The organism is Luteimonas sp. TWI382 (assembly GCF_039674545.1).
GTDB lineage: Bacteria > Pseudomonadota > Gammaproteobacteria > Xanthomonadales > Xanthomonadaceae > Luteimonas.
Genome location: NZ_JBDJNS010000002.1, coordinates 56,584 through 112,998, shown reverse-complemented (window position 1 = coordinate 112,998; position 56,415 = coordinate 56,584). Strand labels below are relative to the sequence as shown.

Genomic DNA, 56,415 nt, shown 5'->3' with positions numbered 1-56,415 from the left:
GATCAACGAGTACCTCGATGCGTACAAGGGCGAGGGCATCCAGCACATCGCCTGCTTCACCGACGACATCTACAGCTCGATCGAGAAGATGCGCGAGCACGGCATCACCTTCCTCGACACGCCCGACACCTATTTCGACGTGATCGACCAGCGCATTCCCGACCACGGTGAGGATGTGCCGCGGCTGCGCCGCAACAAGATCCTGATCGACGCCGATCCCGAGACCAAGCAGCGCAAGCTGCTGCAGATCTTTACCGAGAACGCGTTCGGTCCGATCTTCTTCGAGATCATCCAGCGCAAGGGCAACGAGGGCTTCGGCGAGGGCAACTTCCAGGCGCTGTTCGAGAGCATCGAGCGCGACCAGATGAAGCGCGGCGTGCTGTGACGCCGGGCGCTGGCGCACGGCGGGCGTCGGCGCACGGCATCGCATGACGGCCGAACGCCGACGACGGGTGTGCGCGACTTGACGCCATGCCCGTGCTGCGCGGTGATGGCAACGATCCTCCAGGTGAAGCGATGAACGCAACGATCGACGACACGATCATCCCGATGCCGCAGGCAGCGGCGCAGCCGCGCCCTGTGTCCGACTACATGTCCGGATTCGGCAATGAGTTCGCGACCCAGGCCGAACCCGGCACGCTGCCGGTCGGCCAGAACTCGCCGCAGCGGGTCGCGCACGGGCTTTATGCCGAGCAGCTGTCGGGCACTGCGTTCACCGCGCCGCGCGGCGAGAACCGACGCAGTTGGCTGTACCGCATCCGCCCGGCAGTGCTGCACGGGCGCTTCGTGCCGTTCGCGCAGCCGCGCTTCCACGACGGTTTCGATCGCGGTCCGGTGACGCCGGAACAACTGCGTTGGAGCCCGATCCCATTGCCCGAGACGCCGGTCGATTTCGTCGATGGTCTGTTCTCGATGGGCGGCAGCGGCGGCGCCGGCGCCTACGACGGCGTGGGCATCCACGTCTACGCGGCCAACGCATCGATGACCGACCGCTTCTTCTACAGCGCCGACGGCGAGTTGTTGCTGGTACCGCAGTTGGGCCGGCTGGTGGTGGCGACCGAGCTCGGCACGCTCGAGGTCGAGCCGCAGGAGATCGCGGTGATCCCGCGCGGCATCCGCTTCCGCGTCGAACTGCCTGACGGGGCGAGTCGTGGTTACGTGTGCGAGAACCAGGGGCGTGCGCTGCGCCTGCCCGACCTCGGCCCGATCGGGGCCAATGGCCTGGCCAACCCGCGCGATTTTCTGACCCCGGTCGCGCGCTACGAGGAGCTTGAGGGCGACTTCTCGCTGATCGCCAAGTTCCAGGGCCATCTGTGGCAGGCGCCGATCGGGCACTCGCCGCTCGACGTCGTCGGCTGGCACGGCAACTACGCGCCGTACAAGTACGATCTGCGCCGGTTCAACACGATCGGCTCGATCAGTTTCGACCACCCGGACCCGAGCATCTTCACCGTGCTCACCTCGCCCAGCGACACCCCCGGCACGGCCAATCTCGATTTCGCGATCTTCCCGCCGCGCTGGCTGGTGGCCCAGCATACGTTCCGGCCGCCGTGGTTCCACCGCAACGTCGCCAGCGAATTCATGGGTCTGGTGCACGGGCAGTACGACGCCAAGGCCGACGGCTTCTCACCCGGTGCCTGTTCGCTGCACAACTGCATGAGCGGCCACGGGCCGGACGCGGCCACGTTCGACAAGGCCAGCGCTGCCGATCTCTCCAGGCCCGACGTGATCGCCGACACGATGGCCTTCATGTTCGAGACCCGTGGTGTGCTGCGGCCGACCATGCAGGCGCTCGAAGCCGCGCATCGGCAGGCGGACTACCAGACGGTCTGGGCGGGCCTGGAGCGTCGGTTCGTCCCACCGCGTTAGCGCAGGACATCACGCCCGCCACGGCGGTGGATGGGCGGGCAGCAAGCGGCGGCAACAATGGGGTCAAGCCGGTGTCCTTCGGCCGCGGCAGCCGCACAGTTCGCAGCCCATTCACGCGGGCTCGCGGACGCTGGCGCGGTCTTTTTCCGTGGAGTGACCCATGAAGCAGACCCTGCCTGCCGTCGCCTTGCTGGCACTCGCGCTGTCCGCCTGCGGCGACCGCTCGCCAACGCCAGCCTCGGGCCCCCAGGCCGATGCCCAGACGCCGCAGGCTGCCGATCCTGCGCCTGCAGGCTCGCCGCCGATGCCGTCCGCAGGCACCGACGCGCCGTCGGCCCCCACGCAGGCGACGGGCACCAACATCCCGCAGGTGGTCGATGGGGTGATCACGTTCGACGGCTTCGGACCGGCGGCGTTCGGCAGCACTGAAGAGGAGGTGCGCATGTCCTGGGGCAATGACCTCGGCGACGCGGCGCCTTCGGAGCCGGGCGGCTGCTACATCCTCAAGCCGCAGCCGATCGGCACGACCGATTACCGGCTCGGCTTCATGATGGAGGGCGATCGCTTCGTCCGGATCGATGTCCGCAACGCGGGCTACACCGCCCCGGGCGGCGGCAAGGTCGGCATGGATCGGGCCGAGATCGTGCGCCTGTACAACGGACGCGTCGAAGCCTCGCCGCACAAGTACGTGGAGGGCGCGCAGACATTGCGTGTCGCCGAAGGCGACAAGGCCCTGGTGTTCGAGACCGATGCAGCCGGCAAGGTCACCGAATGGCGCATTGGTGTGCCGCCGCAGATCGACTACCTCGAAGGCTGCGGCTGAAGCCGCGTCCCTCGCCCAAAGGCGCGGCTGACGGAGGCTCAGTCGCGCTCGGGCGGCGCTGGATCGTCGTCGTCGACCACGCGCTGGTTCGCATCCGGCGTGCGCTCGGGGTGCGGTGGCCGGTTGTCCATCAGCGACAGCGCGGCGCGCGACATCAAGTGCGCGCTGATCGGTGCGGTCAGGAACAGGAACACGGTGATCAGCAGTTCGCGCGGGTGGACGCCGCTCTCGTTGACCGAATGGTAGAGGATCGAGGCGAACAGGATGCAGCCCACGCCCAGCGTGCTGGCCTTGGCCGGCCCGTGGACGCGCTGAAAGAAGTCGCGCAGCTTGAGCAGTGCGATCGCACCGAGCAAGGTGAAGAAGCAACCCACCAGCAGCAACAGCGCGATGACGAGGTCGAGGACGATGTTCATTCCACGACGTCCCGGCGGATCACGTACTTGCTGAGCACCACGGTCCCGACGAAGCCAAGCATCGCGATGATCAGCGCCGCTTCGAAATAGATCTCGGTGTCCATCAGCATGCCGAACAGGATGAGCTGGGCAATTGAGCTGACGTAAAGCGTGTCGAGCGCGAGGATGCGATCGGGCGCGGTGGGCCCGCGCAGCAGACGCCAGGCCGACAGCAGCATCGCGATGCCGACCAGATGCATGCCGGCGATGATGGCCAGCTCGATCAGGGGATTGCCGTTCATGGGAAGATCTCCCGCAGCGGGGCCTCGTAGCGGTCCTTGATCTCGGCGACCAGCGCCTCGGGATCGTTGGTGCTCAGGCAGTGGATCAACAGAAACCGGCGGTCTTCCGACAGTTCCGCGGACACGGTTCCGGGCGTCAGCGTGATCAGGCTGGTGAGCGCGGAGATGCCGTGGATGTTGGTCAGGTCCAGCGGCAGCCAGACGAACTGGGAGTTGAGCTTGTCGCGAGGGCCGAGCACCTGCCGGGCCACAGTCATGTTGGCGACCACGATGTCCCACAACACGCGCGCGGCCAGGGCCCAGACGCCGCGCAATCTGCCGAGTTGGGCGAACTCGCGTTCCATCCGCGAGGCCAGCAGCGGCATCAGCCAAGCCAGCAGCAGCGCCATGACGATGTTGGCCGGGCTGAAGTCCTCAGCCATCAACAGCCAGAACAGAAAGACGGTCAGACTTTGCGGGATCGACGGCAGCAAACGGCGCTTCATCGCGAGGGCTCCCGGATCAACGGCGTGGTTCCGCCGACGCGTTCGATGGTCGCGCTGGTGTCGAGCAACTGGTCGGCGGTCGCCTCGGTGTAGCGCAGCAATGGACCTGCGAAGACGGTCATCGCAACACCGTAGGCCAGCAGCAACGTGGTCGCGGCGATCTCGGTCCGGCGCAGGGGCATCGCAGCGGTCCCCTCGGGCGCCGGATCGACACGCCAGAACAACCGAGTGCCACTGCGCGACAGACCGATGATTGCCATCAGGCTGCTGCCCAGGATCGCGGCCCAGACCCAGCCGATGACCGATTCGGGGACCGAGTTGAGCAATTGCAGCTTGCCGATGAAGCCCGACAACGGCGGCAGGCCGGTGACCGAGATCGCCGCGACCAGGAACAGCAGCGCCGGCACGGTCTTGCCAGGCATCGAGGCGATCGGCATCAGATAGTCGCCGGTGCTGCCACGGTGGCGCTGGATGATGTCGGCCAGCAGGAACAGCGCCGCGGTCACGAACACGCTGTGCGGCAGGTAATACAAACCGGCGGAGATGGCGCCACGGTTGGCGAGCGCGAATGCGACGAACAGCATGCCCGCCGACAAGAGCACCAGATACGCCACGCCGATGCGCAGTCGTGGCGCGCCGACCACGCCGAGCGCGGCCAGGACCATCGTTGCCGCGCCGGCCGGCAACAGCCATGGCCAAGCGAGGTCGGCCAGCAGGCCGGCATCGGCGCCGAACACCAGCGTGAACACGCGCAGGATCGCGTACAGCCCCACCTTGGTCATGATGGTGAACAGCGCCGCCACCGCTGCCGGTGCCCGCGCGTAGGCCTCCGGCAACCACAGGTACAGCGGCAGCAGCGCGGCCTTGGCGCAGAACACCAGTAGCAGCAGGCCGGCGCCAGCGCGCACCAGTGGCGCGGTCTCAGGCGGCACCTGTGCCACGCGGACTGCCATCTCGGCCATGTTCAACGTCCCCAGCAGGCCGTAGAGCAGTCCGAGCGCGAGCAGAAACACGGTCGATGCCGCGATGTTGAACACCACGTAGTGCATGCCGGCCTTGATCCGCGCACCGCGCGCGCCGCTCAGCAGCAGGCCGTAGGAGGCGATCAGCATCACCTCGAAGAACACGAACAGGTTGAACAGGTCGCCGGTCAGGAACGAGCCGTTGAGGCCCGCGAGTTGGACCTGGAACAAGGCATGGAAGTGCAGCGCGCGCTTGTCCCACCCGGCGCAGGCGTAGAGCAGGCACGGGATGGCAAGCAACGTGGTGGTCATCACCATCATCGCCGAGAGGCGATCGACCATCAGCGCGATGCCCAGTCGCGCAGGCCAGTCGCCGAGCAGGTAGACCAGCATCTCTTCGCGCTGGACCTGCAGCAGCAGCGCGATGCTGACCGCCAGCAGCACTGCCATGCCCAGCCACGCCCACAGCCGCAGTGTCGAGGCGCGATGTCGGCGCTCGAGCAGCAACAGCAAGGCGCCGGTGATCAGCGGCACCAGGATCGGCGCGATCGCGATGTGGTTCATCGCCCACCTCCGCGCTGCTCGCTGTCGGGTTCTTCGCCGTCGACATGGTCGGTGCGCAGGTCCGAATGCTCGCGCATCGCGATGACCACGGTTACAGCGGTCATCGCGAACGCGATCACGATCGCGGTCAGCACCAGCGCCTGCGGCAGTGGATCGGTGTAGCTGGCCAGCGTTTCGGGAATACCGTCGCCGAGCACCGGCGGCTTGCCGACCACGATGCGGCCGGACGAGAAGATCAACAGGTTGGTGGCGTACGAGAGCAACGTCAGTCCGAGGATGACGTCGAACGTGCGTGCGCGCAGCAGCAGGTACACGCCCGAGGCGGCAAGCACGCCGATGGCGCTGGCGATCGCAAATTCCATCAGGGCGTCTCCTCGCCGGCCTGGCGTTGCTTGACCGTGCCCATCGTCGAGAGCATCAGCAGCGTGCCGGCGAACACCACGACGTAGACGCCGGTGTCGAACACCAGCGCGCTCGCCAGGGGCAGCATGCCCACGACCGGCAACGTCACATCGATATGGCCGCTGGTGAGGAACGGCAATCCGAACCACCATGAGCCCACGCCGCCGATCACCGCCAGCAGCAGGCCGATGCCGATGCCGCGCAGGTAGTCGAAGCCGAAGGTGGCCTCGACCGCACGCGCGCCCTGCAGGACGTACTTCACCAGCACCGGCACCGCGAACACCAGGCCGGCGATGAACCCGCCGCCTGGGGCGTTGTGCCCGCGCAGGAACAGATAGATCGAGACCGTGAGCGCCAGCGGGAACAGCAACTGGGTGAGGTCGGCCGCGATGGGCAGATGCACCGGCGGGCCGGGCATCACCTCGTCGGGCTGCAGCCGCGCCCAGCGCAGCAGGGCATGCACCACCAGTGCCGCGGTGCCGAATACGGTGATCTCGCCGAAGGTGTCGAAGCCGCGGAAGTCGACCAGGATCACGTTGACGACATTGCGTCCGTAGGCCTCGGGTAGCGAGCGCACCAGCAACTCGCCAGAGATCGTGTCCACCGGCGCCATCATCATCGCGTAGGCCAGCGTCGCCAGTCCGCCGCCGGCGACCAGCGAGATCGCGACGTCGCGTACCTTGCGCAGGGGCGTGCGCGCGACCTTCGACTGCTTGGGCAGGTAATTGAGCGCCATCATCATCAGCGCAATGGTGACCATCTCCACCAGCAACTGGGTCAGCGCCAGATCCGGCGCCGAGAGATAGACGAACATCAGGCTCACGGCCAGGCCCACCGCACCGATGACGATCAGCGCGGTCAGCCGCTTGCCATGCACCAGCACCGTGCCGATCGACGCGGCCACCAGCAGCGCCCACAGGATCCAGCCGATCGGAGGCATGGTCTGCGAGCCGGGCGCGGCGGACACGATCGCGCCGATTTCGCCGACGAGCGGCCAGCCGGCGAGCAGCAACGCGACCAGCAGCAGGCCCAGCAGGCTGCGCTGCAGCCGGCCATTGGCCACGCGGGCGGTGAACGCGCGCGCCAGCGAGAACAGCCGTTCGATGTTGACGTGGAACACGTGGCGGCCGATCGACCGGGTGACCACCGCATGGAAGTCGAGCAGCCGGCGCAGGCCGAAGTACAGCGCCACGCCCAGCACCAGGCTGGCCACGCTCATCAGCAGCGGCAGGTTCACCCCGTGCCAGACCGCAAGACTGAACGCAGGCGCGGCATCGCCGAGCGTGCCGGCGACCATCGTGCGCAGCAGCGGCTGCACCGTCAGTGCCGGCACGATGCCGACCACGACGCACAGCACGGCCAGCACGCCGACCGGGATACGCATCCAGCGCGGCGGCTCGTGCGGCACCACGTCCAGCGCGCGCGGCCCGTTGCCGAAGAACGTGTCGTGGACGAAGCGCAGGCTGTAGGCGATGCCGAACACGCCGGCGAGCAGCGCCGCGACGCTGATGACCAACCGCATCGTGCCGTGGCCGCCGATCTCCAGTGCCTCGGCGAAGAACATCTCCTTGGACAGGAAGCCGTTGAGCAACGGAATGCCGGCCATCGCCAATGACGCGACGATCGCCAGCGCGCTGGTCATCGGCATCAAGCGCCGCAGGTTGCCGAGCCGGCGCATGTCGCGGGTCCCGGCCTCGTGGTCGATGATGCCCGCCGCCATGAACAGCGAGGCCTTGAACATGGCGTGGTTGAGGATGTGGAACAGCCCGGCGACCACGGCCATGTCGGTCGACAGGCCGAACAGCAATGTGATCAGGCCCAGGTGCGAGATCGTCGAGTAGGCCAGCAGCCCCTTGAGGTCGTGCTGGAAGATCGCGAACCAGGCGCCGACCAGCAGCGTCGTCGCGCCGACGCCAGTGACGACGTAAAAGAACAGGTCGGTGCCCGCCAGCGCGGGGTGCAGCCGCGCGAGCAGGAACACACCCGCTTTGACCATCGTCGCCGAGTGCAGATAGGCCGACACCGGCGTGGGCGCAGCCATCGCCTGCGGCAGCCAAAAATGGAACGGGAACTGCGCGCTCTTGGTGAACACGCCCAGCAGCACCAGGGCCAGCGCCGCCGGGTAGAGGTGGCTGGCACGGATCGTGTCGCCGGCGGCGAGCACCGCATCGAGGTCGTAGCTGCCGACGATGCGCCCGATCAGCAGCACGCCGCCCAGCAGCGCCAGACCGCCCAGGCCGGTGATCGTCAGCGCCATGCGCGCGCCCTGGCGGGCGTCCTGGCGATGCGACCAGAACCCGATGAGCAGGAACGAGCTGATCGAGGTCAGTTCCCAGAACACCGCCAGCAGCAGCAGGTTGCCGGCCAGGACCATGCCCAGCATCGCGCCCATGAACAGCAGCAGGTAGGTGAAGAAGCGTCGCGGGCTGTCCTTGAGCGACAGATAGTAGGCGCCGTAGAGCACCACCAGACCGCCGATGCCCAGCACCATCAGCGCAAACGTCCAGGCCAGCCCGTCCATGCGCAGGCTGAAGTCGAGCCCGGCCTCGGGGATCCATGCGTATCCGGTGCGCAGGATCGTGCCGTCGAACACGTCGCCGGCCGCTGCCGCCAATATCGCCAGTCCCAGCAACGGCACAGAGCCGGCGAGCCAGGCGGTGGTGCGACGCGACGCGTGCGCCGAGAGGGCGACGACGAGCGCCAGCACGAAGGGCAGGGCCAACAACAGTTCGAGCATCGGACTCCTTGTGGAGGCGGTCGGCCAGAAAGCCGGCGGAGCGCGCAAGGGCCGAGCAGTCTAACCGATACGCGCGAACAGTTCGTGGATTTTGCCGGCTATGCTGTGAGGATGTCAGCATGCTCCGTGCCGTTCGCGTCCTCCCGGCGCCGATCGCCTCTTCAGGGCGGGCGGACATGAACAGGCGTGCGCTGGTGTTCGGCGGCAGTGGCGCGATCGGGCGCGCGCTGGTGGTGCGACTCATTGCCACTGGCTGGTCGGTCGACGCGGTCTCCCGCGAGGCCCGTCCACCACAACCGGACCTGCGCTGGCACTTGGGCGGCTTTCAGGCGATGCCGGCGTTGACCGGACGCTTCGATGCCATCTTCAGCTGCGGACCGCTGGACCACTTCTCGGCCTGGTACGCGGCTGTCGCACCCGACTGCCCGCGCGTGGTGGCGTTCGGATCGACCAGCGATGCGACCAAGCAGGCCGCGGCCGACCCCGACGAGCGCGCGCTGGCCGCACGCCTGCGCGAAGCCGGCGCGCGATTGTTCGCCGCTGCCGGAGATCGGGGGGCGGCCGCGACGCTGTTGCGCCCAACCTTGATCTATGGGCCTGGCAGCGCGCACAACCTGGGGCGGGTGGTCGCGCTCGCGCGCCGTCGCGGCCTCTTCGTGCTGCCGTCCGATGCGCATGGCCTGCGCCAGCCCGTGCATGCCGACGATTTGGCGGCCGCGGCGCTGGCTGCGGTCGATGCGTCGTCCGCCGCCGGCCAGGCCTACGCCTTGCCCGGCGGCGAGACGTTGCGCTACCGCGACATGGTCGCGCGCACGTTGGCCGTCCTCGTACCACGGCCGCGGTTGTTGTTACTGCCCGCGCCGTTGTTCGGGGTGGCGCTGCGGCTGGCGCATCGTGCCGGCCAGTTGCAGGGGTTGCCGGCAGGTGCGGTGGCGCGGATGCGCGAGGATCTGGTGTTCGATCCCGGCCCGGCGCAGGCCGCGTTCGGCTACGCGCCGCGGCCGTTCCTGCCCGACGCGTCGATGTTCCCGGACTGAGCGGCCGCTCTCAGTACCGCCAGCCGAGCCGCCGATACAGCTTGGCCAGCACCCACGCCGGCCCGATCAGCAGATAGCGCAGGTCGGTCAGGAAGCTCGGTTTGCGGGCCTCGAACCACCGGCTGTGGCCGATGAACTGGGCGATCCATGCCACGACGAACACCGCTGCGCCCAGCGCCAGCAGTCCCTGCGTGCCGAGTGTGCGATGCAGCCAGGCGGTGCCCGCGGCCATCGCCACGAAGAGTGCGAGCATGCCCAGACCCAGCGGGCGCGACACGCGTTGGTAGAACAGCCAGGCACCGAACATCGCCAGGGCGGCCCAGGCGCCGTGGCGGAAGAACGGGCCTGGCGGCAGACACCACAGCAGGGCCACCACGCTCCACAGAATCGCCGGGACGGCGACGACATGGATCCGCTGGTTGGCGGCGTTGCGGTGATCGGCCGAGTAATGCGCGAACCAGTGCTCGATCGGGCGCAGGCCCTCGTCACCGTGTGTCGTGTCCATCGTGGCTCCCGAATGCCGTGGTGCGGGATCATCTTCGCAGAATGCGGTGCGCCGATGCCGTCCTCCAGTGCGATGTACGGGTGTCCGCCTGGCACCTGCAGTCGCATTCTCCCGATCGGGCACTCCGCGCCGGAAATCGAAAACATTTTCCGATCAGGCTTGACTTGGCCGGTTCAGGGCGAGAGAGTCGGTGGGCTGTCTCGCGTCCGTCCCGTCGAGGTGCCTCCGATGCCCGGTTCGTTGCGTGTGCGATCGTTGCTGGCCTGCGTGCTGCTGTGCACCTCCGCGTTCGCCCAGACGGGGCCTGCGCCAGTCCCCCCGACGGCGGTCCCCGAGTCGAGGGCGGCTGTCGACACGCCCCCAGCCGCCGACGGGGCCCAGGCCCTGACCGGGACCGACGTGACGGCCTGGCTCGACGGGTTCATGCCCTACGCGCTGGCGCGTGGGAACATCGCCGGCGGTGTGGTCACTGTGGTCAAGGATGGCGAGATCATCGCCAAGCGCGGTTACGGCTACGCCGATGTCGCCAAGCGCCAGCCCGTGGATCCGGATGCCACGCTGTTCCGACCCGGCTCGGTCTCCAAGCTGTTGACCTGGACGGCGGTGATGCAGCAGGTCGAGGCCGGGCGCCTGGATCTGGATGCCGACATCAACGATTACCTCGACTTCCGGGTGCCGACGCGCGGAACGCCGATCACGCTGCGCCACCTGATGACCCACACTTCCGGGCTGGAGGAGCGGGTCAAGAACCTGATGACCACCGAGGCGCAGGCGCGCGCGGGCAAGACCGAGCTTGGTGCCTACCTCAAGGCCTGGGTGCCCGGCCAGATCTTCGAGCCTGGCTCGGTGCCGGCGTACTCCAATTACGCGACCAGCCTGGCGGGCTACATCGTCGCGCGGGTCAGTGGCGAGTCGTTCGACGACTACATCGAGCGGCATGTCCTGCAGCCGTTGCGGATGACCCGTTCGAGCTTCCGCCAGCCGCTGCCGGACGAACTGGCGGGGCTGATGTCGCGCGGCTACAAACTGGCTTCGGACGAACCCGGCGGTTACGAAGTCGTGCCGTCGGCGCCGGCTGGCGCCCTGGCGGCCACCGGCAGCGACATGGCGCGCTTCATGATCGCGCACCTGGAGACCGCGGCCGGCCGCGATTCTCCGTTGCTCAAGGCCGCGACCGCGGCGCAGATGTACACGCCGCAGACTCGCTTCGTGTCGCCGCTGCGGACCATGGCGCTGGGCTTCTACGAGATCGACCTCAACGGGCAGCGGGTGCTCGGACACGGCGGCGACACGATCTTCTTCCACTCGTATCTGTATCTGTTCCGCGACCAGGGCGTCGGTGTCTTCGTGTCGGTCAACAGCACCGGCGCCGATGGCGCGACCGGCGTGATCCGCAGCGAACTGCTCGAAGGCTTCGCCGACCGTTACTTCCCCGCACAGCCGCCGCAGCCGGTCCAGGTCGATCTCGAGACTGCGAAGGCGCAGGCACGGCTGCTCGCCGCGGGCCATTACTTGAATTCGCGCCGCAGCGAGTCGGGCTTCATGCGTCTGATGCAGCTCCAGCAGGTCCAGCTCGTGGACCACGGCGACGGTTCGGTCGGATTCCCGATGTTCTCCGGCACCGATGGCCAGCCGAGCCGCTTCTATCCGGTGGCGCCATTCGTCTGGCGCACGCTGGATGGCAAGCAGCGCTTGGCCGCCGTGGTCGAGGCGGGCGAGGTCACCGCGTTCTCGGTCGATGCGATCTCGCCGTTCATGCTGTTCCAGCGCGTCGAGGGCTATCGCTCGGGCGCGTGGCTGGTGCCGGTGCTGGGCGTGTCGTTCGCGGTGCTGGTGCTCAGTGCATTGGCCTGGCCGCTGAGCGCCTTGGTGCGGCGCCGCTATCGCCTAGCGCTGCCGTGGCCGCCGCGCACCGTGCGCGCGTACCGGGCCAGCCGCGCCGCGAGCTGGCTGGTGCTGGTGAGCTGGGTCGGCTGGATCGGCTTGATCGCCTGGTTCATGGCCGACTACTTCCGGATCAACGACGGCCTCAATGGTGGGGTCCTGGCGCTGAGCGCGCTGTCGGTCGTGGCGATCGCCGCCGGGGTCGCAACGTCGGTGTGGAACCTGCGCGAGACCTGGCGCGGCGGACGCGGCTGGCCGGCACGGCTGTGGGCGGGCTTGCTGCTGATCGCGATGCTCGCGACCAGCTATGCCGCCGTGATCAGCGGCCTGGTGGCCTTCGTCACCGACTTCTGACCTCAGGATGGGGGCAGCCTGCGCGTCGGTTCCCTAGATCGGTCGAGTCGTGCCGCCCCGATGGCATGGGCATGCGCGCTCCTGAAGGCCGCATACGGCCCCGGACCACTTTCCTCATCGGGGCGCAGCGCCCGGCGCGCTGCGCGCGCCGGTCCGCCTTTAGTCGACGACGATGCCCGCCAACCGCTGCAGGGCCTGGGCGTCGCAAAACACAGTAGATCTGGCATTCACGGCTTAACGTAAGTTCGAGCGCGTGGGGCCAGCGCGTTGACCGCGACCAAGAGCGTTGCGTTGATTATTGTGCGGCGCGTCATAATTCGCCAGATTGCGCAAAGGCACTGTCTTGCCAGTGCAATATTGATGGTAGTTTCGGCAATGGCGGCATTGGGCCGCCAATCGCGAGGGGCCTGTCAAGGACGCACCGGGGGGGGCTCCATCGTCCGACCACGTATCACTCGAATGGGGATAAACGAGATGTCGAATCGCGCCGTTTCCGCGCGTCGCCACCGTCTTTCGGTGGCGCTCGCAAGTGCAGTGTGCTGTGCAACCAGCATGTCAGCGACCGCTCAAGACACCACATCCGCTCCAGCCACCTCCCCCGCCACGCTGGACGCGGTGATCGTGACTGGTACGCGCATCCGTAGCCAGACGATGACCGCCGCCAGCCCGGTCGCCGAGATCCAAGCCGAGGAGTTCCGCTACACCGGCGCGACGAAAGTCGAGGACCTCGTCAATCAGTATCCGCAACTGGGGTTCACGAGCGGCTTCGACAACTTCCAGAACAACCCGTCTCAGGGCTACGCGACCGCGTCACTGCGTGATCTTGGCGCGCAGCGCACCTTGTCGCTGGTGAACGGTCGCCGCATTCCAAAGGGGCTGGGAGAGACGCCGGATCTGAGCATCATTCCCTCGGCCCTTGTGCGTCGCGTCGATGTCCTTTCGGGAGGCGCATCCGCCGTTTACGGCTCCGACGCGGTCGCAGGCGTGGTCAATTTCGTGCTCGACGACGATTTCGAGGGCGTCAACGTCAACGTGGGGTATTCGGCGTTCCAGCACAAGAACGATAACCACTACATGCGTGGCCTCATGGACAAGGTGGGATACGACTATCCGACCGGGGGCTCTGGGTTCGACGGTATCTCGCAGAACATCGACCTGTCGATTGGTGGGCGCTTCGGCGAAGGCGGTCATGCGATCGCCTGGGCGACCTGGCGGGAGAACAAGGCGCTGCTCCAGGGCGACCGGGATTACTCGTCCTGCGCTTTGAACGATGCGGGCACGGCCTGCGGTGGTTCGAGCGGTGCCGATCCAGCGAACTTTACCGTGCTCGCGCCATCGCTTCCTGGAGGCAATACCCAGGCCCACCTCGGGCCGGACAGTGTCTGGACACCCGGATTCGGGGCACTCTACAACTACGCGCCAGTGAATTACTACCAGCGCCCGGATACACGGTATACGGCCGGTACACGCATCAAGTACCAGATCAACGAGCACGTGCAGCCATACTTGGAAGCGATGTTCGTCAACCGTCGAAGCGCCACTCAGATAGCGCCGAGCGGCACATTCAACACGGATGTCGACGTTGCTTGCGATAACGGAATCATCGGCACGTTGTGCAGTGATCTGGGCATCACCGATGATGCGATCACCGTGCTGGTCAACAAGCGCAACGTGGAGGGTGGTCCACGAGCGACCAACCAGGAAACGACGAGCTATCGCATCACCGCGGGCCTGGGTGGCGCGATCAACGAAGACTGGACCTACGATGCATCGTTTACCTACAACCGAAGCTCGGTGAAGGACGAAAGCGTCAACGACTTTGTCACCGACCGCGTACGGTCCGCTTTACTCGGCTGTCCGCCCGGCTCATTCAGCGGCTGCACGTTCTACAACGTGTGGCAGGACGCGGTTACCAAGGAGGCGGCGGAAGCGCTTCAGGGCGTCGGCCTCGTCAACTACGTGACCTCAATGAAGGTCTTCAACGCCTACGCGTCCGGAAGCCTTGGGGTCGGCCTACCGTGGGCGAATCAGCCGATCAGCTTGGTGCTGGGCTACGAGCGCCGGCAGGAAACGTACGAACGCACGCCCGATTCCAATATGGCCACCAACAACTTCACCGGCCTCGGAGGGCCTACCACAGCGGTGGCCGGCGACCTGACTGTCGACGAATTCTTTCTGGAAAGCGCGTTGCCTTTGCTCTCGGACGCAGGTTCGCTCGACGGCCTCGATCTGGAGTTGGGCTATCGCTACTCCGACTACAGCACGTCCGGTGGCGTGAACACCTGGAAGGCCGGCCTGGGCGCAAAGTTCGCCGATGGTCGCTTCCTGTTGCGCACGGGCTGGAATCGGGCGATCCGGGCTGCCGGCATCACCGAGCTCTACGAAAACCAGAGTATCGGTCTTTGGGGTGGATCGGACCCCTGCGCAGGATCGGCGCCCACCTGGACCGCCGAACAATGCGCGCTGACCGGGGTGGCGCCGAGTCAGTACGGTTTCGTGCCGGACAATCCCGCAGGCCAGTACAACCTCCTTGGAGGCGGCAGTCTCAATCTTGATCCTGAGACCGCGGATACATGGACAATCGGGTTTGCTGCAGCGCCTATCGAGGGTCTGAACTTGAGCCTCGATTACTATCGGATCGAGCTCAAGGACGCAATCACGAGCATCGGACCTTCGGTCATTCTGGACCTGTGCGCGCGTGGGCAGTCCGAGATGTGCGGGCTCGTTCGTCGCAATCCGAGGACCGGTGATCTGTGGTTGGGCAGCGATCCCGAAAGCTCGGGATTGGTCGTCGATACCCTGGGCAATTTCGGCAGTTTTGACTTCAGCGGTATCGATCTCACGGCGTCCTACGCTTGGCCGGTCGGCCCCGGGCGGCTGACCACCTCGCTGGTGGGTACCTACCTGCTGGAGCAGACCAAGCAGCCGGTCGCCGAGGACGCGTCCACTGCCTACGACTGCGCCGGCCGGGTCAACGAGGCCTGCAATGCGCCCGAATGGCGCCATGTGGCCAGCGCCCGGTATGCGTTCGACCGCTATGGCGTGGGTCTGCGCTGGCGCTATGTCGGGGGGTTGGACTACGTCAATAACGACGGGACGCCGGGAACCACCGATAAGCTTCTGGTCAATCGTGGCAACCGGGTGGGCAGCTACAACTACATCGATCTGAGCGGGTCGGTGGAGCTGTGGGACGTCGCGACGTGGACCGTAGGCGTCAACAACGTGTTCGACAAGGAGCCGCCGCTGGTCGGAGGTACCTTGGTGTTGAATGGCAATTCGCTCGGAGGCTACGACCAGGCGGGACGCTTCTTCTTCACCAGCCTGAGCTTCCGTTTCTAGTCGACCGGGGCGGCGGCGGGCAAGACGCCTGCCGTCGCCCCCTCGGACGACGGACGCGGCGAGACATGGGGTGGACGCAGTACGGGCCGCGCTGGGCATGGCCGGCCCGTGCGCTGTGGCCATGAGGCCAGGGCCAGGCGCTTGAGCGCCTGGCATCAGTGCATGGCTGTTTCGGCACGCGGGTCGAGTCGAATCGGCGATCGAGAGGCATCCGCACGGCGCCCGGATCGACGCAGGCGCACGACTTCGTTGCCCGCCGTCGCGGGTGTTGGATCCAGCATGAGCGCCTGCTTCGAGGCTTTTCGGGCATCAAGCCTCTGTCGGTGCTGCCTGCGGCGCGCTCAGCGCGGCGCGATTCAGCCCATCGACGTCAATGCAATCGGCGGGCGCGAAGCGAGACGCCTGCCGGGGTGCGCAGCATGTAACCGCCCATCGCACCTCTTCTAATCGACACCGCTTCGCCCGGCGTCAACGGGCCGCGTGCGGTGACTTCGGTCAGTGTCCAGACTTGGCCGTTGTCGAGGGCGACCGTTCGTCGGTCCCCGAGGTCGTCCACCGCTACCACACGCGCCTCGATCCGGTCCGACATCGAGTCACGCTCGCGAGGCGGCAGTGGCAGACCGAAGGCCTCGCCATGCAGGGCCTCCGCCGGGGCGGCGCCGAAGACCGGTGGGAAGGCTCGGTCATAGCATGCCAGCCGTGCGACCGCGTCGGCGAGATGGCTGCAGCTCAAATCCGGTGGCGGCGACGAGGTGGCCGGGCCAGCAGCAGCGGCCGCTGTGCCACAGAGCGAGAGCAGCCAACCGGCCGCCAGGACATCGGCACGCATGATTCTCCGCTTCCGCTTGGGAGAAGCATCGAGCATAGCGCGCCGTCAGTCGAAGGCGATGTCTGCCAACCGCTGCAGGGCCTCGGCATATCGCGCATGGGTGCGCGCGATGACCTCGGCCGGCAGGCGCGGACCCGGCGCGGTCTTGTCCCAGTCCAGCGTTTCCAGATAATCGCGCACGATCTGCTTGTCGTAGCTCGGCGGGCTGGTGCCGACCTGGTACTCGTCCGCCGGCCAGTAGCGCGACGAGTCCGGGGTCAGCATCTCGTCCATCACATACAGGCGGCCATCGGCATCGGTGCCGAACTCGAACTTGGTGTCGGCCAGGATGATGCCGCGCTCGGCGGCGTGGACGGCGGCATGCGCGTACAGGCGCAGCGTCGCGTCGCGGACCTGCTCGGCAAGATCGGCACCGATGTGGCGCACCATCGTGTCGAAGTCGATGTTCTCGTCGTGGTCGCCGACTGCGGCCTTGGTCGACGGGGTGAAGATCGGCTGCGGCAGCTGTTCGGCCTGGCGCAGGCCGCCCGGCAGCGCGATGCCGCTGACCCGGCCGGTGCGCTGATAGTCCTTCCAGCCGCTGCCGATCAGGTAGCCGCGGGCGATCGCCTCGACCGGCACCGGCTTGAGCTTTTTCGTCACGACCGCGCGCTGTGCGTAGAGCGCCGGATCGACGCCGGTGGGCAGCACGCTGGCCACGTCGATGCCGGTCAGGTGATTGGGCATCAGCGCCGCGGTCTGTTCGAACCAGAAGTTGCTGATCTGGCACAGCATCTCGCCCTTGCCGGGGATCGGGTCGGGCAGCACGACGTCGAACGCGCTCAGGCGGTCGGTGGCGACGATCAGCAGCCGCTCCTCGCCGAGCTCGAACACGTCGCGGACCTTGCCGCGGTGGCGCAGGTGGAGGCCGGGCAGGTTCGCTTCGAGCAGGGTCGTCGACACAGAGGTGGTCCGGGTTGCGTCGCAAAACGGTCGGCAAGTGTAGTGCGAACGCGGTCGCGGTGCAGGGGGGGCATCGCGACCGCCTGGGCGGCGGCGAACCGCTACACTGCCGGCCATGCAACGCTGGTACGGAAAACTGCTGGGCTTCATCGCCGGATGGCTGCTGCTGCGCCACCCGGCGGGCGGTGTGATCGGGCTGGTGATCGGGCATGCGTTCGACGCCGGCTGGCTGGCGCCTCGCCGGCAGAAGGATCATGCGGTGTTCGGCCTGGCCCCGGATGCGACCCAGGCCCAGATCGACCAGGCCTATCGTCGGCTGATCTCCCAGTATCACCCCGACCGCGTGGCCGGCGCCGCGCCGGAGTTGCGCGCCCAGGCCGAGGCGCGCGCCGCCGAGCTCAATGCCGCCTACGACCGGCTGCGCCGCGGCCGCGACGGCCGCAAGCGCCCCCGGCGCTGAGGCGCGCGGCGCCCACGCAGCATCGGTGCGCGATGGCCGCGCCGTCCACAGTGCGTCCTTCGAGCCGGACGCAGGCGCCCGGCAAGCAGTGGGGCCGGGTGCGCGGCCGCGTAGAATGGCGGTCTGCGGCGCTCGCCGCCCCCTCCCGCCGCCCCCGGAGCCGTCCATGCAGCCCGCCGTCATCGCGCCCTCGATCCTGTCCGCCAACTTCGCACGGCTCGGCGAGGAGGTCGACGCCGTACTGACTGCCGGTGCCGACTGGGTGCACTTCGACGTGATGGACAACCATTACGTGCCGAACCTGACCATCGGGCCGCTGGTGTGCGAGGCGCTGCGCAAGCACGGCGTGACCGCGCCGATCGATGTGCACCTGATGGTCGAGCCGGTCGACCGCATCGTGCCGGACTTCGCCCGCGCCGGCGCGACGCTGATCAGCTTCCATCCCGAGGCCAGCCGCCATGTGCACCGGACGATCCAATTGATCCGCGCCGAGGGCTGCCAGGCCGGCCTGGTGCTGAATCCGGCGACGCCGGTCGAGGTGCTCGACTACGTGCTCGAGGATCTGGACATGGTGCTGCTGATGTCGGTCAATCCGGGCTTCGGCGGTCAGGCGTTCATTCCCTCGACGCTCGAAAAGCTGCGCCGCGTGCGCGAGCGCATCGATGCCACCGGCAAGGCGATCCGGCTGGAGATCGACGGCGGCGTCAAGCCCGACAACATCGGCCAGATCGCGGCGGCCGGCGCCGACACCTTCGTTGCCGGTTCTGCGATTTTCGGCAAGCCCGACTACCGCGCTGTGGTCGACGCGATGCGCGTGGAGATCGCACGCGCGACCACGATGCGCGCGTGAACGACGTGATCTCTACCTGCGACCTGTGCGATGCGCACCCCGACGCGGTGCGCGTGCTCGATCTCCCTCTGCGGGATTTTCGGTGGACGCCGCGCGTTCGCCGGCATCGTCAGCACGGTGCGCGCGTTGGAAGACAACTCGCGGGTGAAAGAGGCGGTCGCCGAACCGGGCGAGGGGCGCGTGCTGGTGATCGACGGCGGCGGTTCGACCCGCCGCTCGATGCTCGGCGACCTGCTGGCCGCGCAGGCGGTCGCCAATGGCTGGGCCGGCGTGATCGTGCATGGCGCGATCCGCGACAGCGCGGTGATCGCAGGCATGGATCTCGGCGTCAAGGCGCTGAGCACCGTGCCGCTGAAGACCGATCGCCGGGATCAGGGCCTGCGCGATGTGCCGGTGACCTTTGGTGGCGTGACCCTTGTGGCGGGCGAGTGGCTCGCCGCGGACGCCGATGGCGTGATCGTCGCCGCGCAGCCACTGCTGTAGGCGGGGTCCATCGCCATCACCACAGAAGAAGGCCGCATCCTGCGATGCGGCCCTCCGGAAGATTGGAGGCTGATCCTGCCTCCGCCCGTCGTCCCTGCGATGGCCTCCCATGGTCCGGGCGCTCGATGACAGCGTCATGACGGCGCACGGACAAACAGCGTGAGGGACGTTTAACAGCGCAGCCCGCGTACTCCGCTACGCTGCGCCACCTCTCCTTCGTCCCGTGCCCCATGCCTGCTCCGTCCTGGTGTCTGATCCTCAACGGCAAATCGGCGGGGGTGGAGGCGGTGCGCGAGGCGGTCGCGGCGATGCGCGCCCGCGGCATCGCGCTGGCCGTCCGGGTGACCTGGGAGGCGGGCGACGCCGCGCGCTTCGTCGACGAAGCGCTGGTCAGCGGTGTGGAGACGCTGGTGGTGGGCGGCGGCGATGGCACGCTCAATGCGGTGGTCTCCGCGCTCGCCGCGCGCCCGGAAGCGGCCGACGCGCTGCCGTCGCTGGGGGTGCTGCCGCTGGGCACCGCCAACGACTTCGCGACCGCAGCGCAACTTCCGATCGACCCGCACGACGCCCTCTCCCTGGTCGCCGAACTGGCGCCGCGTCCGGTCGACGTGCTCCGGGTTGCGGCCGACGACGCCGTGCTGTGGTGCGCGAATCTGGCCTCGGGAGGCTTCGGCACGCAGGTGACGGTCGACACGCGCGACGCCCTCAAGCGTGTACTCGGCGGACTGGCCTACTTCGTGACCGGACTGTCGCGGCTGGGGCGGATCGAGCCGATCCAGGCGCGGGTCCGCGGCCCCGAGTTCGCCTGGGACGGCGGGCTGGTCGCACTGGGCATCGGCAATGGCCGTCAGGCTGGTGGCGGGCAGGCGCTGTGTCCCGATGCCTGGATCGACGACGGCATGATCGATCTGACGATCGTGCCCGAGTTCGAAGGCGAGGTCGTCGCGGCCTTGCGCACCGCGCTGGTCGAGGGCAAGGTCGCCGCGCTCGACCAGGTCGCGGTGCGTCGCCGGCTTCCTCGACTGGTCGTCGAGGCCGACGCGCCGATGGCGTTGAACCTCGATGGCGAGCCGGTTCAGGCCGCTCGCTTCGATATCCAGTGCGTTCCCGCGCGCCTGCGGATGCATCTTCCGGCCGATTGCGCGTTGCTGTCGAAGACGCCCGCCGCCGCGCGCTGACCGCTTGCACGGGGCGGCACTGTGGGCCGTTCGACCAGGACGTCCCACGCCCCCAGCTGCTCGCTGGCCGCCTCCAGCACGGTGGTTGTCGCTGCGCACCGCGGACGTGCCGCCATCGTCGTCGCGATCTCGCCGGACGGTCGCGCAATCGCCGGTGAGCCGCTAAAGTAGCCGCCATGCGCGCGCCTTCGCCCCTGCATTTCCGTTCCGCCGGCTCCAGCTGGCGATGGTGGCCTTCGGCTGCACTCGCCCCTGCCTGCCTGCTTTGCAAGGAAATGCCGCGTGATCTCGCAACACGACTTCCAGCGCTACGCCACTGACGGCCACACCCGCATCCCCGTGGTGCGCGAGGTGCTGTCCGATCTCGACACTCCGCTTTCGGTCTACCTCAAACTCGCCGACGGTCCGCACACCTACCTGTTCGAATCGGTGGAGGGCGGTGAACGCTTCGGCCGCCATTCGATCATCGGCCTGCCGGCTGCCCGGGTGTACGCCTTCCATGGCCACAGGCTGACGATCAGCGAGCACGGCGAGACCATCGAGACGCGCGAGGTCGCAGATCCGTTCGCCGAGGTCGAGCGCCTGCGCGCCGAGCACTCGGTTCCGCGAGTCGAGGGCCTACCGGGCTTTGCCGGCGGCCTGGTCGGCTGGTTCGGATTCGAATGCATCGAGTACATCGAGCCGCGCCTGCGCGATGCGGCGAGGACGGATGTGCGCGACGAACTGGGCACGCCGGACATCCTGCTGATGCTCAGCACCGAGGTCGCGGTGTTCGATAACCTCAAGGGCCGGCTGTATCTGATCGTGCATGCCGATCCGCGCGAGCCGCAGGCCTGGGCGCGCGCCAATCGCCGGCTCGATGCGTTGAGTCACCGGCTGCGCCAGGGCGGGGCCGGCTACCCGGAGACGCTGCAGCCGGCGGCGCTGGACGAGTCGGACTTCGTGTCCGGCTTCACCCGCGAGGGCTTCATCGACGCGGTGGCCCGGGTCAAGGACTACATCGCGGCCGGTGACGCCTTTCAGGTCGTGCTGTCGCAGCGCATGTCGGTGCCGTTCCAGGCGCGTCCGGTGGATGTCTACCGGGCGTTGCGGGCACTCAATCCATCGCCGTACATGTATTTCCTCGATGTCGGCGGCACCCAGGTCGTCGGCTCGTCGCCGGAGATCCTCGTGCGGCTGCAGGACGGCGAGGTCACCGTGCGGCCGATCGCCGGCACACGGCCGCGGGGCAGGACCGCGGAGGAGGACGCAGCGCTCGAGGTCGAACTGCTGGCCGATCCGAAGGAGCGGGCCGAGCACCTGATGCTGATCGACCTGGGCCGCAACGATGTCGGCCATGTGTCCGACGCGGGCACGGTCGAGGTCGGCGAGCGCTTCGTGATCGAGCGCTACAGCCACGTCATGCACATCGTCAGCGAGGTCACCGGGCGGCTGCAGGCCGGGCTGACCTATGCCGACGTGCTGCGTGCGACGTTCCCTGCGGGCACCGTCAGCGGCGCGCCGAAGGTCCGCGCACTGGAGATCATCCGCAGTCTCGAGCCGGTCAAGCGCAACGTTTACTCCGGCGCGGTCGGTTGGCTCGGCTGGCATGGCGACGCCGATACCGCGATCGCGATCCGCACCGCGGTGATCCAGGGCGGTCGCCTGTACGTGCAGGCGGGCGCGGGCATCGTGTACGACTCCGACCCCGACATGGAATGGGCCGAGACGATGAACAAAGGCCGCGCGCTGTTCCGCGCGGTGGCGCAAGCGGCGAAGGGGCTGTGAGCCGCCATACCGGTTTCGATCAGGGATCAGGGAGACGACGATGAAAGGATGTTTGGTTCGCGGATGTGCCGGTCTGCTGCTGGCTCTGTGCGCGCCGTGGGCGACGGCGCAGGTCAATGCGCTGCCGTCGCTGCCGCACCTGCTGGTCAAAGGCGATGCGACACGCGACGTAGTGCCGGACCGCTTCACGGTTTCGATCACGTTGAGTGCGCTGGACATGCAGCCGGAAGTCGCACGCGACCGTGTGCAGACGCATCTGGGCGCGCTGCTGACCGCGTTGAAGTCGGGCGGCGCGATCGCCGAATCGATCGACGCCAGCACGTTCTCGGTGCAGCCCGAGCACGACTACGAATCCCAGAGGCGGGTGTATCGCGGTATCCGCGCGACGCGCGCGTTGCGGGTGACGTTTCCCGACGCGGAGGCTACGCGCGCGTTTCTCGCGAAGCTGCCTGCCGGTGAAGACGTGCAGTTGGGCGGTATCGAGCCGACGTTCTCCGGTGAAGCCGCGCTGCGCGGTGAACTGAAGGCCGAGGCCATGCGCCAGACTCGTGACACTGCGGCGCTGTTGGCGACGAGCTACGGCGCGCGTCTCGGTCCGCTGTACAGCGTGTCCGACGTGGCCCCGAGCTTCGCTTACGGCATCCAGGCCGGCCAATGGCCATCGACACGCGGCGGCACACCTCCGCCGCCTGCGGCGAGTCCCGCTGCCGCGTTCGAGCGCATCCAGGTCACCGGCAACCGAATCACGCCCGAAAGCCTCGCGGTCGGCACCGTCACCATCGCCGAACACCTTTACGCCATCTTCCTGCTCGCGGATTGACCCATGCTGTTGATGCTCGACAACTACGACAGCTTCACCTGGAATCTCGTGCAGTACCTGCAGGCGCTTGGCGCCGAGGTCCGCGTTGAGCGCAACGATGCATTGACGGTCGAGCAGATCGAGCGGCTCGCACCGGAGCGGATCGTGATTTCGCCTGGTCCGTGCACGCCGAACGAAGCGGGCGTGTCGTTGGCGGTGATCGAGCGCCTGGGGGCGACGGTGCCGATTCTGGGTGTGTGCCTGGGCCATCAGGCACTGGGCCAGGCCTACGGCGGCCGCGTGGTCCGCGCCGGCCGGATCATGCACGGCAAGACCTCGCCGATCCGACACGAAGGCCGCGGCGTGTTCGCCGGACTGCCCGATGGCTTCGATGCCACGCGCTACCACTCGCTGGTCGTCGAGCGCGCATCGCTGCCCGATTGCCTGGAGGTCACTGCCTGGACCGAGCATGACGACGGCACAGTGGAAGAAATCATGGGCCTGCGCCATCGCACGCATCCGGTCGAGGGCGTGCAGTTCCACCCCGAGTCGATCCTCACCGAACACGGCCATGCCCTGCTGAAGAACTTTCTGGCGCGCTGAGCGGGCGCCGGAAGAGCGCGGATTCCAACGCGCCCTCCGATTGCGGGGCACCGTACCCGGATCGGCGACAATCTGAAACGTCAGCCTGTGCCAGGAGTCCGCGTCGCGATGCCCATCACCCCCCACGAAGCCCTGCAACGCACGATCGAGCATCGCGAGATCTTCCGCGACGAAATGGTCGAGCTGATGCGCCAGATCATGCGCGGCGAGGTTTCGCCGCTGATGACCGCGGCAATCCTGTCCGGCCTGCGAGTCAAGAAGGAGACCGTCGACGAGATCGCGGGGGCGGCGCAGGTCATGCGCGAGTTCGCGCTTCCGGTACCGGTCGCCGAGGACGACCGCGTGCAACTGGTCGACATCGTCGGCACCGGCGGCGACGGCGCGCACACGTTCAACATCTCCACGGCGAGCATGTTCGTGGTCGCCGCGGCCGGGGCCAAGGTCGCCAAGCACGGCAACCGCAGCGTGTCGTCGAAATCCGGCAGCGCCGACGTGCTCGAGGCGCTGGGCGCGCGTATCGACCTGCAGCCCGAGGCGGTCGCCGATTGCATCGCGCGCACCGGGATCGGCTTCATGTTCGCGCCGGTGCACCACCCGGCCATGCAGGTCGTCGCCCCGGTACGCCGCGAGATGGGCGTGCGCACGATCTTCAACATCCTCGGCCCGCTGACCAACCCGGCCGGCGCGCCGAACATCCTGATGGGGGTGTTCCATCCCGACCTGGTCGGCATCCAGGTCCGCGTGCTGCGGGAGCTGGGCGCCGAGCGCGCGCTGGTGGTCTGGGGCCGCGACGGCATGGACGAGATCTCGCTGGGTGCCGGCACCCTGGTCGGCGAATTGCGCGACGGGCAGGTGCACGAGTACGAGATCCATCCCGAGGATTTCGGCATCGCGATGGCGGCCAGCCGCAACCTGCGTGTCGCCGACGCCGCCGAATCGAAGACGCTGCTGCTCGCCGCACTCGACGACACGCCAGGGCTGGCCCGCGATATCGTCTGTCTCAACGCCGGCGCGGCGCTGTATGTCGCCGGCGTAGCCGATTCGATCGCCGAGGGTGTCGTGCGCGCACGCAACGCGATCGCCGACGGTGGCGCGCGCGCGCGGCTCGACGCGTTCGTCATGGCGACCGGCGGTCGTCCGCATTGATCGAGGGTGGCGGCGGGCGGTGGTGGCGTCACCTGCGGTATCTTGGGCGGCCCTGTCCGTCCGCCGCGGTTCTACGATCTTGAACGACGTCCTGCAGCGCATCGTCGCGCGCAAACACGAAGAAGTCGCCGCTCGCCGCGCCGCCTGCCCGCTGGCGGAGATCGCCGCGCGCGCGGCCGATGCCGGCCCGGTCCGCGGCTTTGCCGCGGCGATCGAGGCCAGAATCGCCGCAGGCGATGCGGCGGTGATCGCCGAGGTCAAGAAGGCCAGCCCGTCGAAGGGGGTGATCCGGCCGGACTTTCGCCCGGCCGACATCGCCCGCAGCTACGCAGCCGGCGGCGCGGCCTGCCTGTCGGTGCTGACCGACATCGACTTCTTCCAGGGCGCCGACGACTACCTGGTGCAGGCGCGCGACGCCTGCACGCTGCCGGTGCTGCGCAAGGATTTCATCGTCGACCCCTGGCAGGTCCACGAATCGCGCGCGCTCGGCGCCGACTGCATCCTGCTGATCGTCGCCGCGCTCGATGACCGCCAACTGGTCGAGTTGGCCGGGCTGGCGATGTCGATGGACCTCGACGTGCTGGTCGAGGTGCACGACATCGACGAGCTCGAACGCGCACTCCAGGTGCCGTCGCCGCTGCTGGGCATCAACAACCGCAGCCTGCGCAGCTTCGAGGTCTCGCTCGACACCACGCTGTCGTTGCGGGGCGCGGTACCGCGCGATCGGCGTCTGGTCACCGAGAGCGGCATCCATACGTCCGACGACGTCGCGCGGATGCGCGACGCGGGCATCGACGCCTTCCTGGTCGGCGAAGCCTTCATGCGCGCGCCCGACCCGGGGGCGGCGCTCAGTGCCTTGTTCTCGCCGACCCTGCCGGCGCCGGAGGTCATCGCCCCCCCTCCGCAGGCCCCCGACGATACCGATCGGCCGCGTGCGCCACTGACCCCGGTGATTGTCGCGGCCACCGATCCGTCCCGGGCCTCGCTCGGGGCTGCGCCGGCCAGCGCGCCGACGCTGGCGGGGCTGTTGGCGCCGGCGGCCGCGGCTGGCGAGTCCAGCACAGAGGCCGCGGCCGTCGCCACGCCGCGCACCGTGGTCTTCGATTTCGACCACACCCTCTACGACGGCGATTCGGGGACGCACCTGTTCGGCTGGCTGATCCGCCGCAGCCCCTGGCGCACGGCGCTGGCACTGCTGGCCACGCCGCTGCTCGGGCCGATGATCGCCTGCCTGCCGACCCGCCGGTACGGCATTTCCGGCTACGCGTGGATCGGCACCGTCGGCCTGAACAGCCGCGGGTCGCTGGATCGTCTGATCGATCTCTACGTCGCCCGTCACGCCGACCAGATCCGCCCGCGGCTGCTGCCGGTGGCACTCGACGTGCTGCACGGCCACCGCGAGGCTGGCGATCGCGTGGTCGTGGCGACCGGTGCGCCGCCCGAACTGGCGCGCGCGATCCTGGCCTTCGTCGCCCACGAGACCGTGCCGGTGATCGGCACCGCGGTCGGGCCCAAGCTCGGCGCGGTCGTGGCCACACGCCACTGTCATGCCGAGGAGAAGATGCGCATGCTGCGCGAGCGCGGCTATGGCGACATCGACATCGCCTATTCCGATTCGAGTGCGGACCTGCCGCTGCTCAAGGCCGCGGCGACGCCGGTGGTGGTCAATCCGAAGGCGGGGGCGGTGGCGATGTTCCGGCGCGTGTTGCCGGCAGGCACGCCCATCCTCAACTGGGGCTGCCGCGACCGCGCGGGGACACCGGCAGGCTCAGCCGGGCAGTAGCGACCGGCCGATCTGGTAGAGGCTGATCGCCATCACCAGCACGCCCACCGCCAGCAGTACCCAGCGCTCGCGGACGTGGCGCACGAACAGCGCCGCCAGCGGCGCGGCGATCATCCCGCCGACCAGCAGACCGAGCACCACGTCCAGGTGCTGCAGACCGATCGTCAGGAAGAACGTGATCGAGATCGACAGCGTGACCAGGAACTCGGCGGCGTTGACGGTGCCGATCGTCGTGCGCGCCGTGCCGCCGCGCGCGAGCAGGGTCGAGGTCGCGACCGGGCCCCAGCCGCCGCCGCCGGTGGCGTCGAGCAGACCGGCCACGAAGCCGAGCAACGGCACCCGCTGCACCTCGCGCCGGGGCAGCATCCGGCCGGCTGCACGCAGCAGGATCAGCACCGAGAGCACCAGCAGGTAGGCATAGATGAACGGGCGGACCACGTCGCCGGGCAATTGGGTCAGCACATAGGCGCCAAGTACGCCGCCGACCATGCCCGGGATCGCCAGACGGAAGAACAGGCGCCGGTCGACGTTGCGCATCGCCAGGTGGGACACGCCCGAGGCGCCGGTGGTGAACACTTCGGCGGTGTGTACGCTGGCGCTCACCGCCGCAGGCGGCACGCCCATGCTCAGCAGCACCGACGAGGACACCAGGCCGAACGCCATGCCCAGCGCGCCGTCGATCAGCTGCGCGGCCAGGCCGACCAGCACGAAGAACAGGAATTGGTCGCCGAGCGTCATGTGCGGTCCGTTGCGATGGTCGGCCACAGCATACGGCGCCCGAGGGGCGCGCTGTCAGGGGTCAGGCGTCGCCGAGCCGCTTGATGAAGCGCAGGGTGCCGTCGGAGAAGCCGCAGGCCCGGTAGAACGCGTGCGCATCGGCGCGCTGCGAGCCGCTGGTCAGTTCGAGCCGCGCCGCACCGGCGAAACGCGCCCGGCGCTCGGCTTCCTTCAGTAGCTGGCGGCCCAGCCCCTGACCCTTCGCGGTATCGGTGACCACCAGCGCGGTGATCCTGCAGGTGGTGGTGCCCAGGGGCAGGTAGTACATGAAATCCAGCGCGACCAGCCCGCAGACCCGACCGCCGCTGCGCGCGACCACCAGCGCCTGGCGGTCATTGGCGGTGACGGCCAGGATGCGCTCGCGCGCTTCGTCGACGCCGCAGGGATAGCCCAGCTCCGAGAGCAGGGCGGCGACGTCATCGGCGTCGATGGCCGACGCGCTGCGCAGATCGGCGTCGGGCAGATCGCCCCGAGGTGCGAAATGTCCGGTGCTCATGGCCGCTATCGGGTTCCGAACAGCACGATGGTCTTGCCGCGGGCGGTCAGCTTGCCGTCGGCCTGGAGTTTCTTGAGCACCCGGCCGGCCATCTCGCGCGAGCAGCCGACCAGCCGCGCCAACTCCTGCCGGGAGATCCGCAACTGGGTGCCCTGCGGGTGGCTCATCGCGTCCGGCTCCCGGGTCAGGTCGTGGAGCGTGCGCACGATGCGATCGGTGACGTCCAGGAACGCCAGCCGGCCGGCCTTGCGGCTGGTGTCGAGCAGCCGGCGCGAGAGCTGGGCGCCGATCGCATGCATGATCGAGGTCGCGTCGCCCGCCAGCGTGGTCTCGAACAGCTGATAGAGCCGCTCGTAGCTGATCTCGGCCAACTCGCACTGGGTCCGGGTGCGCAGGATGACTTCGCGCACGTCCGATTCGATGAACAGGCCCATCTCGCCGACCATCTCGCCCGGCCCGAAGTACCCCAGCACCAGTTCGCGGCCGTCGTCCTCCTCGGTGATGATGCTGACCGAACCGCTGACCACGTAGTACAGCGTGCCCGCCGGATCGCCGGGGCGGAAGACCTCGCTGCGCGGCGGATAGCGCCGGCGGTGGCAGTGGGCGAGGAAGCGTTCGATGGCCGCCGCCGACGGCGACATCGGGTGCGGCGTGCGGACATGGGAATTGATCAGGGCCACGGGATCGGGGGGCATGAGGCATCGCAGCGGGGAATGCCGAAGAGTAGGCGGTCGGCCCGCCGGGGGCAAACTGCTTTGCGCCGAGGTCGCGAGTGGGCCCCGGTTTGCCGCATAATCGCCGTTTCGCCCAACCCCCGAGGGTCGACCGCTGTGGTCAAACCGCTCCCGCGCCTGAAGCTCCAGGGTTTCAACAACCTGACCAAGGCCCTGTCGTTCAACATCTACGACGTGTGCTACGCCTCGTCCGAGGACGAGCGCCAGCGCTATATCGCCTACATCGACGAGGTCTACAATGCCGACCGGCTGACGCAGATCCTGACCGATGTCGCGGAGATCATCGGCGCGAATATCCTTCACGTCGCTCGCCAGGACTACGAGCCCCAGGGCGCGTCGGTGACGATCCTGATCTCCGAAGAGCCGGTGATCGACCGCAAGGACGCCAAGGGCGTGATCTCCGATGCGGTGGTCGCGCACCTGGACAAGTCGCACATCACCGTCCACACCTATCCCGAGACCCACCCCGACAACGGCATCGCGACCTTCCGCGCCGACATCGATGTGGCGACGTGTGGCGTGATCTCGCCGCTCAAGGCGCTCAACTACCTGATCGAGAGCCTCGAGTCGGACATCGTGGTCATGGACTACCGCGTGCGCGGCTTCACCCGCGACGTGAAGGGCAAGAAGCACTACATCGACCACAAGATCAACTCGATCCAGGACTACCTGGCCAAGAACATCAAGTCGCGCTACGACGCGCTCGATGTGAATGTCTACCAGGAGAACATCTTCCACACGAAGATGCACCTCAAGGACTTCGACCTGGACCAGTACCTGTTCGAGGAGAAGGCGCGCAACCTTTCATTCAAGGACCGGATGAAGATCGAGGCGCGCCTCAAGCGCGAGATCGAGGAGCTCTATCACGGGCGCAACCTCGTCGACTGACACAGACGCCGCGATCGGCAACGCGTGATTCGAAGCAGCGGCCTCGCATGATGCGGGGCCGTTTCCGCCTGGAGGGCGCGGCGATCGGATTCGCCCCAGACCTGCGCGTTGCGGACTGCCGCGTCGCAGCGCTGACGCTACAGCCGGTACGCCACCGTTTTCATCACCGACGAGGCGGCCGACATCAGCGAGGGGATCGGCCAGGGCAGTACGCGGGCACCGGCCAGTTCGGCCTGGTCGGCGTGCCGGGCTTCGTCTTCCTTCATCTGGCGCAGGATGTCGCGGCTGCGCGCGTCGGCCGGCGGCAACGTTTCGAGGTGCTCGTCCAGATGCGCCTCGACCTGGCGTTCGGTCTCGACCACGAAGCCGAGGTTCCAGCCATCGCCACGCAGCCCCGCGAGCACGCCCAGCGCGTAGCTGCTGCCGTACCACAGCGGGTTGAACATGCTCGGTCGGCTGTCGAGTTCGTGCAGGCGCTGCGCGCACCAGGCCAGGTGATCGGTCTCTTCCTGGGCGGCCTCGAGCAGATGGTGACGGGTGTCGGGCTCCCGCGCGACCGCGGCCTGCCCAAAGTACAGGCCCTGGGCGCAGACTTCACCGACATGGTTGATGCGCATCAGCCCGGCCGCGTGGCGGCGCTCGTGCGGGTCGAGCACGACGTCGGGGGTGCCGGCGGCCGGATTGGGCCGGGCGGCGGGCGGGTTGCCGAAGACCGTCTCCAGCGCGCGCTGGGTCTCGACCAGGACCTGGTCGAGCGGGCCGAACCTTGTTCGGGACGATGACATCGCGGGGCTCCAGGTGTCCGGTGGCGGCTCATTGTCGGCGGTGCGGACAGACGATGCCAGCGCGGCCCACGCGCTTGGTTGCGCGCGGTGACCGGCCGCGCTATCATCCCGCCTCTTTACTGCACCGTACACAACGCGAGGCGAAGTTCCGCCGGCCACCGGCGCAATCAGCCCGACCAGTCACCGACCGAGTACCAACCCGTCATGAAGACTTTCACCGCCAAGTCCGAGACCGTCCAGCGCGACTGGTATCTCGTCGACGCCACCGGCAAGACGCTGGGCCGCCTGAGCGCGGAAATCGCCCACCGCCTGCGCGGCAAGCACAAGCCCGTCTACACCCCGCACGTCGATACCGGCGACTACATCGTCGTGATCAACGCCGAGAAGATCGCGGTGACCGGCAAGAAGATGACCGACAAGCTCTATCACCGTTTCACGGGCTACATCGGCAACCTCAAGACCGAATCGCTGGGCCAGGCGCTCGAGCGCCACCCCGAACGCGTGATCGAGATCGCCGTCAAGGGCATGCTGCCGAAGAACACGCTCGGCCGTGCCATGTACCGCAAGCTCAAGGTGTACAAGGGTGCCGAGCATCCGCACGCCGCCCAGCAGCCGCAGCCCCTGGAACTCTAAGTCATGGCTATCACCCAGAATTACGGCACCGGCCGTCGCAAGTCCTCTGTCGCCCGCGTGTTCCTGCGCAAGGGCAGCGGCAAGATCACCGTCAACGACCGTCCGCTCGACGAGTTCTTCGGCCGCGAGACTGCGCGCATGATCGTGCGTCAGCCGCTCGAGCTGACCCAGAACACCGAGACCTTCGACGTCGTCGTCACCGCGACCGGCGGCGGCACCACCGGTCAGGCCGGTGCGATCCGCCTGGGCATCGCGCGCGCGCTGGTCGAGTACGACGAGACCTTGAAGACCGAGCTGCGCAGGGCCGGGTTCATGACCCGCGACGCGCGCGAAGTCGAGCGCAAGAAGGTCGGTCTGCACAAGGCACGCCGCGCCACGCAGTTCTCCAAGCGCTGATCGCGCTGGTTCGGATCCACGCGCGATGCGTGGATCCGGCATCGCTGGGACTTGCGATTTTTTGCGGTTTCAGCGGTACAATAGCGTCATAGCCCCGTCGCCAAGCGGTAAGGCACCTGACTCTGACTCAGGCATTCGGTGGTTCGAATCCATCCGGGGCTGCCATCTACGAAAAGCCCGCCGCAAGGCGGGCTTTTTTTGCGTCGAGATTCGTGCCGCCATCAAGCGTGTCTCGCCCGCAGGCAGGTCCCACGCCCTAGAATCTGCCGATGTCCAGCCCTCTTCCTCCGCTGTCCGACGCCGCAAGTGCGGTCGCCGATCTCAAGATCCACGGTTTCGCGGTGCTGGCGCCCGACGCGCTGTCGGCGCTGTGCGATGTCGCGGTCGCCGATCTCCAGGCGTTGCGACCGGACTGGGATGGATTGCCACCCGACGGGTATCTGCGCGATGGCGGGCGCTATCGCCGGCGCCGCCATGCCTGCTACGTGCAGCACGGCGACCAACTCGTCCCGGCGGCGCGGCGCGCACACTGGCAGTCGGAGGATTACAACGCGTTGCACGGCGGCATGCATCGCTGGTTCGAGCCGGTCTGCGCGACGACGGCTGCGGCACCGGCCTGGGCCTCGCTGATCGCCGGGCTGGGGGCGGTGTTCGGGCAGGTGCGCGCGCATCAGCCCTGGTACGTGGAGGCGCACCAGTTCCGCATCGACACCACCGACGGCATTGGACGGCCGACACCGGAAGGCGCGCATCGCGACGGTGTGGATTTCGTCGCTGTGCTGCTCGTCGCGCGCGAGGGCATCAAGGGCGGCGAAACCCGCGTCTTCGATGCTGACGGCCCCCGCGGTCAGCGCTTCACGCTGACCCGGCCCTGGTCGGTATTGCTGCTCGACGACCACCGCGTCATCCACGAATCGACGCCGATCCAGCCGATTGACGACGCAGGCCATCGCGATACCTTGGTGCTCACCTATCGCAGCGGCGCGTTCCAGGGCGAGAACTGATCGCGGGCCGGCACTTGGTTACAATCGCAACGAATAGCCGACGCCAACCGGAGTTGCCATGAAGCTGGGTTCACTGAAGGAGGGCGGCCGCGACGGCACCCTGATCGTCGTCTCGCGCGACCTGGCCACGGCCGTGCGCGCGACTGGCGTGGCGGCCACGCTGCAGCAGGCGCTCGACGACTGGTCGAACGCGGCGCCCCGGCTCAATGCGCTCTACGAATCGCTCAATGCCGGCGATGCCGACGGCGTCTTCGACCTGGATGTCGGCCGACTCGCCGCACCGCTGCCGCGCGCCTACGAGTTCGTCGACGGCAGCGCCTACCTGCCGCACGTCGAGCGGGTACGGCGCGCGCGCGGCGCCGAGGTGCCCGAGAGCTTCTATACCGATCCGCTGATGTACCAGGCGACCAGCGCCGGGTTCTACGGCCCGCGCGACACGGTCAAGGTGGCCAGCGAGGACTACGGCATCGACCTGGAAGCGGAGATCGTCGTGGTCACCGACGATGTGCCGATGGCCGCGACGCCGGCGCAGGCGGCCGGCCATATCCAGCTCGTCGGCCTGGTCAACGACGTCAGCCTGCGCAACCTGATCCCGGGCGAACTCGGCAAAGGCTTCGGCTTCCTGCAGTCCAAGCCGAGGTCGGCGCTGAGCCCGGTGTTCGTAACGCCGGACGAACTGGGCGACGCCTGGCGCGACCACAAGCTGCACCTGCCGCTGGTGACCCACGTCAACGGCGAATGGTTCGGGGCGCCGGAGGCGGGCGTGGACATGCAGTTCGACTTTGCGCACCTAGTGGCCCACGCCGCCAGGACGCGGCCGCTGACCGCGGGCACGATCGTCGGTTCGGGCACCATCGCCAACGCCGACACCGGCAAGGGGGCCTCGTGCTTCGCCGAGCGTCGCGTCGTGGAAACCCTCGAGCATGGCGCGCCGAAGACGCCGTTCCTGTCGTTCGGCGACACGGTGCGCATCGAGATGCTCGATGCGTCGGGGGCGAGCATCTTCGGTGCGATCGAGCAGGTGGTCGAGCGCTACGTGCCCGACCCGGACGCTGACGCGTGACCGACGCCGCGCTGACGCTGTACGGCTATTGGCGTTCGAGCGCTGCGTACCGCGTGCGCATTGCGCTGCATCTCAAAGCACTGGCATTCGCATCGGAGCCGGTGCATCTGCTGCGTGACGGCGGCGAGCAACGCGCACCCGCGCATGCGGCGCGCAATCCCCAGCGTCTTGTGCCGGTGTTGCGGCATGGCGAGCGGATGCTGACCCAGTCGCTGGCGATCATCGAGTACCTCGACGAGGTCTTCCCGTCGTTGCCGTTGCTGCCGGCCGATCCGGTCGCGCGCCATCGCGCGCGTGCGCTGGCGCAACTGGTGGCCTGCGACATCCATCCCCTCGGCAATCTGCGCGTGTTGCAGTTCCTGGAGCGCGAGTGGGGCATCGATCCGGTAGCGCGCACGCGCTGGATCGAGCGCTGGGTCGCTGACGGGCTCGCGGCGTTCGAGACCCTGCTCGGCGAGGCACCCGAAGCGGGCAGGTTCTGCGTCGGCGATGCGCCCGGGCTCGCCGATTGCGCACTGGTCCCGCAGCTCTACAACGCTCGCCGCTTCGGCATCGATCTTGCGCCGTATCCGCACATCCTCGCGATCGAATCGGCCTGCCTGGCGATGCCGGCATTCACCGCGGCCCGGCCCGAAGCCCAGCCCGACGCCGCCTAGAGGCCGCGCACTACAGCGACTGCGGGGCGAACACGTCCGCGTATGGGTCGTGGGCGTCGGTCGCACCTTCGGAGAGCCGGAATTTCAGGTCCAGGCCGTCGCGCGAGTCGGCCGCGCGCAGCGCGGTCTCCCGCTCGATGCGCCCGCTCTTGTAGAGCCGGTACAGGCACTGGTCGAAGGTCTCCATGCCTTCTTCGAGCGATTCCTCCATCGCCTGCTTGACCTCGTGGACATGACCACGGCGCAGTAGGTCGCGGATCGTCGGCGTATTGAGCAGCACCTCGGTCGCCGGCAGCCGACGGCCGTCCACGCCCTCGACCAGGCGTTGGGAGATCACCGCACGCAGATTCAGCGACAGGTTCATCAGCACGTTCTTGTGCGCGGCCTCGGGGAAGAAGTTGAGGATGCGTTCGATCGTCTGGTCGGCGTTGTTGGAGTGCAGGGTGGCCAGGCACAGATGCCCGGTCTCGGCGAACGCGATCGCCGCCTCCATCGTGGTCGCGTCGAGGATCTCGCCGATCAGGATCACGTCGGGCGCTTCGCGCATCGCGTTCTTCAACGCATTGTGGAAGGTCTGGGTGTCGATCCCGACCTCGCGTTGGTTGACCAGCGAGCGCTTGTGCTTGTGCAGGTACTCGATTGGGTCCTCGATCGTGAGGATGTGGCCGGCCGAACAGGTGTTGCGGTGATCGATCATCGACGCCAGCGTCGTCGACTTGCCCGAGCCGGTCGAGCCCACGATCAGCACCAGCCCACGCGGGGCGGTGATCACGTCCTTGAGCACCTGCGGCAGCTGCAGCTGCGCGATGTCGGGAATCCTGCTGCTGATCGCGCGCACGACCATGCCGGCCTCGCCACGCTGGCGGAACACGTTGACCCGGAAGCGGCCGACCTCGGGCAGCGAGTAGGCCATGTTCATTTCCAGATCGCGCTCGAAGCGCCGGATCTGATGCTCGTCCATCATCGAGTAGGCGATCTGGCGGACGACCCCGGGCGCCAGATGTGTGCCCTCGAGCGGCTGCAACCGGCCTTCGATCTTGATGTGGATCGGCGCGCCGGTGCTCAGGAACATGTCCGACGCGCTTTTTTCCGTCATCAGCTTCAGAAACGGGCCGATGTCCATGTATGAATTCCCCACGGGCGGCCGGGGCGCATTGCGCAGCCCCGGCTTGCTGACGACAATGCCCGTCATGACGATTTTCGGGCACGATGCTTCGATGAAGACAAGCTTCGCATACATCCGGCCGCTGCTGGGCGCGGCGGTGCTCGCCTGTGCCCTGTCGCTCGCAGGCTGTGCCAGCGCGCCGCCCCCGACCGAGGATCTCGCGGCCGCGCGGCTGTCGGTCGCCCGCGCCGGCGACGCCGACGCCGACCAGTACGCACCGATGCAGATCGACCAGGCGCGTCGCGCGCTCGAACAGGCGCAGGCGGCGGCCGGCAACGGCCGCGACGCTGAAGCGCGCACGCTGGCGCTGTCGGCTTCCGCGCTCGCCGACCTGGCCCACGCCCGCGCGCGCCAGGCGGTCACCGAGGCCGAGTTGGCGCAGCGACGCGCCGAGATCACCAATTTGCGCCAGCGGCTGCAGGGGGAGGACTGAGCATGCGCCTGTCGATTCTGACGCTCGCCCTGACCATGGTCGTGTCCACGGCCTGGGCCCAGTCGGGCACTGGCACTGAGGAAGCCGCGCTCCAGCAGCGGCTGCAGGCCATCGATGCCGACGCCGGCACCGCCGGTGCGGCCGCCTACGAGCGTCTGCAGGCGCGCCAGGCCCTGGCCGCACTCGCCACGGCGCGGAGCAGCCAGCGCGCGTCCGCGCTGCAGATCGCGCAATGGCGAGTGGAAACGGCCGAAGTCGCCGCGAAGACCGAGGTCGCCCGACGGGAGCTGGGGGAGCTCGAGCGCGACCGCGCCCAGTTGCTGGTCGAAGCCAGTCAGCAGGACGCTGTGCGGGCGCGCCAGGAGGCCGAGCGCCTGCGCATCCAGGCACAGATCCAGGCCGAGGAGGCCGCACGCCTGCGTCTGGCGGCCGAGGAGGAGCTGGCCGCGCGTCAGCAGGCCGAGACTGTGTTGCAGGGCGTCGCAAGCGGCGAGGCCGCCAAGCTGCGCGCCGCGCGCCAGCGTGAAGCCGAACTCAAGCGGCGCGAAGCCGAACTGCTCAAGAGCCTCGAGCCCTGAGCCGCCCCGCCGGGCGGTCTCGGACGGTCCGGCGCGCATGCTGCCCCTTGCCGTCGGCCCGGCCGCGCCATGGTCGTGGGCGAAAGGCGGCGCATCACATCGATGAATCCAAGTGGAATCAACTACTTGGCGTTGTCTTCACTCGCCGGCCGCGTCATGGCGCGATGCGCGCGGGCTCCCGAGTGCCGCGCTTAACACATCTGGCGGCGCCGGCTTCGGCAGCGTGCCTTCGGGGCCTTGCCGCCGTTGCGACCCCGGAGTAGGGTCGATTGCGCCGGGTGGTCTCCTCTTTCGCCATCCGGTCAACGAACCAGGCCGATGACCGAGACGATTTCCCACGAGGTTCCCGATGCCCGCCCCAAGCGCGGCGCCGCATGCCCGAGCGGATCGTTCGCGCCATCCCTGGAGGCCGTCCCCGCAGCGCCCCTGCCGTCGCCGGCCGGGGCGTTCGCATTCGTGTCAGGAGGATTTCATGTTCGAAGCGCACTCGCAGGTGGAACTCGAAGAAATCATGAAGGGCAATGTCGAGTTCCGACAGCTCTACTACCGGCACAAGGAGTTGGACAAGAAGGTGCTCAACGCCGAGTTGGGCGTGTTGCCGGTGGATGAAGCCACGCTGTCGCAGATGAAGCGCGAGAAGCTTGCCGCGAAGGACCGCCTGGCGTCGATGTACGACGCAATGCAGAAGCACTAGGTTCACGTCAGTCGCGGGCGGTGGCGGTCATCCTCGTCGGCCGCCATCGCCCGCGAATGCCGGGTGCCGCGACCTGCGCCCTGGCGATAAGCGATAATCGGAGGCCCGCCTGCTGTGGACCGGACCCCATGCCGATCGCTTCCTCCGTCCTCGACCTGATTGCCGAGACCCCGATCGTCAAGGCGCGCCGCCTCGACGCCGGCGTCTGCGAGCTCTACTTCAAGCTCGAGAACCAGAACCCCGGCGGCTCGATCAAGGACCGGATCGGCCTGAGCATGATCGAGGCGGCCGAGCAGCGCGGCGACATCGCGCCCGGCGCCACCCTGGTCGAAGGCACCGCCGGCAACACCGGCATCGGCCTGGCGCTGGTGGCCCAGCAGAAGGGCTACAAGCTGATCCTGGTCGTGCCCGACAAGATGAGCCGCGAGAAGATCTTCAACCTCAAGGCAATGGGCGCCGAGGTCGTGCTGACCCGCTCGGACGTGGCCAAGGGCCATCCGGAGTACTACCAGGACCTCGCCGCGCGCATCGCCGCCGAGACCCCTGGCGCCTACTTCATCAACCAGTTCGGCAACCCCGACAACCCGGCCGCACACGAACACGGCACCGGCCCCGAGATCCTGCGCCAGATGGCCGAGGTCGGCGGTCTGGACGCCATCGTCTTCGGCTGCGGCAGTTCGGGCACGATGACCGGCCTGTCGCGCTGCTTTGCCGAGCACGCGCCCGACGTCGAACTGGTGCTTGCCGACCCGGTCGGCTCGATCCTGGCCGAGTACATCAACGACGGCACGCTCAGCGACAAGTCCGGCAGTTGGATGGTCGAGGGCATCGGCGAGGACTTCCTGCCGAGCATCTCCGACTTCTCGCGCGTGCGGCAGGCCTATGCGATCAGCGACCGCGAGAGCTTCCTGGCGGCGCGCGAACTGTTGCAGGCCGAGGGCATCCTCGGGGGCTCGTCCACCGGCACGCTGCTCGCTGCCGCGCTCAAGTACTGCCGCGCCCAGACGAGCCCCAAGAAAGTGCTGGTTTTCGTCTGCGACACCGGCAACAAGTACCTGAGCAAGCTCTACAACGACTACTGGATGCTCGACAACGGCTTCATCGAACGCGAGCAGCACGGCGACCTGCGCGACCTGATCCTGCGCCCGTACTCGCGCCGCGACACCGTCGTGCTGGCCCCCGGCGACCTGCTGGTCACCGCCTATCAGCGCATGAAGCTCTACGAGATTTCGCAGCTGCCGGTCATGGAGGGCGACCGGATCGTCGGCATCCTCGACGAGAGCGACGTGCTGCTGCATGTCTACGGCGACGAAAGCCGCTTCCGTGATCCCGTCTCGACCGCGATGGTCAGCAAGCTCGATTTCCTTGACGTCAAATCGCCGGTCGAAGCACTGTTGCCGGTGTTCGACCGCGGCCAGGTCGCGATCGTCACCGAGGGTGAGCGCTTCCTCGGCCTGATCACCCGGATCGACCTGCTGAACTACCTGCGGCGGCGGGTGCAGTAGGCGGCCTGCTGGGGGCTGTCGGGCTGATCCCGGCCCGACTCGCCCTTGCTTGCAGCGCCTCCGGCGCCACCCTACCTGAACGGCGTGCGCACGGACCTCCGTGCGCGCCGTCGCGCCGTGGGGCGCGCGAGGCCCGATGCTAGAATCGCCGGCCAGTCGAACAGGACCTTCTTCCATGACCGATGACCGCAACGCGGCCGATCCGGCGCAGTGGGCACTCGGCACCAAGGCGATCCACGCCGGCCAGTCGCCCGACCCGAGCACCGGGGCGGTCATGCCGCCGATCTACGCGACATCGACCTACGCCCAGTCGAGCCCGGGCGAACACCAGGGCTTCGAGTACTCGCGCACGCACAACCCGACCCGCTTCGCCTACGAGCGCTGCGTGGCGGGCCTGGAAGGGGGCAGCCGCGGCTTCGCCTTCGCTTCGGGCATGGCCGCTACCGCGACCCTGCTCGAATTGCTCGACAGCGGCGACCACGTCCTCGCGATGGACGACCTGTACGGTGGCACCTACCGCCTGTTCGAGCGTGTGCGCACGCGCAGCGCCGGCCTGACGTTCAGCTATGTCGACCTCACCGACCCCGACGCATTCGACGCCGCGGTGACCGACAGGACCAAGCTCGTCTGGATCGAAACGCCGACCAACCCGCTGCTCAAGATCGTCGACATCCAGGCGATCGCCGAGCGGGCGCACCGCCGCGGCCTGCGGGTCGTCGTCGACAACACCTTCGCCTCGCCGATCGTCCAGCGCCCCCTCGAACAGGGGGCCGACATCGTCATGCATTCGGCCACCAAGTACCTCAACGGCCACTCGGACATGGTCGGCGGCATCCTCGTCGTCGGCGACGACGCCGACTTGGCCGAGCAGATCGCATTCCTGCAGAACTCCGCCGGCGCCGTCCAGGGGCCTTTCGACAGCTTCCTGGCCCTGCGCGGCCTCAAGACCCTGCACCTGCGCATGCGCGCCCATTGCGAGAACGCCCAGGCGCTGGCCGAGTTCCTCGACGCACATCCCGCCGTCGAGCAGGTGATCTACCCCGGTCTCGCCTCGCACCCGCAGCACGCGCTAGCGAAGCGCCAGATGGACGGTTTCGGCGGCATCGTCTCGATCCGTATCAAGGGTGGCTACGAGGCGGCCAAGCGCTTCTGCGAACGCACCGAACTGTTCACCCTCGCCGAATCGCTCGGTGGCGTGGAGAGCCTGGTCAACCATCCGGCGGTGATGACCCACGCCTCTGTGCCGCCGGCGCGGCGCGCGCAGCTGGGGATCCACGATGACCTGGTGCGGTTGAGTGTTGGGGTGGAGGGGGTGGAGGATCTCAGGGCCGACCTTTCCCGATCCTTGGCGAAGTGAATTGACATGGGCCTGCTCTCTGCGTTCGGACGTGACCGCTCCCTCGCGTTCGAGCTGACGCGGCGTGAAATTCTGGGGCGATACAGAGGTGCAAGCTTCGGCATGCTCTGGTCGCTGATCACGCCGTTTCTGATGTTGCTGGTCTACACCCTTGCATTCGGATTCATCATGAAGGGGCGCTGGCCCGGCTCATCTGGTTCGACGACCGATTTCGCATTGATCCTGTTCGCTGGCCTGACAGTCCATGGGTTCTTCGCGGAATGCTTCACGCGGGCGCCACAATTGATCGTCGCCAACACCGGCTACGTGAAACGGGTGGTGTTTCCGCTGGAAATCCTGGTCTGGAGCATGGCCTTCTCTGCGCTGTTCCATTTGGCCACGAACATGTTGGTTCTGTTACTGCTGTTCGTCGGTGTCAAAGGCGTTGTCCATCCCACGGCGCTGCTTCTGCCGATCATTCTGGCGCCGTTGGTCATTCTGACGGTTGGCGTGTGCTGGATTGTATCGGCGCTTGGCGTCTACCTCCGGGACATTGGTCAGATTGCAGGCGTGATCGCCGCAGCGATGCTGTTCCTCTCGTCGGCAATCATTCCCGTCGAGTCCGTTCCCGAAAGCTACAGACTCGTCTTCGAGCTTAATCCGCTCACCTTCATCATCAATCAGGTTCGCGAGGTCGTGATTTGGGGGCGGGTCCCGGATTGGACTGGCCTGGGCATCTACACCGCGATCGCATGCGCGTTCGCCGTCGTGGGCTACTTGGTGTTCAAAAAGCTGCGCGTGGGATTTGCCGATGTCATCTGAACACGTAGACGTCGACAACGTGATTGAAGTCAAGTCGGTGGGCAAGTCCTACCATATGTACGAACGGCCGTCGCATCGTCTGTGGCAGGCGATGCTGGGCAAGCGCAAGTCGTTCTACAAGGATTTCTGGGCACTGCGCGATGTCAGTTTCTCGATCCGTCGTGGCCAGACGGTGGGCATCGTGGGGCGCAATGGATCCGGAAAGTCGACGCTGCTGCAAATGATTGCCGGTACGTTGAATCCCACAGAGGGCAGTGTCGTCGTTCGTGGCAAGGTGGCGGCGCTGCTTGAGCTCGGTAGTGGGTTCAATCCCGAGTTCACTGGGCGGGAAAATGTCTACCTCAACGCGACGATCCTGGGGCTAAGTCGGGATCAGATTGAGCAGCGATTGGAAAGTATTCTCGAATTCGCCGACATCGGCGAATTCATCGATCAGCCGGTCCGAAGCTACTCCAGTGGCATGTCCGTGCGACTGGCCTTCGCGGTTATCGTGCACGTCGACGCTGACATCCTGATTATCGATGAGGCACTGGCGGTAGGCGATGCGTTCTTCTCCCAGAAATGCATGCGATTCTTGAGGGAATTCCAGAAGAAGGGAACATTGTTGTTCGTCAGCCACGATGCCGCGGCAGTGACGAACTTGTGCGAAAGTGCGGTCTGGCTCCACAACGGGCGCATGAGGATGACCGGCACGTCCCGTGAAGTCGTCGAGTCCTACATGACCGAGCAGCACGTCGTCGGTCGACGCGAAGCGGGTGCTGAGGACATCGTGGTCACGCACAAATCGCCGCGGCGTGTCGACCGCAGCGCTGCAGATTTTCGCCTGGATGAATTCCGAGAGGCTGGTGTCCGGCACCGCATTGCGGTATTTGAGTTTGATCCTGACACTGTGGGTCGCGAGTTCGGTGCGCAGGGCGCACGTATCGTCGATGTCCGTCTTAGGACAGACGATGGGCATCCCATTCAAGTTGTAGAGGGCGGGGAACTCGTCAGACTCGAGATTCTCGTCGCCCTGGAGCAGGCGCTGGACAAGCTGATCGTCGGTTTCTATGTCAAGGATCGACTCGGGCAGCGATTGTTCGGGGACAATAGTTACTTTGCCTATAGAGAAAACCCCGTCGGTGGCGTTGCGGGCGAAACGATCGTCGGATCGTTCCTGTTCCGCATGCCGGTTCTTCCTTCTGGTTCGTACATGATTGATGCTGCCGTCGCTTCTGGTGATCAATACGACCATACCCAGCAGCATTGGATTCATGATGCGCTGGAGTTCCGCGGCGTGGATGAAACCATGCGCTTCGGGCTGATCGGTCTTCCCATGCTGTCCATCGAGGTTTCGAAAGAATCGCAATGATCGAGTTCACAGGCGAGCGATATGTCCCCACCGAACAGGGCGTGATCCGGCAGGAACACCTACATCGCTATGCCTGGTGCCTTCCTCTGGTTGACGGGAAGGATGTCCTTGATATCGCCAGCGGCGAAGGCTACGGGAGTGCGATGCTGGCACGCCGAGCTCGTTCAGTATGCGGAGTCGATATTTCTTTGGAAGCGGTCGGCCACGCTGCCGCGCGCTATGCGGATATCGATAACTTGTGTTACCTGGCGGGTTCGGCAGCGTCGATTCCCCTCAACGACGACAGCGTGGACATCGTCGTTTCGTTCGAGACCGTCGAGCACCTGCTCGAGCAACATGAGATGCTGGCCGAGATTCGCCGCGTACTCCGGCCCGATGGCGTTTTGGTAATGTCTTCGCCGAACAAGGCGGTGTACTCCGATCAGGCTGGTTATCACAACGAGTTTCATGTTCGCGAGCTCTATCTTGACGAGCTCGAGGACCTTGTGGCGCGTCAGTTCCCGGCAATGCGCATGTATGGGCAGCGCATGGCGGTATGCTCGACCATCGTTGCTGTAGAAGGGGCCCAGCGTGAAGCGGCATATCGAGGCTTGACCGACACCGGAGAGGTCGTGGAAGAGCGCGTCGCCTCGACGCGTGATGCGGTCTACTTCATCGTGGTAGCCGCTGCGGATCAATCCATCTTGTCTGGCATGCCAGCATCGGTTCTTTACTCCGAGGTTGAGGATATCTATGCGCTTCAGCATCGGACTGCGCGATGGGCGCAAGGCGTAGATGGAGAGCGCGAAAAGGCGGTGCAGTGGGCACGCTCGCTAGAAGCGGATCTGCGCAAGTCTCAGGGCGAGTACCGGCGTATTGAGAAGGAGTTCGAGGGGCGGACACGGTGGGCTCTCGAATTGAACGCCATCGTAGAGAGCATAGGAGGCGCGCAAGGAGCGGAGGCCATGCGTGGAGAGATCGATCGACTGCGAGGTCTCAATGCCGACTTGGCGGCCGAGAGCGGCCGGCTAACCCGGGAGCGAGACGCGGTCGTCTTGCAGCTCGGTGCAGTAGCAGCGAAGCGAGACGCAGTCGCCTCGCAACTGGAGGCAGTAGCGGGAGAGCGAGACGCAGTCGCCTCACAGTTGCAGGCGGTAGCGGGAGAGCGAGACGCAGTCGCCTCACACCTGCAGGCGGTAGCGGCGGAGCGAGATGCGCTGATCGTCGCCAGGGATGAGGTCTTGTCTCGTTTGGAAGACGAGCGGCGCGCGGCGCGTTTCCATGCCGATTATCTGCGTGAGGCACTCGAGACCGCCGATCAGAGTCTTGCGCAGAAGCTGCAGCTCTTCGAAGGCTTGCGACAAAGGACAGGTTTGGCCTCGCCGGCAAAGAGCAGTGGCGGCACGGAGCTTGAGATCAGGCAGATCATCGCCAGCTATGACGACCAGTTGAACGGTCTCAGCGAGACATTGAACAGGGTGCTCGAATCGAAATCCTGGCGCTTCACAAGGCCCATGCGTTTTGCGTCGAGACTGCTGCGAGGTGATGCGCCTGCGGTCCTTGCTTCTTTGCGTGGCTCTTCTCTTGCTCGCCATCGATGGTTGGCGCCATTCGCGCGGCCTGTACGCAACTGGTTGTTGAGTCAGAGCAAGGAGAGCGTGCAGCCGCCGGCGGATCTGTCATTGCCTGCGGTGCTGGAAAGCGGCGACGAGATCCTCAGGTCCCTGTCCTTCCCTGCGTGTGATGCGCCAGAGGTCAGTATCGTCATCCCTGCTTATGGGAATCTGCCGCATACCCTCTCGTGCCTGCAGTCCATCGCGAAGTATCCGCCTGCCGCGACCTACGAAGTCATTGTGTTGGAGGATGCGTCCGGCGACCCGGACATCGAGAAACTCGAGTCGCTGGTTGGATTGCGCTTCCATCGGAACGCGGAGAATTTAGGCTTCTTGCTGTCCTGCAATCAGGCTCTCGAGCTGGCACGCGGGCGTTATGTGTATTTTCTGAATAACGACACCGAGGTCCGGCCGGGCTGGCTGGATGCGATGCTCGATGTTTTCGAGAAGCACTCGGATTGTGGCATGGTCGGTTCCAAGCTCATCTATCCGGATGGTCGTCTGCAGGAGGCGGGTGGCATCGTCTGGCAGGACGGATCGGCTTGGAACTATGGCCGCTTGGATGATCCGTCTCTAAGCCAGTACAACTATCTGCGGCGCGCGGACTACTGTAGCGGCGCCAGTCTGCTCATCACGACGGAGTTGCTGCGCCGATTGGGTGGATTCGATCCCGCGTTCGTGCCGGCGTACTGCGAGGATTCGGATCTAGCATTCCGGGTGCGGCAGGTCGGACTCGAGCTTTACTACTGCCCGGCATCTGAGGTCGTGCATTACGAAGGGATTTCTCACGGAACCGATACCAGCAGCGGCACGAAATCCTATCAAGTGGCCAATCAGCGCAAGCTATACGAACGTTGGAAGGCCGAGTTGTCCCAGCATCCGCAGAATGGCGAGCACGTGGTTCTGGCGCGTGATCGTGGCTGGCAACGCGAGACGATCATGATCGTCGATCACTACGTACCGCAGCCGGATCGTGACGCTGGGTCGCGAACGATGATAGCGTTTATCGATGCACTGATTGCCCAGGGCTGTCTCGTCAAGTTCTGGCCCGATAATCTCTACTACGATCCTGTGTACACGCCGCCGCTGCAAGCGCGGGGGGTGGAGGTAATGTACGGTGGCCAATGGGTGGGCGGCTTCGCTCGCTATCTTGGCGAGAATCCTCACATCGGTGCCGTGATGCTCTCGCGTCCGCATATTTCCGAGCACTATCTCGAGGCATTGAAGCAGAATCCTCATGTTCACTCCGTTTACTACGGGCACGATCTGCACTTTCGTCGCATGGAGATGGAAGCTCGGCGTAATGGAGGAGACGATTCCGACGCACGCGATATGGAACGTCTGGAGCGCAAGATATGGAGCTCGGTGAATTGTGTTCTATATCCATCACCGGAGGAGACGAGTGATGTCCGCATGCTCGCTTCGGATGTCGACGTGCGCACGATCCTTCCCTACGCATTCGATGTCTTCGAGGAGGATGCCGTCCCGGCCCATCGAAGTGGAATTATCTTCGTGGCGGGGTTTGCGCACGGCCCCAACGTTGATGCCGCGCGATGGCTAGTCGAAGCGATCATGCCTCTCGTATGGGAGGCGCGGCCGGATGTCAGACTGTCTTTGGTCGGCTCCAATCCTACCGCTGAAGTGCTTGCGCTGGCCGGATCTCACGTCGAGGTGACAGGATTCGTCAGCGATGACGAGTTGACCAAGCGTTATGCCTCCGCACACGTGGCGGTGGTGCCGCTTCGGTTTGGTGCGGGCGTCAAGGGCAAGGTCGTTGAGGCAATGCAGCAGGGGGTACCGATCGTGACCACGCCCGTCGGTGCACAAGGTCTTGATGGTCTAGAACGTGTTGCTTCGATCTTGGATGAACCTGAAGCGATTGCGGCGCAGTTGGTGAGCCTGATGGCAGACGACACACTTTGGATACGGCGATCCAGGGACGCGGCGGCCTATTGTCGCGCCCGCTTCTCGCGCGAGGCCCTTGGGCGCGCGCTGGCGTCTGCGTTCGCTAGGGAGGCTGCGCGATGATTGTTCGTTCACGTGCACCCCTGCGCCTTGGGCTGGCGGGAGGAGGAACCGACGTATCGCCGTTCTGCGACCAGTTCGGCGGTCACGTGATGAATGTCACTATTGATAAGTATGCCTACGCGACGCTGGATCCTTCGCCGCAGGGAAAGGCGGAGTTCTACGCGCAGGATGCCGACGTCTATGAGTGCACGGATCCTGCCGAGGTCGAAGCCGTGGCCGGCCCTTTGCAATTGATGAAGGGCGTCTACTTGAGGGTCAGCGAAGAGTTCCTCGGTGGCCGGCGGCCTGCGGTCCGCATACGTGCGCATTCTGACGCTCCGCCCGGATCAGGACTGGGATCCTCGTCCACCATGGTGGTGGCGATGGTCACAGCTTTTGCTGAGTATTTCTTGTTGCCTCTGGGGGAGTATGAGATCGCACAGCTCGCATATCGCATCGAGCGAAGCGACTTGGGCCTGTCGGGGGGGAAGCAAGACCAGTACGCCGCGGCGTTCGGTGGTTTCAATTTCATGGAGTTCTATGCTTCGGATCGCGTGATCGTGAATCCACTGCGTATCAAGGAATGGATATGGAGCGAGTTGGAGATGGGGCTTGTGCTGTATTTCACTGGTGTTTCCAGGGAGTCGGCGAAGATCATCGACGAGCAATCCCGCAACATCCACGAGGGCCGCGTCACTTCGCTCGATGCCATGCACCGACTGAAGGAAGAGGCCAGCCAGATGAAGGAGTCCCTGTTGAAAGGTGACTTCGAGAGACTCGCTCAGGTGATGCAGTCAGGCTGGGAAGCCAAGAAGCAGAGTGCGAGTAGCATCAGTAACCCGATGATCGATGAGATTGAAGCGTTGGCGATGCGACATGGCGCCCGTGCGACCAAGGTGTCGGGTGCTGGCGGCGGCGGTTTCATGATGTTCCTATGTGATCCGGCCAACCGCCTGCCTCTGGTGCGCGCTTTGTCCAGTGCTGGCGGCACCGTGTTTGACACTCACTTTACGGATCAGGGGGCTAAGGCATGGAAACTGGGATGACAAAGCAGTATATCGAGGCCGAGTTTGCCAAGGCGCTGGCCAATTTCCAGAAGATGCAGAGCGACCCGGCATTGGCCGCGCAGATCGAAGCCGCCGTCTCATTGTGTGTGGACGCTTTGCGCAATGGCCGGAAAATCATGTTTGCCGGTAATGGCGGCAGCGCCGCCGATGCCCAGCACTGGGCTGGGGAGCTTGTGAGCCGCTTTTACTACGATCGGCCAGGTTTGCCCGGCATCGCTCTCACCACAGATACGTCGATTCTGACGGCGATCGGGAACGATTATGGCTATGACTACGTGTTCGCCAGGCAGGTCGAAGCTTTGGCTCAGGATGGGGATGTGCTCGTCGCTATCTCTACCTCGGGCCGGTCGAAGAACATCCTGAGCGCTTTGGATGCATGCGAGCGGAAGGGCGTGAAAGTGATCGGATTCACGGGGGGGCAGGGCGGTGAGATGGTGCATCGCTGCGAAATCTGTTTCCGGGTGCCTTCCGACGAGACGCCTCGTATTCAAGAGGGGCATGAGTTCATTGGCCACCTGCTGTGCGCTTTGATCGAAAGCGCCATGTTTCCAAGGTGAGCATGCGCTGCGACGAGGTGCTGATCCTGGCGGGTGGACTCGGCACGCGCTTGCGTAGCGAAGTGCCCGATCTGCCTAAGCCACTGGCGCCGGTGAACGGCAGGCCTTTTCTCTCGTATCTGCTCGATCGATACGCAAACGTCGGCATGCGGCGTTGCATCCTCGCGACCGGCTATCTGGCCGAGATGATCCATCGAACCGTAGGGGATCGCTGGGCGGGGATGGAGATCGTGTACTCGCACGAGGACGAACCATTGGGAACGGGGGGGGCGATCGCAGCTGCTACGCGCTTGGCCGCGGGCGGTGGTTTGCATGTGTGCAATGGCGACACGTATCTCATCTACGCGCCGTCGGCGCTGGAGGCGGCGGCCGCGGACGGCGGCATGGCGATCGCCTTGGCGCAAGTAGAGGATGTGTCCCGCTATGGCGCCGTCGCTGTCGACAAAGGCAGAGTGCTGCGCTTCGAAGAGAAGCGCGCCGGCGGTGCAGGATTCATCAATGCGGGAAGCTATTTTCTTGACGCAGAAGCGTTATCGCGTCTGCCGCAGGGGCGAGCGTTCTCGTTCGAGAAGGAGGTTCTCGAGCCTGAAGCGGCTGGCGGGCGAGTGGGCGCCCTTGTCGAGACGAGCGGTTTCATCGATATCGGTGTTCCCAGCGATTTCAGGCGTGCGCAAGCCCTTTTCGCGCCAGGTGACCGCTGATGAATGCCTGCCGCCCGAGGATAGAAGGGGTGTCGCCAGGTCCGCTGTCATCCGAGCGAAGGCCGGCGATCTTTCTCGATCGGGATGGCGTGATCAACGTGGATCACGGATACGTCAGCACCCCTGAGGCAACTACCTGGGTGCCAGGTATTTTTGATCTCTGCAGGTTGGGCCAAGAGCTCGGCTACGTGCTGCTCGTGGTGACCAATCAGGCAGGCATAGGCAGGGGGCTGTATACGGAGGCCCAGTTCAGTTCATACACGCGTTGGATGCTGGGTGAGTTCGCGGCGCGGGGTATTTCGCTTTCCGCTGTTTATTATTGCCCGCATCATGCGGATGCCGGCGTTGGCGACTACAAAGCGATCTGCTGCTGCCGCAAGCCTGCCCCCGGCATGTTGCTGGCCGCCAAAGAGGATTACGGTCTGGACCTGCGACGCTCGGTGATGATTGGGGACAACGTTTCGGACATGCAGGCCGGCCTTGCGGCAGGCGTTGGAACATGTGTGCGGCTGCTTCATGGCTCATGTAGTCTGCAGGCGGGGTTGGGATTTAGGCAGGCAATGGACCTGTCGGAAGTTGCCGGTCATGTTCGCGCGGCAGCAGCATCAGTATCGAACGCCTCATAGCGCGGAAATTGAATTAGGACGATCGGCTTGGTTTTGTCGTGCACTTGGGTTGTAGTCAGCAAGGAGTGCGGTGATGCAGGATTCACAAGAAGATGCATCGTCTCGATTGACCAGCGTCGCGAGCGATTCCGTTGGCTGCCTGCTTTGCGGCGATGTGGCTTCCAGCATGCGCAACGTGGACGGCGTCGATTATTACGAGTGTCCCGCCTGCGATTTCGTGTTTGCGGATCCGGTGTTCATCGAGCGCATCGATCGGGGCATGGCGAGCCGCGAGTACGACCAGGACTATTGGGCGTCCGAACTCGCGTCGGCAAGACAGCGCTCTTATGGCTCGAGCCTAGCGCGGCTTGCGGAGGCACTGCTCTATTGCACGGTGCCGGTCAACAAGTTCATCGATATCGGGGCCGGGCCGGGCTATCTTCTTGATGCCCTCAGCGAATATCTGCCATCCAGTGCCGACGTCTTCTATGGCGTAGAAAAGTTCCCGCCTTCTGAAGAATACGCAACAGACAACAAGAACTACATTCGAGCCGATCTATCCGATGTGGAGATGAAGTTCGAGTGTGGTGTATGTGTAGAGGTCATTGAGCATCTCACGCCTAGCATGGCGAGAGCGCTGGCAGCATCGCTTGCGAAGGTGTCTTTGCCCGGGTCTCTCTATCTGTTCAATACTGGACTCACCGACTACGTTCGATATGAAGATCCCGGCTATCTAGATCCGTTTCGGCGTGGTCACATCACGTGCTGGTCCGTTCGGGCTGCTTCCCAGGTGTTCGAGCCGCATGGGTTTGTCGTCCGGCCGCTGGTCGGAAAGAGCTGGGCGTTCGTTGTCGAGATGCCAGGTGTGCCTGAGCGGATGGAGGTTCCTCTCGCCGATCGCATATGGACCGCTGAACTCCGTAACACGGGATTGCTGCGCGACACCAGGATGGGGGATGTGATGTACATCCTGGGCAGAGAAAGCGCGCGCGCCTATCGATAAACCCGTGCGTTTCCGTCGATGGCATCTCTTTGTCGCTTAGGCGAAGCGAACTCGCTGCGCGTTCTGGAGTAAAGCGTCACGCGTGCCGAGCCATGTGGTGTTTGTACATCGATCGAGACTGCGCCGCTGTGCACGGGCGCTCGCGTGGTGTTTACCCTTAGAGTCTTGGTCTCCGTGGCGATGGTTGTGCCAAGTGCCGCGATCTTCGTTCGCGGGACACTGTGAAGCGGAGCGGAACGCTTGCTATCATGCGGATGTGAAGGGGACGTGATAGGAAGGTTGCAGTTTGAGGGCGCCAATCATCGCCAGGACGGCCGCGACGAGCCGTTTCGTCATACTCATGTGTGTTATCGGAGCCGCGGTGGGAGCGGCGAGCAGATGGGTCGCCCTTGGCGATGCGCCCAGCCTGTTGGGCGTGGCGCTCGATGCGATGTTCGCGTTGTGCTTTCTTTGGCTGATCAAGAAAGGGGGAGGCACCAGGACGCAGATCGTCGCTGCGCTGTGCGTTTGGATCCTCGTCTTCCAGTTCACGCATCTCGTAAAGCTGTCTGTGCTGGGCGTGCCCGCGTTCTTCGGCGATCTGTCGGCGCTTCGCGTATTGATGAGTGTGTCGGCTCCTTCGCATGTGGCCTTGTTCGCTGCCTCGATCGTACTTCTGTTGCTGGTGCTGGCGTTCGGCCTGTGGCCGGCGAGCCGGAAGCAGATGTTGTGGCCTCTCGCCGCGTTGTCGATGCCGTTGGCGTTGTACATGCTGGCGCCGTGGCAGGGGCGTGTGATCGACGTCCTTTTTCCATTGCATTCCAGCGATTACACAACACACCTGCAGCAACGAGGAGGCTTCCAGTTCCTGCTGGACCATCGCGCACGTCACCAAGTGCTGGCAGCCAGGCAGGGGGATCTCTTGCGGCGGCGGGGTAGTGCCTACGTGCCCCAGTTGTCCCGCCGCCGTAATGTCCATCTCGTGCTGCTCGAAACTTTCTGGGATCCCCAGGCGTTCGAGGCATTTGAGTTCAGTCGGGATCCGTTCGATCCACGCTTCCGGGCGTTGCTGGATGAGGGTGGAAGCTCGGGCGTGCTGACGCCTCATTTTGGTCATTTGACTGCGAACGCGGAGTTCGAGGTCCTCTGTGGACTGCCTGCCGCCAATGTTGCGGTATTTCAGAGCCGGATGACGGGATCACTGCCTTGCTTGCCGAGGCTGCTGCGCGAGCTCGGCTATCAAACCCTCGCCTCGCATTCCAATCACGCCGATTCCTGGGGGCGGGATCGTGCCTACGGTTGGATGGGGTTCGCCCATTTCAATGCCTACGACAGCTTCGTTCGGGATGATCTGGATGGGGTGTTTCTCAATGACGGCAGCTTCTATCGACAGAATCGTGAGGCGATCGCAGGGCTGAGTCCGGGTGCCCCGTACTTCAACTATTTGGTGACGATCAGTTCCCACTATCCGTATCGTCAGAACCCGGAGCGAAGACCTGCACTCGTCTCGACCTCGCCGACGAATGCGGCGGTTGAGGATTATGCAAACGCAATAGCATACTCGAGCGCGGCGTTCATGGACTGGCTGGCCGACATTCGACGCGCCGATCCGGAGGCGTTGATCGTGGCATTCGGCGATCACGCGCCTACCATGCCCCCTGACCAACGGCCCTACTCGCAGTCGGGGATCAAGATCCATACCAGGCCGTTCGAGGAGGTGCAGACGTTGCTCTCGATGTCACGCACGCCCTTGTTGTTCATCGACGGGCGCAAGGGGGCCGTGAATGTGGGTACAGTCTCATTGGAGCATCTCCCCGTTCTCATTACTCGGGCGTTGGGAATTCATCCCGAAGGGCTCCCGTATCTCACTGACGACATGCAGAGCGCGCGCGCGGCGAAAAGCGCACGCTTTCTGGGGAATGTCATCACCTTGAAGGACGAAGGTTGGGCGATCTGCGGCCCTCAGCAGCGCGAGGACGAAGCCTGCCTTGAGGCCTCCGATCTTTACGACCGAAAGCGTTCGCTGCGTGATGCGCTTCTTGCGCGCCCTCTCGAGACGCTCGGAGTACTTGGACTCGAGGCGCTGGCGCAGCCGACCGACATGAACATCGATGCGCCGAGCGGTTGTCTGATCGATGTTCAGGATTGGGGGCCCAAGTCTGCGGTCGCGGGCGATCATTTCAATCGCCAAACGGGTTCGGGATTGAGTGCGACCTGGCTGCGTGTGACCCGTGTGCGGGGGAAACTTCGGCTGCAGATAGGTGCGATGAGCACCGAGGTGGAGGGGGCGGGTGACGTTCTCGCAGCGGTGTGGCCGGCACCGAGCGTGATCAAGGATCCTGGCGAGTTTCCGGTACGCGTTCTTTGTGGCGAAAAGGAAGTGGCAACGCTGGGCACCATGACAGTTGCCGCACCATCCATCGATGGCAATGCTGATTCATCTTCACATGGTGAAGCATTCGAGGGCGGGGGGCGGGCAGTGACTGGCCCATTGTCGGTGCAGCGCGAGGATGCAGGCTCCCTCCAGGTCTCGGCATCCGCGCTATCGGGCGTATGCCGCGGTGACAAGATGGAGGCTGCCGTCGTCGAGATGCATTGGCAGCATCCCGAAAGTGAGCATGGTATTCGCGTCATGGTGCAGCAAGGGCAGGAGACGCCCAGGCTATGGAGCGAAAGCGGCCCTCAAGGGACATCGATCACGGGTCCTTGGGTGAACGAGGATGTCCGCTTTATCTTCACAAGCTCGACGGGTCACAGGCTGGGGGCGGTGAAGCTGTTGGCCCCTGGCTGCGCCTGAGGCCGGGTCGGAGGCTCCATTCCTGCCGCTCTGCGCATCTGCAGTAGCGTATGCGCTGCTGGTAGCATAGCGCGGCACGCCCACAGTGGGCGCCTCCCATCGTTGCAGTAGGGCAATCGCCGGCATGGATGACTTTCCGAAAAGCGCATCCACAACCTCTATTCGACCGGCCTCTAAGCTGGTCGCCATCGGGTTGCTGTCGATAGTCGTCCTGTCGATCGTGCATCAGGTGCTGCTGACGCGCGCAGCGCCTGACGTCCCGTACATGGATTCGCTCAGGCTGCTCGCCCAACTGCAGGACTGGAGGATTGGCCTGCTGTCTACGCTGGAGTTCTGGGGACAGGGATCGGCCCATCGGGGCTTCGTGAATCAGGCATTTCTACTGGCCAATGTCGACTTCTTCGGCCTGGACGTCATGCTCGCAAACCGTCTGACGGCGGTGGTCATTCTGGCGGTGTCGCTCGTCTTGGTTCTGGCCTGGGGCCGTGATGTCCGTACTCAGGACGTGGCACCTAGCCGCATGGCGAAGATCGTGCTGGCACTGACGACAGTGGCGGTTGCTGGGCTGTGCTTCAGTTGGGCGGGTGTGGAGTTGCTCACGCTGGATCTCGGGTTGCCGTTGTGGACGAAAAATCTCTGCTTCCTGCTTTTCTTCGTCGGGCACGCCGCGATTCTGTCGGGACACCTGTCGAGCATCCGGGCGCTGCAAGTCGTCCTGGCTGCGGCGGCGCCGTTTCTCGTATTGCTGGTAGGGATGGGGTGGAACTACGCTTTCGTCGGTGCTGTACTGGCGCTGCAACTACTCGCCTTTCTTCCCAGGTGGCGACAGGAAGGCCGATGGCTCGGTCTTCTGCCGACGATAGCCGTGTTGGTCTCATTCGCGATCTATATCGGATCAGGCCAGATGATTCATGCAGAGGCCGACTCTGCACGCATTTCTTTCAGTACCGAAACAATGGTCCTGCCCTTCTACGCGCTCGGAAGCGCCTTTGGAGGGCACGAGGCGTTGTTGCATGGGGGTCGCAGCCGTGAGCTTCTGCTCGGCCTTGGTGCGTTGCTCGTGCTATCGGGCGGTGGCGCCTCTTTGAGTTGGTTGCGCCGTGCCGCGCCAGGTTCGCGACTTCCGCTCTACCTCATACTTTACGGTGGTCTGACTGCTGTTTCCGTATCGATCGCCCGTGGTGGCGATGGTCCCGGAGCTGTTGTCGCGTCGCGATACTACATGGATTTCGTGTTCCTGCTGATTGGCGTGCTGTGGCTGGCGGCGCGCGAGGTGGCTACCCTCGCGCCCTCGGCTCGGCGCCTGCCGGGAAGTGCCGTTCTTGTGCTGCTGTGCTTGGTGGCGTCGGGACATGCCCTGACTTATTTCCGGGAGTGGCAAGCGGGACCATTCCGCGAACTCATTTTCAAGGCCATGGGTGAAGCCATGGTCCGGGGCGTTCCCGACGAGGCGTCGGCAAGGTTGCTCCAGTCGCCACTCGATCACGCACGTCAAGGCGTCAATGTCATGCGTGACCACCGTCTTTCGTTGTTCGCTGGGTTGCCCGCGGACTACTGCCGTCTCGACGATGTCCGTTACGGTGCAGGTTGGAACGGCGAGGAGGCGCAAGGCAGGTGGACTCGGGACGCCTCGGAGCTGTTCCTTCCCAAGTGTGAGTGCGACTTCGCTGCCGAGGTCTATCTGCCCGGCGTGATGTCCGCGCGTGAGGTCCGAGTCATCGGAAGTGATGGCCTGGAGCGTCGCGCTCGTGTCGAGCCTGGTCGCTCTTCACGCTTGGTTCTGGGGCCCAGCGTTGACGGTGGACGTGTCCGCCTGCTGGTGTCGCCGACGACGATACCCAGTCGCGAGTCCCCTGGCAGTCTCGACGCGCGCGTGCTCGGCATTATGGTGAGCGACATTTCCTTGAGTTGCGATGGCTCGCCAAAGTGAGCGGAGCACTAGGACGTAAACATGGGGAGGAAGGCGAGGTCGCCCCAAAACCTGGTCCCCTGCAGCGTCTGCTTCGCGACCAACGGTTGCTCTTCCTTGTCGTGGGGGGGCTCAACACGGCCTTCAGTACGGCATTGTTCGCAGCCCTCGTCCTGTACCTCGGGCCACGCGTTCCGTCGGCGGTCAGTCTGGCCATCGCATGGATCATCTCTCTGCTCCTTGTCTTCAACGTGCACAGGCGCCTCGTTTTCAAGGTGCAAGGGCACGCCTTGCGGGATTTCGTCCGGTTCGTCGGCGTCAACATCGTGTCCTTCCTGCTCAATGCGGGTGCGCTGACATTGTTGGTGGAGATCGTGGGCTTTCCTCCCATTCCGGTGCAGATTCTCATCACGATCGTGCTTGTGGTATTCAATTTCGTCGGCCACAAGTACTTCTCGTTTCGCAGGTGATGTATATGACGCGCTTGAGCGCAGTGCCCCGTGTTTCGGTGGTGATACCCGCCTACAACAATGCTCGCGATATCCGGTCGGCCATCGAGTCGGTGCTTGCGCAGGACTACACCGACTACGAACTTGTTGTGGCTGACCATGCGTCCACAGATGGCACATCGACGATTCTGGAGGACTATCGCGATTTGCCTCGGGTGCGTGTGCTGGCACCGACACCTGCGGGCGGAGGGGCTTTGGCGAACTGGAGCCGCGTGACAGAACACGCACGTGGCGATCTTCTGAAGCTCGTATGTGGAGATGACCTCATCACTCCCGATGCGCTGCGTCGCCAGGTCGCGGCGTTCGATACCAACCCGGATGTCGTGATGGTCGCGGCGCGACGTAACCTCATCGATGCGAGCGGCCACCAGTTGCTGGCTGCGCGCGGACTGGCTGGGTTGCGAGGGTGCTTGCCTGGCCGCGAGGCCGCCAAGATCAGTATCTTGGCCGGCACAAACGTGTTTGGTGAGCCGGCATGTGTAATGCTCCGTCGCGATACTCTTCAAGAGGAGGGGGGGTGGGACGGACGGTTTCCTTACCTCATCGATCAGGCAACCTACAGCCGCATTCTGATGCGTGGGAACTTCGTGGCGATCCCGGATGTCATGGCAAGCTTCCGTATCAGTGCTGGGCAATGGAGCGTGCGCTTGACGCGCGAACAGTCGCAGCAGGCAGTCGCATTTCACGAGCACTTTGCCTCAGCGCATGCGGACTTGCTGAGCGCGGCTGAATTGCGCCGTGGCAACCGGCGCGCGCGATGGATGGCGCATGTTCGGCGCATCGCCTATGCCTGGTTGCGGCGACGAATGTAAGTGGTTTGCGCGACATCACGCGGAGGGCAAGGCCGGCGCCTCTACCGTCAAGCCTGAGGCATATCTGTGCCGTGTTTGAGCTTCAGCACTCTGTCGGCATCACGACGCCGGTGCGATGCTTGTCTTTCTGTCGCCCTCAAGTCGTGAATCCGAGGCGCACCGCCGCATCGTTTTCACGACGAGTTGCTGGTGTCTGCCTAGAGATTGACGCGCTGGCCGACCACATACTGAGGGCGGCTATTGATGTTGAGCAGGATGCGACCGATGTACTCGCCGATTGCCCCCAATGCCAACAGTTGCAGTCCCCCCATGAACAGGATGGCCACAATCAGCGATGGCCAGCCGACCGCCATGCCTGGGTCCACGAGCTTCCTCCAGACGACACCCAGGGCCGTGAGGAAGGCGAAGGCCGAGGCGAGCAAGCCGGCAAGTGAGACAAGCCGCAGTGGGACGATCGAGAAACTGGTGGCCATCTGCAGCCAGAGCGATACAGACTTTCGCAAGCTGTAACCCGACTGTCCATCACGACGGGCATGGTGCTTGCCCGTGATGCTCGTGTAATTCGCTGTTCCCTGCAGTAGAAGTCCGTCGACGTACACGAAGGGCCCCTTGTACTTGAGGGCTGTCTCGCAGACTTCGCGCCGGATCCCACGATATGGTGACAGATACAGACTGCGCGGCTTGCCAAGCAGACTGCTGGCCACCAGGTCATTGAATGCACTCCCTAGCTTCTTCCAGAGGGCGTGCTCGCGTTTCTCGAAGTTCACATAGCACAGATCCGCGCCGTCTTTGAGCGCCTGCACAATTCTGGGAATATCGTCGGGATCATGCTGCAGGTCGTCATCCATCGTGACAATGAAACGTCCCGTCGCATGCGCAAATCCGGCCATGACCGCATTGTGCTGGCCTGCATTCCGCCTCAGGTTGACGCCTTTCAACCAAGGGCGGTCTGCTGCCAAGGCGCAGATCACCTGCCAAGCATTATCGGGGCCGTGGTCGTGAACCAGAATGACTTCGAATCCATCTGTCGGGTAAGACTTCAGGCACGACTCAAGACGCTCCA

At 65.6% G+C, this 56,415-nt stretch carries 52 protein-coding genes, 1 tRNA gene and 2 pseudogenes (2 of these 55 cut by a window edge); 40 read left to right on the top strand and 15 right to left on the bottom strand.

Annotated elements, in window-relative coordinates:
* The 3 genes from hppD to ABE505_RS01875 all read left to right on the top strand — a co-directional run.
* Positions 1-385: the end of a 4-hydroxyphenylpyruvate dioxygenase gene (hppD, locus tag ABE505_RS01885; RefSeq protein WP_346441731.1), read on the top strand. Its footprint begins 722 nt before the window's first position; 385 of the gene's 1,107 nt are visible here — the last part of the coding sequence; its start codon lies beyond the left edge, outside the window; its stop codon occupies positions 383-385.
* Between the two features lie 164 nt (positions 386-549).
* Positions 550-1,869 (top strand): homogentisate 1,2-dioxygenase, encoded by a 1,320-nt coding sequence (gene hmgA, locus ABE505_RS01880; RefSeq protein WP_346441882.1) that lies wholly within the window; start codon positions 550-552, stop codon positions 1,867-1,869.
* 160 nt (positions 1,870-2,029) lie between these two features.
* Positions 2,030-2,692, top strand: coding sequence for a lectin (locus ABE505_RS01875; RefSeq protein WP_346441730.1), 663 nt, complete (start codon positions 2,030-2,032; stop codon positions 2,690-2,692).
* A gap of 38 nt (positions 2,693-2,730) precedes the next feature.
* Here ABE505_RS01875 and ABE505_RS01870 read toward each other — a convergent pair whose 3' ends face one another.
* The 6 genes from ABE505_RS01870 to ABE505_RS01845 are packed head-to-tail and all read right to left on the bottom strand — an operon-like array spanning position 2,731 to position 8,539.
* Positions 2,731-3,108: a Na+/H+ antiporter subunit G gene (locus tag ABE505_RS01870; protein WP_346441729.1), complete on the bottom strand. Its 378-nt coding sequence runs from the start codon at positions 3,106-3,108 to the stop codon at positions 2,731-2,733.
* The gene (locus tag ABE505_RS01865; RefSeq protein ID WP_346441728.1) at positions 3,105-3,389 is read right to left on the bottom strand and encodes a K+/H+ antiporter subunit F; all 285 of its coding nucleotides are present in this window, start codon (positions 3,387-3,389) and stop codon (positions 3,105-3,107) included. The genes ABE505_RS01870 and ABE505_RS01865 overlap by 4 nt, the downstream gene beginning before the upstream one ends.
* On the bottom strand, positions 3,386-3,874 hold the full coding sequence (locus ABE505_RS01860) for a Na+/H+ antiporter subunit E (protein ID WP_346441727.1): 489 nt from the start codon (positions 3,872-3,874) through the stop codon (positions 3,386-3,388). The genes ABE505_RS01865 and ABE505_RS01860 overlap by 4 nt, the downstream gene beginning before the upstream one ends.
* A complete protein-coding gene (locus ABE505_RS01855) occupies positions 3,871-5,400 on the bottom strand; it encodes a monovalent cation/H+ antiporter subunit D (RefSeq protein WP_346441726.1) in 1,530 nt (509 codons plus the stop codon). The genes ABE505_RS01860 and ABE505_RS01855 overlap by 4 nt, the downstream gene beginning before the upstream one ends.
* Entirely contained in the window at positions 5,397-5,762 is a 366-nt protein-coding gene (locus ABE505_RS01850) for a Na+/H+ antiporter subunit C (protein ID WP_346441725.1), read from the bottom strand. The genes ABE505_RS01855 and ABE505_RS01850 overlap by 4 nt, the downstream gene beginning before the upstream one ends.
* Positions 5,762-8,539, bottom strand: a complete 2,778-nt coding sequence (locus tag ABE505_RS01845; RefSeq protein WP_346441724.1) for a monovalent cation/H+ antiporter subunit A — start codon at positions 8,537-8,539, stop codon at positions 5,762-5,764. Before ABE505_RS01845 ends, ABE505_RS01850 begins: the two co-directional genes overlap by 1 nt.
* 176 nt (positions 8,540-8,715) lie before the next feature.
* Between ABE505_RS01845 and ABE505_RS01840 the strand changes: the two genes are divergently transcribed.
* A complete protein-coding gene (locus tag ABE505_RS01840; RefSeq protein ID WP_346441723.1) occupies positions 8,716-9,576 on the top strand; it encodes an NAD-dependent epimerase/dehydratase family protein in 861 nt (286 codons plus the stop codon).
* 10 nt (positions 9,577-9,586) lie between these two features.
* On the opposite strand, the gene ABE505_RS01835 is transcribed toward ABE505_RS01840, so the two are convergent.
* Positions 9,587-10,081, bottom strand: coding sequence for an Mpo1-like protein (locus ABE505_RS01835; protein ID WP_346441722.1), 495 nt, complete (start codon positions 10,079-10,081; stop codon positions 9,587-9,589).
* Positions 10,082-10,309: 228 nt separating this feature from the next.
* Here ABE505_RS01835 and ABE505_RS01830 point away from each other — a divergent pair, with 228 nt between their 5' ends.
* Both ABE505_RS01830 and ABE505_RS01825 read left to right on the top strand, forming a co-directional pair.
* On the top strand, positions 10,310-12,319 hold the full coding sequence (locus ABE505_RS01830) for a serine hydrolase (protein ID WP_346441721.1): 2,010 nt from the start codon (positions 10,310-10,312) through the stop codon (positions 12,317-12,319).
* A 474-nt stretch (positions 12,320-12,793) separates the two neighbouring features.
* Positions 12,794-15,658: a TonB-dependent receptor plug domain-containing protein gene (locus ABE505_RS01825; RefSeq protein ID WP_346441720.1), complete on the top strand. Its 2,865-nt coding sequence runs from the start codon at positions 12,794-12,796 to the stop codon at positions 15,656-15,658.
* Between the two features lie 370 nt (positions 15,659-16,028).
* Here the strand turns inward: ABE505_RS01825 and ABE505_RS01820 are convergent, their stop codons facing one another.
* Positions 16,029-16,487: a hypothetical protein gene (locus tag ABE505_RS01820; protein ID WP_346441719.1), complete on the bottom strand. Its 459-nt coding sequence runs from the start codon at positions 16,485-16,487 to the stop codon at positions 16,029-16,031.
* 45 nt (positions 16,488-16,532) lie between these two features.
* Positions 16,533-17,429, bottom strand: coding sequence for a phosphoribosylaminoimidazolesuccinocarboxamide synthase (locus tag ABE505_RS01815; protein WP_346441718.1), 897 nt, complete (start codon positions 17,427-17,429; stop codon positions 16,533-16,535).
* A gap of 115 nt (positions 17,430-17,544) precedes the next feature.
* Here ABE505_RS01815 and ABE505_RS01810 point away from each other — a divergent pair, with 115 nt between their 5' ends.
* From ABE505_RS01810 to ABE505_RS01765, 10 genes and pseudogenes are all read left to right on the top strand, one after another.
* Positions 17,545-17,889: a DnaJ domain-containing protein gene (locus ABE505_RS01810; RefSeq protein WP_346441717.1), complete on the top strand. Its 345-nt coding sequence runs from the start codon at positions 17,545-17,547 to the stop codon at positions 17,887-17,889.
* 166 nt (positions 17,890-18,055) lie between these two features.
* Positions 18,056-18,739, top strand: a complete 684-nt coding sequence (gene rpe / locus ABE505_RS01805; RefSeq protein WP_346441716.1) for a ribulose-phosphate 3-epimerase — start codon at positions 18,056-18,058, stop codon at positions 18,737-18,739.
* Positions 18,740-18,762: 23 nt separating this feature from the next.
* Positions 18,763-19,222, top strand: a pseudogene (gene rraA, locus ABE505_RS01800) (ribonuclease E activity regulator RraA).
* Between the two features lie 230 nt (positions 19,223-19,452).
* On the top strand, positions 19,453-20,400 hold the full coding sequence (gene yegS, locus ABE505_RS01795; RefSeq protein WP_346441715.1) for a lipid kinase YegS: 948 nt from the start codon (positions 19,453-19,455) through the stop codon (positions 20,398-20,400).
* Between the two features lie 282 nt (positions 20,401-20,682).
* Positions 20,683-22,167 (top strand): anthranilate synthase component I, encoded by a 1,485-nt coding sequence (gene trpE / locus ABE505_RS01790; protein ID WP_346441714.1) that lies wholly within the window; start codon positions 20,683-20,685, stop codon positions 22,165-22,167.
* A 40-nt stretch (positions 22,168-22,207) separates the two neighbouring features.
* Positions 22,208-22,987, top strand: coding sequence for an SIMPL domain-containing protein (locus ABE505_RS01785; protein ID WP_346441713.1), 780 nt, complete (start codon positions 22,208-22,210; stop codon positions 22,985-22,987).
* Positions 22,988-22,990: 3 nt separating this feature from the next.
* On the top strand, positions 22,991-23,569 hold the full coding sequence (locus ABE505_RS01780; protein ID WP_346441712.1) for an aminodeoxychorismate/anthranilate synthase component II: 579 nt from the start codon (positions 22,991-22,993) through the stop codon (positions 23,567-23,569).
* Positions 23,570-23,677: 108 nt separating this feature from the next.
* Positions 23,678-24,715: an anthranilate phosphoribosyltransferase gene (trpD, locus tag ABE505_RS01775; protein ID WP_346441711.1), complete on the top strand. Its 1,038-nt coding sequence runs from the start codon at positions 23,678-23,680 to the stop codon at positions 24,713-24,715.
* A gap of 79 nt (positions 24,716-24,794) precedes the next feature.
* A pseudogene (gene trpC / locus ABE505_RS01770) lies at positions 24,795-25,556 on the top strand (indole-3-glycerol phosphate synthase TrpC); the annotation flags it as partial.
* A gap of 252 nt (positions 25,557-25,808) precedes the next feature.
* Complete coding sequence (locus ABE505_RS01765) at positions 25,809-26,498, top strand: haloacid dehalogenase-like hydrolase (RefSeq protein WP_346441881.1); 690 nt, start codon at positions 25,809-25,811, stop codon at positions 26,496-26,498.
* On the opposite strand, the gene ABE505_RS01760 is transcribed toward ABE505_RS01765, so the two are convergent.
* From ABE505_RS01760 to crp, 3 genes are all read right to left on the bottom strand, one after another.
* On the bottom strand, positions 26,484-27,236 hold the full coding sequence (locus tag ABE505_RS01760) for a sulfite exporter TauE/SafE family protein (RefSeq protein ID WP_346441710.1): 753 nt from the start codon (positions 27,234-27,236) through the stop codon (positions 26,484-26,486). The genes ABE505_RS01765 and ABE505_RS01760 overlap by 15 nt on opposite strands.
* 61 nt (positions 27,237-27,297) lie before the next feature.
* Positions 27,298-27,771, bottom strand: a complete 474-nt coding sequence (locus tag ABE505_RS01755; RefSeq protein ID WP_346441709.1) for a GNAT family N-acetyltransferase — start codon at positions 27,769-27,771, stop codon at positions 27,298-27,300.
* Positions 27,772-27,776: 5 nt separating this feature from the next.
* Positions 27,777-28,412 (bottom strand): cAMP-activated global transcriptional regulator CRP, encoded by a 636-nt coding sequence (gene crp / locus ABE505_RS01750; protein ID WP_346441880.1) that lies wholly within the window; start codon positions 28,410-28,412, stop codon positions 27,777-27,779.
* Positions 28,413-28,601: 189 nt separating this feature from the next.
* Here crp and speD point away from each other — a divergent pair, with 189 nt between their 5' ends.
* Positions 28,602-29,393, top strand: a complete 792-nt coding sequence (gene speD / locus ABE505_RS01745) for an adenosylmethionine decarboxylase (protein ID WP_183427679.1) — start codon at positions 28,602-28,604, stop codon at positions 29,391-29,393.
* 137 nt (positions 29,394-29,530) lie between these two features.
* On the opposite strand, the gene coq7 is transcribed toward speD, so the two are convergent.
* Complete coding sequence (gene coq7 / locus ABE505_RS01740) at positions 29,531-30,178, bottom strand: 2-polyprenyl-3-methyl-6-methoxy-1,4-benzoquinone monooxygenase (protein WP_346441708.1); 648 nt, start codon at positions 30,176-30,178, stop codon at positions 29,531-29,533.
* 204 nt (positions 30,179-30,382) lie between these two features.
* On the opposite strand from coq7, the gene rplM reads away from it, so the two are divergent.
* The 6 genes from rplM (at position 30,383) to maiA (ending at position 33,930) form a co-directional block, all read left to right on the top strand.
* Positions 30,383-30,811 (top strand): 50S ribosomal protein L13, encoded by a 429-nt coding sequence (rplM, locus tag ABE505_RS01735; protein WP_183427677.1) that lies wholly within the window; start codon positions 30,383-30,385, stop codon positions 30,809-30,811.
* Between the two features lie 3 nt (positions 30,812-30,814).
* Positions 30,815-31,207, top strand: a complete 393-nt coding sequence (rpsI, locus tag ABE505_RS01730; protein ID WP_346441707.1) for a 30S ribosomal protein S9 — start codon at positions 30,815-30,817, stop codon at positions 31,205-31,207.
* 90 nt (positions 31,208-31,297) lie between these two features.
* A tRNA-Gln gene (locus ABE505_RS01725) sits at positions 31,298-31,372 on the top strand.
* A gap of 104 nt (positions 31,373-31,476) precedes the next feature.
* Positions 31,477-32,211 (top strand): 2OG-Fe dioxygenase family protein, encoded by a 735-nt coding sequence (locus tag ABE505_RS01720; protein ID WP_346441706.1) that lies wholly within the window; start codon positions 31,477-31,479, stop codon positions 32,209-32,211.
* 58 nt (positions 32,212-32,269) lie between these two features.
* A complete protein-coding gene (locus tag ABE505_RS01715; RefSeq protein ID WP_346441705.1) occupies positions 32,270-33,274 on the top strand; it encodes a fumarylacetoacetate hydrolase family protein in 1,005 nt (334 codons plus the stop codon).
* Positions 33,271-33,930 carry a maleylacetoacetate isomerase gene (gene maiA / locus ABE505_RS01710; protein ID WP_346441704.1) on the top strand — a complete coding sequence of 220 codons (660 nt, stop codon included), beginning with the start codon at positions 33,271-33,273 and terminating at the stop codon, positions 33,928-33,930. Before ABE505_RS01715 ends, maiA begins: the two co-directional genes overlap by 4 nt.
* A gap of 10 nt (positions 33,931-33,940) precedes the next feature.
* Here maiA and ABE505_RS01705 read toward each other — a convergent pair whose 3' ends face one another.
* Positions 33,941-35,053, bottom strand: a complete 1,113-nt coding sequence (locus tag ABE505_RS01705) for a PilT/PilU family type 4a pilus ATPase (protein ID WP_346441703.1) — start codon at positions 35,051-35,053, stop codon at positions 33,941-33,943.
* Between ABE505_RS01705 and ABE505_RS01700 the strand changes: the two genes are divergently transcribed.
* The 17 genes from ABE505_RS01700 to ABE505_RS01620 all read left to right on the top strand — a co-directional run bounded on the left by ABE505_RS01700 (position 35,001) and on the right by ABE505_RS01620 (position 55,352).
* Positions 35,001-35,528, top strand: coding sequence for a DUF4398 domain-containing protein (locus ABE505_RS01700; protein WP_346441702.1), 528 nt, complete (start codon positions 35,001-35,003; stop codon positions 35,526-35,528). The two genes, ABE505_RS01705 and ABE505_RS01700, sit on opposite strands and share 53 nt — an antisense overlap.
* Before the next feature lie 2 nt (positions 35,529-35,530).
* On the top strand, positions 35,531-36,106 hold the full coding sequence (locus tag ABE505_RS01695) for a hypothetical protein (protein WP_346441701.1): 576 nt from the start codon (positions 35,531-35,533) through the stop codon (positions 36,104-36,106).
* A gap of 472 nt (positions 36,107-36,578) precedes the next feature.
* The gene (locus ABE505_RS01690; RefSeq protein ID WP_047137910.1) at positions 36,579-36,800 is read left to right on the top strand and encodes a YdcH family protein; all 222 of its coding nucleotides are present in this window, start codon (positions 36,579-36,581) and stop codon (positions 36,798-36,800) included.
* Between the two features lie 128 nt (positions 36,801-36,928).
* Complete coding sequence (locus ABE505_RS01685; RefSeq protein WP_346441700.1) at positions 36,929-38,305, top strand: pyridoxal-phosphate dependent enzyme; 1,377 nt, start codon at positions 36,929-36,931, stop codon at positions 38,303-38,305.
* A 175-nt stretch (positions 38,306-38,480) separates the two neighbouring features.
* Positions 38,481-39,662, top strand: a complete 1,182-nt coding sequence (locus tag ABE505_RS01680) for a cystathionine gamma-synthase (protein WP_346441699.1) — start codon at positions 38,481-38,483, stop codon at positions 39,660-39,662.
* 6 nt (positions 39,663-39,668) lie between these two features.
* Positions 39,669-40,463 carry an ABC transporter permease gene (locus ABE505_RS01675; RefSeq protein ID WP_346441698.1) on the top strand — a complete coding sequence of 265 codons (795 nt, stop codon included), beginning with the start codon at positions 39,669-39,671 and terminating at the stop codon, positions 40,461-40,463.
* Positions 40,453-41,814 (top strand): ABC transporter ATP-binding protein, encoded by a 1,362-nt coding sequence (locus ABE505_RS01670; protein WP_346441697.1) that lies wholly within the window; start codon positions 40,453-40,455, stop codon positions 41,812-41,814. The genes ABE505_RS01675 and ABE505_RS01670 overlap by 11 nt, the downstream gene beginning before the upstream one ends.
* Entirely contained in the window at positions 41,811-45,434 is a 3,624-nt protein-coding gene (locus tag ABE505_RS01665) for a glycosyltransferase (protein ID WP_346441696.1), read from the top strand. The genes ABE505_RS01670 and ABE505_RS01665 overlap by 4 nt, the downstream gene beginning before the upstream one ends.
* Positions 45,431-46,459, top strand: a complete 1,029-nt coding sequence (locus ABE505_RS01660) for a dehydrogenase (RefSeq protein WP_346441695.1) — start codon at positions 45,431-45,433, stop codon at positions 46,457-46,459. Before ABE505_RS01665 ends, ABE505_RS01660 begins: the two co-directional genes overlap by 4 nt.
* The gene (locus ABE505_RS01655; RefSeq protein ID WP_346441694.1) at positions 46,456-47,037 is read left to right on the top strand and encodes a D-sedoheptulose 7-phosphate isomerase; all 582 of its coding nucleotides are present in this window, start codon (positions 46,456-46,458) and stop codon (positions 47,035-47,037) included. Before ABE505_RS01660 ends, ABE505_RS01655 begins: the two co-directional genes overlap by 4 nt.
* A gap of 2 nt (positions 47,038-47,039) precedes the next feature.
* Entirely contained in the window at positions 47,040-47,738 is a 699-nt protein-coding gene (locus tag ABE505_RS01650; protein ID WP_346441693.1) for a sugar phosphate nucleotidyltransferase, read from the top strand.
* Complete coding sequence (locus tag ABE505_RS01645) at positions 47,738-48,364, top strand: HAD family hydrolase (protein ID WP_346441692.1); 627 nt, start codon at positions 47,738-47,740, stop codon at positions 48,362-48,364. The genes ABE505_RS01650 and ABE505_RS01645 overlap by 1 nt, the downstream gene beginning before the upstream one ends.
* Before the next feature lie 73 nt (positions 48,365-48,437).
* The gene (locus ABE505_RS01640) at positions 48,438-49,346 is read left to right on the top strand and encodes a methyltransferase domain-containing protein (protein WP_346441691.1); all 909 of its coding nucleotides are present in this window, start codon (positions 48,438-48,440) and stop codon (positions 49,344-49,346) included.
* 361 nt (positions 49,347-49,707) lie between these two features.
* On the top strand, positions 49,708-52,122 hold the full coding sequence (locus ABE505_RS01635) for an LTA synthase family protein (protein ID WP_346441690.1): 2,415 nt from the start codon (positions 49,708-49,710) through the stop codon (positions 52,120-52,122).
* A 124-nt stretch (positions 52,123-52,246) separates the two neighbouring features.
* Positions 52,247-54,052 carry a hypothetical protein gene (locus ABE505_RS01630; protein ID WP_346441689.1) on the top strand — a complete coding sequence of 602 codons (1,806 nt, stop codon included), beginning with the start codon at positions 52,247-52,249 and terminating at the stop codon, positions 54,050-54,052.
* A gap of 86 nt (positions 54,053-54,138) precedes the next feature.
* Positions 54,139-54,501, top strand: a complete 363-nt coding sequence (locus ABE505_RS01625) for a GtrA family protein (RefSeq protein ID WP_346441688.1) — start codon at positions 54,139-54,141, stop codon at positions 54,499-54,501.
* A gap of 5 nt (positions 54,502-54,506) precedes the next feature.
* A complete protein-coding gene (locus ABE505_RS01620; protein ID WP_346441687.1) occupies positions 54,507-55,352 on the top strand; it encodes a glycosyltransferase family A protein in 846 nt (281 codons plus the stop codon).
* 197 nt (positions 55,353-55,549) lie between these two features.
* Here the strand turns inward: ABE505_RS01620 and ABE505_RS01615 are convergent, their stop codons facing one another.
* Positions 55,550-56,415 carry the 3' portion of a glycosyltransferase gene (locus ABE505_RS01615; RefSeq protein WP_346441686.1) on the bottom strand. Its footprint extends 64 nt past the window's final position, so the window shows 866 of its 930 coding nt (coding positions 65-930); its start codon lies beyond the right edge, outside the window; it ends in the stop codon at positions 55,550-55,552.

Excerpts from the sequence above, each read along its gene's own strand:
- hmgA (WP_346441882.1), top strand. The coding sequence starts at position 550 with ATGCCGCAGGCAGCGGCGCAGCCGCGCCCTGTGTCCGACTACATGTCC.
- ABE505_RS01875 (WP_346441730.1), top strand. The coding sequence starts at position 2,030 with ATGAAGCAGACCCTGCCTGCCGTCGCCTTGCTGGCACTCGCGCTGTCC.
- ABE505_RS01870 (WP_346441729.1), bottom strand. The coding sequence starts at position 3,108 with ATGAACATCGTCCTCGACCTCGTCATCGCGCTGTTGCTGCTGGTGGGT.
- ABE505_RS01865 (WP_346441728.1), bottom strand. The coding sequence starts at position 3,389 with ATGAACGGCAATCCCCTGATCGAGCTGGCCATCATCGCCGGCATGCAT.
- ABE505_RS01860 (WP_346441727.1), bottom strand. The coding sequence starts at position 3,874 with ATGAAGCGCCGTTTGCTGCCGTCGATCCCGCAAAGTCTGACCGTCTTT.
- ABE505_RS01855 (WP_346441726.1), bottom strand. The coding sequence starts at position 5,400 with ATGAACCACATCGCGATCGCGCCGATCCTGGTGCCGCTGATCACCGGC.
- ABE505_RS01850 (WP_346441725.1), bottom strand. The coding sequence starts at position 5,762 with ATGGAATTTGCGATCGCCAGCGCCATCGGCGTGCTTGCCGCCTCGGGC.
- ABE505_RS01845 (WP_346441724.1), bottom strand. The coding sequence starts at position 8,539 with ATGCTCGAACTGTTGTTGGCCCTGCCCTTCGTGCTGGCGCTCGTCGTC.
- ABE505_RS01840 (WP_346441723.1), top strand. The coding sequence starts at position 8,716 with ATGAACAGGCGTGCGCTGGTGTTCGGCGGCAGTGGCGCGATCGGGCGC.
- ABE505_RS01835 (WP_346441722.1), bottom strand. The coding sequence starts at position 10,081 with ATGGACACGACACACGGTGACGAGGGCCTGCGCCCGATCGAGCACTGG.
- ABE505_RS01830 (WP_346441721.1), top strand. The coding sequence starts at position 10,310 with ATGCCCGGTTCGTTGCGTGTGCGATCGTTGCTGGCCTGCGTGCTGCTG.
- ABE505_RS01825 (WP_346441720.1), top strand. The coding sequence starts at position 12,794 with ATGTCGAATCGCGCCGTTTCCGCGCGTCGCCACCGTCTTTCGGTGGCG.
- ABE505_RS01820 (WP_346441719.1), bottom strand. The coding sequence starts at position 16,487 with ATGCGTGCCGATGTCCTGGCGGCCGGTTGGCTGCTCTCGCTCTGTGGC.
- ABE505_RS01810 (WP_346441717.1), top strand. The coding sequence starts at position 17,545 with ATGCAACGCTGGTACGGAAAACTGCTGGGCTTCATCGCCGGATGGCTG.
- rpe (WP_346441716.1), top strand. The coding sequence starts at position 18,056 with ATGCAGCCCGCCGTCATCGCGCCCTCGATCCTGTCCGCCAACTTCGCA.
- yegS (WP_346441715.1), top strand. The coding sequence starts at position 19,453 with ATGCCTGCTCCGTCCTGGTGTCTGATCCTCAACGGCAAATCGGCGGGG.
- ABE505_RS01785 (WP_346441713.1), top strand. The coding sequence starts at position 22,208 with ATGAAAGGATGTTTGGTTCGCGGATGTGCCGGTCTGCTGCTGGCTCTG.
- ABE505_RS01780 (WP_346441712.1), top strand. The coding sequence starts at position 22,991 with ATGCTGTTGATGCTCGACAACTACGACAGCTTCACCTGGAATCTCGTG.
- trpD (WP_346441711.1), top strand. The coding sequence starts at position 23,678 with ATGCCCATCACCCCCCACGAAGCCCTGCAACGCACGATCGAGCATCGC.
- ABE505_RS01760 (WP_346441710.1), bottom strand. The coding sequence starts at position 27,236 with ATGACGCTCGGCGACCAATTCCTGTTCTTCGTGCTGGTCGGCCTGGCC.
- ABE505_RS01755 (WP_346441709.1), bottom strand. The coding sequence starts at position 27,771 with ATGAGCACCGGACATTTCGCACCTCGGGGCGATCTGCCCGACGCCGAT.
- crp (WP_346441880.1), bottom strand. The coding sequence starts at position 28,412 with ATGTCGCCGTCGGCGGCGGCCATCGAACGCTTCCTCGCCCACTGCCAC.
- coq7 (WP_346441708.1), bottom strand. The coding sequence starts at position 30,178 with ATGTCATCGTCCCGAACAAGGTTCGGCCCGCTCGACCAGGTCCTGGTC.
- rplM (WP_183427677.1), top strand. The coding sequence starts at position 30,383 with ATGAAGACTTTCACCGCCAAGTCCGAGACCGTCCAGCGCGACTGGTAT.
- rpsI (WP_346441707.1), top strand. The coding sequence starts at position 30,815 with ATGGCTATCACCCAGAATTACGGCACCGGCCGTCGCAAGTCCTCTGTC.
- ABE505_RS01720 (WP_346441706.1), top strand. The coding sequence starts at position 31,477 with ATGTCCAGCCCTCTTCCTCCGCTGTCCGACGCCGCAAGTGCGGTCGCC.
- ABE505_RS01715 (WP_346441705.1), top strand. The coding sequence starts at position 32,270 with ATGAAGCTGGGTTCACTGAAGGAGGGCGGCCGCGACGGCACCCTGATC.
- ABE505_RS01700 (WP_346441702.1), top strand. The coding sequence starts at position 35,001 with ATGTCCGACGCGCTTTTTTCCGTCATCAGCTTCAGAAACGGGCCGATG.
- ABE505_RS01705 (WP_346441703.1), bottom strand. The coding sequence starts at position 35,053 with ATGGACATCGGCCCGTTTCTGAAGCTGATGACGGAAAAAAGCGCGTCG.
- ABE505_RS01695 (WP_346441701.1), top strand. The coding sequence starts at position 35,531 with ATGCGCCTGTCGATTCTGACGCTCGCCCTGACCATGGTCGTGTCCACG.
- ABE505_RS01690 (WP_047137910.1), top strand. The coding sequence starts at position 36,579 with ATGTTCGAAGCGCACTCGCAGGTGGAACTCGAAGAAATCATGAAGGGC.
- ABE505_RS01685 (WP_346441700.1), top strand. The coding sequence starts at position 36,929 with ATGCCGATCGCTTCCTCCGTCCTCGACCTGATTGCCGAGACCCCGATC.
- ABE505_RS01680 (WP_346441699.1), top strand. The coding sequence starts at position 38,481 with ATGACCGATGACCGCAACGCGGCCGATCCGGCGCAGTGGGCACTCGGC.
- ABE505_RS01675 (WP_346441698.1), top strand. The coding sequence starts at position 39,669 with ATGGGCCTGCTCTCTGCGTTCGGACGTGACCGCTCCCTCGCGTTCGAG.
- ABE505_RS01670 (WP_346441697.1), top strand. The coding sequence starts at position 40,453 with ATGTCATCTGAACACGTAGACGTCGACAACGTGATTGAAGTCAAGTCG.
- ABE505_RS01665 (WP_346441696.1), top strand. The coding sequence starts at position 41,811 with ATGATCGAGTTCACAGGCGAGCGATATGTCCCCACCGAACAGGGCGTG.
- ABE505_RS01660 (WP_346441695.1), top strand. The coding sequence starts at position 45,431 with ATGATTGTTCGTTCACGTGCACCCCTGCGCCTTGGGCTGGCGGGAGGA.
- ABE505_RS01655 (WP_346441694.1), top strand. The coding sequence starts at position 46,456 with ATGACAAAGCAGTATATCGAGGCCGAGTTTGCCAAGGCGCTGGCCAAT.
- ABE505_RS01650 (WP_346441693.1), top strand. The coding sequence starts at position 47,040 with ATGCGCTGCGACGAGGTGCTGATCCTGGCGGGTGGACTCGGCACGCGC.
- ABE505_RS01645 (WP_346441692.1), top strand. The coding sequence starts at position 47,738 with ATGAATGCCTGCCGCCCGAGGATAGAAGGGGTGTCGCCAGGTCCGCTG.
- ABE505_RS01640 (WP_346441691.1), top strand. The coding sequence starts at position 48,438 with ATGCAGGATTCACAAGAAGATGCATCGTCTCGATTGACCAGCGTCGCG.
- ABE505_RS01630 (WP_346441689.1), top strand. The coding sequence starts at position 52,247 with ATGGATGACTTTCCGAAAAGCGCATCCACAACCTCTATTCGACCGGCC.
- ABE505_RS01620 (WP_346441687.1), top strand. The coding sequence starts at position 54,507 with ATGACGCGCTTGAGCGCAGTGCCCCGTGTTTCGGTGGTGATACCCGCC.